This window comes from Microseira wollei NIES-4236, assembly GCF_020521235.1.
GTDB lineage: Bacteria > Cyanobacteriota > Cyanobacteriia > Cyanobacteriales > Aerosakkonemataceae > Microseira > Microseira wollei.
The window spans coordinates 1-57,671 of sequence record NZ_BLAY01000036.1 but is presented as its reverse complement, the minus strand read 5'-3'; the positions used below and the strand labels follow the sequence as shown (position 1 = coordinate 57,671).

Here is a 57,671-nt window from a genome sequence, read left to right as displayed (position 1 = left end):
TTCTTTATTTAAATTGTGCCAGTGCTAATGGCTAATAGCTAATTGGTAATTAAATTAAAATGCGATGCTGACAATTACCGATTACCCATTACCCATTACCTATTACCAGTATCTATCTTTTTTGAGCGCAACCTTCCAGCACCCGATTTCCCAAGATCAGGGTGGCGCTGTAGGGATAGACGATATCAGACATCGTATCGCTACAGGAATCCGCTTTTTTGATTACCAATATACCGCTGGGTTGACCGTTAAGTCTGTAGACTCGCACTAAGTCAGGCGGGCGCCCCGCTGCGGAAATCGGTGCAGTGTAAGGATAGCGGCGGTTGGGAGATTCTGGAGTGGAATAAATAATGCCGTTGCGGCTGATAGTGACGCTCCAAAACGGTTCGTTTCCGCGAAGGATAAATTCTTCGACGCGAGTTTGAGAAACGAGGGTTGGGTTGTCTGTAACTACCGGGTTGGTAGCGCTATACAGCCCCAATAAAACAGCATATAAGGGAAATAATTTCATACAACCAGTTATATCATCTGCGCTTGATTACTATCAATATTGGTAAATTGCTAATTGCGAGCTTGCTAATTGCTAATTGTTAATGGCATTTTTAGTATTATAGCGCGAAGCGCTGGTGTATTTACAAATACTGAAAGGCAGCATCGGCAGCTTGGTGAATATTAAAATCATACTTGGGCAACTCTTTTCTGATAGCTGTCTTCACTTTGTGCCACCAATGCTCAATCGGGTTTAAGTCAGGAGAGTAACTGGGTAAGAACAGCAACTCACATCCAGCTTTTTCAACCAGTTACCGAATTTTTTTAGAGTTCTGAAATGGAGCATTATCCATAATGATTACCTGTCCGACTTTCACTTGGGGTAAGAGGCATTTCTCAAGCCAAGTCTCAATGACTTTGGCTGTGCAATATCCCTGATATACCATCGGATCAAAAAACTTACCGTTAGATAAAGTTCCAATAATACTGAGTCTATATCGGCGTTTTCCCGGTCGCGTGTCGTGATATCTTTTTCCTTTTTTACACCAGGCATAAGTTGCTGTTTCATTATTGTTAATTCCGCTCTCATCCATGTAAATCAACTGCTCGCTCGTCATAAGCTGCTAGTTTTTTTCGGAATTCCTGTCGAGCTTCTTCACAGCGATATTGGTAGGCATACGTTTTTTTTTACGAGTGTAACCCAACTTTTTTAATCCTCGACTAATTGTATGATGGCTGACATCTCCCCAGAGTGAGGCTAGTTCTTTTTGGGTTAGTGATCCGTGGCTATCTACCAATTCTTTGAACCTAGGCCAGTCTCTGATTTTGGCGGGTTGAGGAGGTGGAATAGGTATTTGAGGAGTTGTTGATCCTGTGGTTTCAAACTGCTTGAGCCACCGCTAAAGTGTTGGACGACTAATCTTGAGCATACGACTCACTTGAGAGAGCGAGTTTCCACTCAAGATTAGAGCCAGCGCCCTCACCCGTAAATCGTAACTATATGCGTGAGCCATAACTTATTGAACTTGCTTTTAACTCAGGTGTACTCTATCCTTAACTGTAACTATACCAGCGCGAAGCGCTATAGCACAGTTCTTAGCACTAAATATGGTGACAATATCGCTAACAACCCCTACAGATAGAGGCTTGCCGTAAGTTTTGTAGCAATTAGCAATTAGCAATTAGCAATTAACTAAAATCACTGCCAATTTCCTACCAGGACAAAGGGTGCCCAGAAGTAAGGATTTTGATACTGAGATTGAGATAATAATGCCACCTGTGCGTTGCGAAGCGCTTGCGCTTTATTCACGCCTTTATTGGCAAGTTCTTTGTAAAATTGGGCCATAAAAATGGCAGTCGATTCGTCATTTACCTGCCACAGAGTTGCCAGGGTGCTGCGGGCGCCAGAACGAATGGCTATCCCTGCCAATCCTAACGCAGCGCGGTTATCTCCGGCAGCGGTTTCGCAGGCACTCAGGACAAACAATTCAATCGGGCGCTGTCCTGGTTCGCGCACGCGCAAAAGTCCATCCAATTGCTTGACGTTGATCCGATCATCCCAAGACAAAATAAAGGTATCGTCGGCATTAGAACTGAATTGACCGTGAGTTGCTAGGTGTAGAACCGGGTAGGGAACCGCACGGATCAATTGTTGTAAATTAGGACGGGTAAACTGTTGGTTGAGCAGCACTCTAGCGGGAACTTCACTGCTAATTTGTTGCACTTCAGTTGCGGCAGCTGGTAAAGGTGGGAAACCCTGACGACCTTCTGATAAAGCAGTAGTTAATGCACGTAATTGTTCTCTTGTCAAGGGGAGGGTTTCGAGCAGTTGCAGTCCGGGGGTGAGGGCAATATTATATTTTTGAACTAGGTATTGTTGACCGTCGTAGAGGGCTGCCATTGGCAGATTTCGCAAAGCACCATCTAAGACAAATACCAAAGTTTTAATATTATTTTGAGCCAGATCTGACTCGGCGGGACGAATCAACCAATCATATAGTTTTTGGGCTAATGGTAGCCGTTCTTGCTCAAAAGCGGTGCGGCGTAAAGAAGTGCGAGTGTCTATGAAGATTTGCTCTAATTCAGATTGGGATTTTTTGGTGGCATAGTGACGCAAAGGTTGATTGGGTAGAGATACAATAACTTCTAGGCGATCGCTTAAAATAATCGGATAGAATACCGCCGCAGTCGGGTCAACTTCGTCGATTTGTTTCGGTTGCGCTTGGGCGCAAGCATCTTGGAAAAAGTTATCGAGTTCAGCTAACTGTAACGATTCGATCGTTTGACGCGCTTGTTTAATATTTTCTTGCTTGGCGTTGGGTTGAAGCAGTAAGCTGACTAACTCGCGATAAACTGGTTCCACACTTTCCCGGAAAGAAAACTGCACGTCGGGATTAATTGTTACCAAATCCCTGGGGAGAGAGGAGAGAATTTTGGTAGCTTGGGTGTAGTTGGCGATCGCATTTTCCACCTCTCCTTGCGCCCGATTAATCCGTCCCAACTGCCAGAACAACTGATATGCTATATCCGGTGTGGTCAAAGGCGCAACAAGGGTTAGTGCAAAGTTAGTGACGTTTGCAGCTGGTATCCATTGCTGTTGCAGTGCGTAAAGTTTCCCCCAACTACCCAGAATGTATGCCTGGAATTTAGCATCGCCCAAGGCTTTTGCTTGCTCAAGAGCAGCCGTTAAAATTTCCCCAATTGCCCGATAGTCGGGATTGCCATCTAATTCTGCCAATTTGAGCAGACTTCTGGCAAAATTAAGCTGGGCGTAGACTCCCGTGCGGGTGGGGGGCAAGCGCATTACCGCTTGCTTTTGAGATTGCCATAATGTTAATGCTTCCGCTGTTTTTCCCGTTTCCACTAAAACGCTAAGCTGGTTTAGTCTGGCTGGGAGTTGCCCAAACGGGGAGGGGGAGTTTTCTGCTGCTTTGTACGCAGTTAAGGCTTCTTGGGTAAATTGGGTTCTTAAGGTAGGTTGTTGGGCATTTTTCACTGCTAGCGCGATCGCATTATTCCCCAAACTCAATTGAGTCGCCGCAATTTCTTGGGGTAATTGCAATTGTTGGGCAGCTTCTAGACTTTGTTGCAATACAATCTGAGATTGCGCCAATTCACCCAGCGCGTGCAACACATCTCCTAAACTCCGCAAACCCCAAACATTAATTGCCGTTACAGGTAATGCTTTCAGGATTTTGAATTCTGACTCGCTGATATTGCACTGCTGTCGTTTTAATTCTGGAGTTGAACTCGAAGACAGTCCCAATACTTCGCGTAAAATATTGCAAGCTCTGGGATAAAACCCTAAATCCTGCAAAGCAGAAGCTTTGTTAATTTGACTTTGAGCAATTCCAGTTGCATCGTTGATTTGCTGGTAAAGATTGGTTGCTTTTTGCCAATTTTCTACCGCATCTGCTCCACGTCCGGTTTCGCGGTAGAGTCGTGCTTGGACGTCGATTGCTTCTGCGAGTAGCTTTAACTGGGTATTATTTTTGGGTTGGGTTTGTAGGAGGGAAAGACTTTGTGCGATCGCAGCTTCTGCATCTTGCCATTGTCCGATTTGTTGATACACCAGGGACAGATTCCGCAGTGCCACAGCCTGACTCAGTTTATCGCCAATAGCTGCAAAGTCGGCAACGGCGGTTTGTAATTCCCTGATAGCTTGTGCAAAATTACCAGATTCGTAGCTATTTTTTCCCGGTTGTACTTGAGCGATTGTGGCTGTTGTTTTTGATACTTGCGCCACAACAGACGGTGCTGTCATTGAGAGGATAAATAACAAAGATAGGATAAAAAGCCAGCGACTGCGACGGAAAAAGCGAGAAAGCGAACTAATTTTTAGCGATTGGTTATATTTGCCCTTACCGCTTTGCGATCGCCGTTCCATTTCCTACTCCTTACTCTGGTAGTTCCCCAAACATTTGTCGATAGGGTTCCAGTAATTGTCGTTCTGCTTCAAGTTGTTGCTGAGTTTGTTGGGCAATTTCTTCTGGAGTGAGATATCTTTCCCCTTGTCGATTGAACCAGGAAATAACTTCCCGATACAATCCTCCAATTTGCATTCTTAACCGTCCAATTCCTAATCCAATTTCTGGCAGAAAGAAAGGTTCGCCAATTTGCCGGCGATACTCGCCATTAACTAAGCGATAAACTGCCAAAGGTTGCTGGCGATCGCGCTGCCAATAATCGGGGTTATAAATAACATAATACAGCTTGCCTAATTTGGCATAAATCGCCATTTTTTCATCATATTCTCCCCGTCTGCGCGAAACAACTTCTAAGACAAAAATCGGAACAATATTATCTTCTTCCCAAACAACATAACTTAAACGGGAGCCGCCACCTTTGCGCCGTTCCACTCCCAAACTCAAGAAGCCATCCGGTACGACGGGAACCAAAGGAGTAATGCCCGTTGTGTGATAAATTCCCATATCTACGGCAAAAAACCAATCTTGACGATTTGCCCAAATAAATTCCAACAGAAATAGCAAGTAATTGGGAATGAAATTTTGATTTTCGTTATCCACAGGCGTGTCGTCAGAACAAGGAAGTTCAGTGCCTTTTGGTAGGTTTAGCTTGGGGTCAGATTGTAACATTTGGGAAACTCCTGCAAGCTTGTACCAAAATCAAATTTAACGCAGCGGACAGATTGTTTGGGGATTGGAATTGCGCGAAGAAGCTGGATTACCCGGATTGTAACCCACAAGAGTTACCACGCCTTTATAATTGATGACCCAACCTTGGGCCGGTACTATCTGAGTCATGAGTGAATCGGTCAATTCTCCCCTGCTCCCCTGCTCCCCTGCTCCTCTGCTCTCCTGCTGTGGGGGCAATTCGCTCCAACTGACGCGCACCACATCGTCCCGCAGCGGTTCGGTAGGATTGGCTGGTAACCCCCCCCGTCCGGTAATGACAAATTGGCTAGTTGCCCCCTGCAAGCAGGGATTAGTGGCAATTAGCGATGCTGGGTCAACCACGTTTTGCGGTAATTCCACCAAACCTTGAGCGGGGTTGACACCACCAGCGTTGAAAAAGATCTGATCGGTGATTTGTGCATCAGATTCGGAAATGGCGGTGATATCGCTGCTGGAAAGCAGTTGCGGGTTAAGGGCAGAACCTGGGGGTAATTGCTGTGCCAGCTGCTGCCGCGTCATTCGGCAGGGAAAAGGGGAAAGGGGAAAGGGGAAAGGGAACCCCATAACTAAAGCTAGGGGCTTTTAACTTCGACACTGTATTTCTCGTACGAAGTATAAGGAAACACATCTTCAACTTTAATCCATGTTTAAAAACAGGGGCAAGTATCCCAAATCCCCTTCCCCCTTCCCCCTTCCCCCTTTTTGGTCAGGGCAGCGATGCCACAAATATTGGGGACGCTGATGGTAACATTGCCGCTATTTAAGGTTAAATCCCCTCCTACCAATGCTAGGGTTTGACCCGTACTTACTTGCAAACCAACTGCTGTTGGCACACCTAGCACTACCCGACTTACCGCAGATTGATTCACAATTGCAGCGGGATTTTCGCGAAATCTCAAACCAATCGGAATATTTACTGTTAATAACGGGGTTGCTTGCGGATTAATCGTACTAAATTCAAATGATTCAAATAATATTCCACTCGCACTACTAGCTAAAAATGAACCCCGCAAATCTAACCTGGCATTTGAGCCAAAGATAATGCCGTTGGGATTAATTAAAAATAAGTTGGTATTTCCCAATACTCCTAAAGTTCCCAAAATATTAGAGCGATTTGTGCCTGTAACCCGCGTCAGAATATTGGTAATGCCATCGGGATTGGAAAAGTAGGCTCCCCTTCCTTCCTGTATGTTAAATTCACTGAAACTGTGGAATAGATTAGAGCCGCGAATGGCACCGCCGTCGATGCGATCGCTAGGTAATCCTCCGATCCCATCCGGCATTACAACCGATCTTTCAGCACCCAGGCTGTCATCAGGTACAATTTGAGCTACAGTTGGAGCCTGTAAAATTAGTTTTGCCAGCGGGAAAATTAGCCGCCAAGCCATCTTTGATGCTGGTAAAAATCGGCACATGGCATCCAGGTAAATTTGAGCTAACGCCCTGGAATTGCGATCGCATCACCAAAAGACCGAGCCTAGGCTTAAGCGATCGCCTATTTATATCGTTGACCGTTGCTAAGGAATTACGACCTCTAGGAGCAATTAGCAATTAGCAATTAGCAATTACCAATTACCAAGAAAGGCCGATCATTCCGATGCAACCGGATTTGATATTACTTGATTATCAGTAGACCGATTATTTTTCCCCATTAAATTTAACAATTTCCCCCGGTGCAGAATTAATCAGTTTAATCACTTCCAGAGCGACATCAGCCATTTCTTTAGCACGGGGATCGGGCATGATTTTTAACCCGATTAACTCAGTGAGTAAATTAGCAGCTTGAATCCCAGATTTTAACAAGGCTTCTTGGTATTCTTGCTGCAAGGTTTTAGCGGGAGTTGGGGATTGGTTTTGGTCGGATTGGTTTTGCATGATTATCCTAGCTTAGTGTAGATTGTGACTAAGGCAGCTCGGGAAGCTTCAGGATTGTTTTGCAGTTCTTCAGGAGCAACACAAAAAAGTGTAGCAACAAGGTTTTGGGCTGATGGTGTTTGGTCAGATAAATTCTCGTTCATCTCAGTTTAAGGATGAAGTCTTCACTAGGAAGAGCATGGTTGTTGGGAATGAGGAAGTAACGCGAGGGGGTGGAATCGAACCAAAGAAAATGTTTTTTTCTCAGTATTCATTGCACAGAAATCCTAATGTATAGAGATTCATAAACTACTCAGCGGAACCTGACATCATTTGACAGAAATGCTCAGCCACACTGATAATTTTCACAACGCTAGAGCTGGAGGAGGCAGCGAAGAGGTGCTGAACGAGGAGGGCAAAGCCTTCGCTATTTCGAGGAGCGGGAAACCTCAATCTGCTTGGTGTCGAGCTGATCTAGCACTTGTTCATCCAGTACTATGTTTGGGGATAAGCTGTAGTATTGGCTCCAATTCCCTATGGGAAAGCTTCCAACAGAGAAGTAGAAGAAACCATGCTCGGCATAGAAATCGCCTCCCCGCTCGTACATGAGGATCAGGGGGTCATAGGGGTCTGGAAGAGCAAATTTGGTCACCTCCGGCCTGTCCTTCACTACAGCCCAATGGACGAACCACTCACAAGTTCGCTTAATGGGGCGGAATAGACGGAATTGTGTCAGATGGCGCTTGAGTACTTCGACCTTGGCTTCATCAGCACGTAGTGAGGGATCGATCTGAGCTGCCACGTCAAAGAAGGGCCATTCATCGGTACAACCTAAAGCTTTTGCCCATAGGGAAGCGCGTCTCAGGTATTCCCGAAATAAAGCAATGTGGGAGGCGGTACGAGAATCGTTTAGCTCCCAGTTGATCGCCTTGATTCGCTCTATTCCTCTGTCAACGCTGTTGTCTTGGGTCATTTGATTCTTTTTCTTATCTCTTCAAGCACTTGATCAAGATTCGAGAGATCCTCAGCCAATGATAATCCCTCCGAGGACTTACCAAGATCTTTCTCCCAGTGACCGAAGGAAGAACGACGTGGATTGGGATTGGGGGCGAGGTTATGGGCTCCATATCCTTCATCACCCGGCATGGGATAGTTACCCCAACCATATTTTGGGTGTTCCCTCCAAGAGTTGGGATTCATATACGGCAGTCCATCATCCATTAGGCCCGCTTCTACATACTCGTGTGCTATGAATTGCCTGAAATTGGCAAGCTCATCAACAAACTCCTCAGCTTGCATGGGTTTATTCATAGCATTCATCCAGGACTCAGCAATGTCTTCAAGCGGAGCGAAATTGCCTTTCTCACGCCTGATTGTTTGTGTGACGTAATTGGCTACCTCAAGTTCGTGTTCTTTAAGGAAGATATGCTCTTTGACCTTGGCAATGTAATGCTCGGGAATCCCTGTGTTTTGTGCGATCCTAGCGACATCGTCAGTCATGGCGGCGATCTCTTGGTACTGACGGATTGTCTTTTGCTTTACGCCATCAAGATCAACGTACCTTGCTCCTCCTGGTGCCTGTTCCCGTAAGCCATCGGGCACTTTCACACCCGCGTCAGGTGTGGTGGTCGTCACTTCAGATGGGGTAGGGTTCTTTTCTGGTTTGGGAGGTTTAGTGGGTGCAGTTTCCTCAGATACCGGAGGTTTCGCAGGTGTAGTCTCTTCAACTACTGGAGGTTTCGCAGGTGTAGTCTCTTCAACTACTGGAGGTTTCGCAGGCGCAGTTTCTTTAGGACGCGGTGAAGATGTTGGAGCATTGATATTCGGTTTAGCACCTCTGGGAACACCTGCCAACTCCAAATTGCGCCCCGTCAGCAAGTCATCCACAGGTCTTAGAAGATCTTCTCCCTGCTTACCCGCCCATTCCAGAGCATCTCCACCCCATTTGATAGCCCGTTCTCTTTGTTTACCAGCCCAATCTAAAGCTTTTCCTCCTTGTTGACCTAGCCAATCGAAAGCCTTTCCTCCCTGCTTACCCATCCAGTTGAGGGCATCTCCACCCCATTTGCCAATGTCAGTTTTGCCCAGCGCTGCAAGCGCATCCCCACCCCATTTACCGACTTCTGTTTTGCCCAGCCATTTACCTGCTTTCCCAGCTATATTCCCAAAGGGAATTAAACCTACACCTGACCAAGCAGCATTAGTTAATGCTTCTTGTGCTTTTTCACTATCACCTTGGGAAGCATAATATCCCGACTCCCCAAGATACCAACCTGTATTAATCGCATCAGCTACATTACCAACAACTTCTCCAGCAGCCCATCCTGCTACTGCACCTGCTGGTCCACCAACAATAAACCCAATTCCAGCACCAACAAAGGGGGCAGCAAGACCGACAAAATCTAAAATGCCGTGTCCCCATTTGCTAATAGTGTCGTAGTTATCCTTAACCCATTGAGATACATCACCCCACTTGTCTTGTACCCAATTCCAACCTTGAGATAACTTATCCCCAGCCCAAGCTAAACCTTGTGATGCTTTCTCACTCGCCCAACTACCAATTTCAGTGGCTTTATTCTTAGTCCATTCCCAACCTGATTTAATCCCATCACCAGCCCATTGCAGAGCATTGCTGCCTAACTCTCCTAGTTGTTTAACTCCATTCCAAGCTTGAGAACCTTTTTCCTTAACCCAATCACCAACAGCGGAGCCTTTTTCTTGCAGCCAATTTAAGCCTTGATCGCCTTTTTCCTTAACCCAATTCCCAACAGCGGCACCTTTTTCTTGCAGCCAACTTAAGCCTTGCGAACCTTTTTCTTTAACCCAATTCCCAACAGCGGCACCTTTTTCTTGTAGCCAACTTAAGCCTTGAGACCCTTTCTCTTGACCCCAACTAACCGCACCCGAAGCCTTATCTGATAACCAACTTAAGCCTGCGGAACTTTTCTCTTGAACCCAACTAACCGCACCCGAAGCTTTTTCTGATAACCAACTTAATGCGCCAGAACTTTTTGACTGTACCCAACTCTTAGCACCAGAAACCTTATCACCCAACCAAGAAACAACGCTACTCGCTTTGTCTTGAACTCCAGAAACTAGGGAACCTACAGCACCACCAAGCCATTGTAAAATCGAGCTTCCTTTAGACTGTATAGCAGAAACTGCACTTTGTCCTTTTTCCTGTAATCCACTCACAAAAGAACCAGCTTTTTCGCTGACTGCGTTAACTGCGCTTGTTCCCTTTTCTGTCAGCCAATTTTTAGCAGCTTCACCTTTTTCTCTCAGCCAATTTTTCGCGCTGCTTCCCTTTTCAGTCAGCCAAGAAGTGGCGCTGCTAGCTTTTTCTGTAATAAATGTCCCGGCAGCACTGGCTTTTTCCCCTATCCAAGAACTTGCACTGCTGGCTTTTTCGCCTATCCAAGAACTTGCACTATTAACTTTTTCCCCTAACCAACTAAATGCTCCTCCTGTTTTCTGATCGATCCATCCACCTGCACTATTAACTTTTTCCGATAACCAATTAGTTGCTGCTGCTGCTTTTTCTGTTGCCCAACTGGTAGCATTATTAACTTTTTCTCCAATCCAGTTTTGTGCTGACCCAACTTTACCTTGGAAGTTTGCCCATCCTTCTGATGCTTTACCAGTTAAGGTTGTCCATTTCTCATTGAGGTAATCTCCTGCACTGGTGACAGACTCATTTACAGAAGTCTTAACTTGTTCGCCTTGTTGTTGCAGTTCTTTACCAACATTTTGGGCTTTTTCGCTAATTCCTTGCCATCCTTGCTCAACTTTCTGAGTAACAGGAGCAACCTTACCTTGAATCCCACCCCAAACTGATTCAGCTTCTGCTTTGAGGGCTTGCCATTCTGCTTGTAAAGCTTGACTATTACCCTGTTCTTGCCCTTGTTTTTGCCCTTCTTGTTTTGCCCCTTCTTTTGCCCCATTCAGTTTAGCGATAAAGCCAGACGCTTTCGCCATATAAGTTTGGGAAAACTGCTGGGCTTCTGTTTCTAGGGCAGTCATTTCTGAAGTAGCACTATTTTCTAACCCTGTCCAATTACTTTCAATTTCTCCTTTTGACTCAACAGCTTTATTTTCTATATTGGTAACTTTATCGGCAACTTGTGTTTGTACTTCTTGCTCTTTGCTAGTGGTTTCTTGTTTTAAGTTTGTTTCTTCTCCTTGTAATTCATTAGCTTTAGTTTGGGCATCAGTTTGTAGTTCTGTACCTTTAGCTTCACTGTCTGTTTGTACTTCAGTCCCTTTAGCTTCTACTTCCGACTGAATTTCAGCACCTTTAGCTTGTTTATTAACTTCCAGTTCGGCTGTTTTCGCTTGTTTATTTGCTTCTAATTCATTCCCTTTCGCTTGTTTATTTGCTTCTAATTCACTCGCTTTCGCTTGTTTATTACTTTCTAATTCATTCCCTTTCGCTTGTTTATTACTTTCTAATTCATTCCCTTTCGCTTGTTTATTACTTTCTAATTCATTCCCTTTCGCTTGTTTATTACTTTCTAATTCACTTCCTTTCGCTTGCTTATTACTTTCTAATTCACTACTCTTAGTTTGTTTAGCACTATCTAATTGATTACCTTGCTCTTGTTTTGTCCCATCTACTTGAGATTGCTTGCCATCATAATCACCTTGTAATTCGCTCTTTTTAGCAGAAGCATTGCCTTTAAGAGAATCTAAAATACCTTTGGCCCAATCTAAGGGATTAGCAAGTAAATCTCCTTGAATAACTTGACCATATTTAACTTTTTGTTCATCTACTTGCTCAACTGCTACATTACTTTCAGCACCTTTCTCAGCAACAGGTTGTGACGCAGGGTTAACATTCTGATCAATTTTTTGTTCTGGTTGCTGTTCCTTAACTTCCGCAGTTTCAGCTACTTGAGTTTCATCTGCTTTTGCTTCAGTTGCAGCAGTTTCCTTAACTTCTGCTTGAGGTACAGGTGCAGTTGCAGCAGGTGCTTTTTCCTCTGCTTGTGCTGGTTGTGATTCAGCTTGTTCTGAAGTTTCGGTAACTATCTCAGGAGTTGCTTCCCCAGTTGCACTTTCCACAGGAGCAACTTCTGCTGTTTTTTCTGCTGCCGGGGTAGCTTTGGTAGCAACATCTTGAACTTGAGGAGTTTCTGTAGCGGGAGGTGTTGCGATAGCAGGTTTTTCAATTTGCTCAACTTGAGGTTGAGGTAAGGGTTCAGATTTGGGTACATCTGTCCCTGGTTGGGGAATAGAGGCAACTTTTTGTTGTGCTTGTTGTAATGCTTGTTCTAAAGCAACTTTTGGTTCTTGACTACGATCTATATTTTGGGCAACATCCCTACCAGCATTATTCATCTGATTCTGCTGTTGTTGCCACATATCAGTCAACGAAGTACCCCGATCTGCTTGACTTAAATCGGGTACTTGGGTATTTACAGCAGCAATATTGCCTGTTTCCGGCTTTTGATTAGTATTAGCAGGAGTTTCAGCCGTTTTTTCCTGGGTTACTTGTTGCGTTTCTCCTCCGGGAACAGTAGGTGCTGCTGCTTTTGATTGAGGATTAGCAGCTTCTGTGACTGGTTTTGTTTCTGCGTCTGGTACTTTTGATTGAGGATTAGCAACTTCTGTGACTGGTTTTGTTTCTGCGTCTGGTGCTTTTGATTGGGGATTAGCAACTTCTGTGACTGGTTTTGCTTCTGGGGTTGGTACTTTTGATTGAGGATTAGCAACTTCTGTGACTGGTTTTGCTTCTGCGTCTGGTAATTTTGATTGAGGAGTAGCAACTTCTGTGACTGGTTTTGCTTCTGGGGATTTATCCGCCTTCGCTGCTGGGATATCTTGTGAAATTTCAGTTTTACGAGACTCTAAATCAGTCTGTGTTTGAGAATTTTGCCTCGCAAGTTCTGTATCTGGAACAGAGGTAGCAACTTCTTTGTTTAATTGTTCCTGCTGAAAGACTGGCTGAGTTTTATTTTGATCCAACTCAGGAGTAGCTTTCGCTGCTGACAATGACTGATTCCCGTCTTCGGGTTTCTTTTCCTCCCCATGAGTTAGCGGTTTTGTTGCTGGTGCATTACGCTGTCCTCCAGTCTGCTGGATGGTGTGAGTCAACTCATGCGCCGTCAACTCATTTTTACCAGGAGACTTCCCTGCACCGTAGTAAATATCGCTACCGTGAGTAAACGCTTGCGCTCCCAACTCCTTATTCATCCCGACAGCATTGGAGTCAGTATGCACTCTGATAGAGCTAAGATCGGCACCAAAGCGCGGCTCCATAAAACTACGTACATCATCGGTTAAAGCACTACCTCCACCCTTAGAATCCGCGATCCGGCTTTCCACGCTGGCGCTTGCCTGGTTACTGCCATTAGGTTTCAACTGTACTTGTTCTGAATCTTCTGCTGTCTGACGGTGCACCAATGGGGTGATGGAATTTACCTCTGGTTGCATTCCGACTGCTTCTGTTTCAGAGTCCGTCTGGCGTTGAATTGGTTGCTGTAAGGCTGAGTCTGGCATCCTCATGACTTTCGCAGCCATGTTATCAGCTTCTTGTTCGTATTTATCCCCCGGTGCGCCAACTGTTAGTTTGGTTTGAATTGATTCCTTCTGAAGCTGTTGTTCTTCTTCACGCTTGCATTCACTGCATTTAGCCTGAATTGCCCCATCAAGCATTCCCAGAGAATTCGATTCAGACTGTTCCTTCTCCTCCAGAACTTGGCGTTGAATTGGTTGCGGGGCAGCAAAAGCACCCTGCCTCGATGGCGCTTCTATGGTAATATTTCGCCAGTTAAAGCCTGGACGGGCTATTTTTGGTTTTTGTTCTTCCCCTTGTTTCGATATTTTGCTATGATCTGTTTTTTCCTGCAAGCTGTTGCCATCTGACCCATCCTTGGCTGTTGTTGAATTGCTGGATGCGGCTGGTTCAATTGGGCTTTTTGCCTCTTTACCCTGTTCGGAGTTCTCTGGGCGTTGAACGGTTGGGAAGCTGTTTGAATTCTGACTGCCTGGTTCTGGTGCTGAGACAGAAACTCTGTTCCAATCTATTTTAGGGCGAGCCCTTTTAGGTTGTATTGATGGGGTGGAATTACTTGCTGGTGAATCATATTGCTCATCGGTGAAAGGGCGTTGGAATGACTGGGGCGATTTTGCAGCAGCAGAATAGGCATTTGATGAGTTTTTGGTTTGGGCGTGGCTTCTTTCACTCATTGCCTTATTTCTCCTTGTTCACCGCCTGAGAGAGCTTCTTGCTGCTATTGAGCATGAGGACGCTTACGCGCGGATATTTCATTTTATCTTTCGCCGGACGGCGAGTTTCACTTCGCAATAATACTTCATAAATTTACACCATCGCTAAAAAGGACTGTACCGCAGGGAAAAATAAACGCCTTTTTCTGGCAAAGTTCTATCGCCCGAATCCACATCAATCAGCGGGATGCCGTAGTCTATCCGCGCCGAAAAATTATCTCCCATTTGCCACAGCAACCCTAAACCAATTCCCACAAGCGTATTCGAGTCTTGGATTTCGGGAAGTTCATTGTTATTCCATCCGTAACCAAAATCAACAAAGGGAGTTACCTGCAAAACGCCCCCCACTTTCCTTACCCGCAAAATGGGAAAGCGTGCTTCTGCGGAGACGAAAATGCCGTTATCTGTTAGTAGTGTATCCTGACGATAACCCCGCACGCTTCTGGCGCCACCTATGCCAATTTGCTCTAAGGATACTAAAGGATTGGGTGTTAATTGTGCATCGGTACGGAAGATAAATAAGGTGTCGGGTGCTAGAAGACGCACGTACTGCGTTTGTCCCCGCCATGCAAAAAAACGACCATCTGGCCCTGCGTCGTTGGTGGTAGCATTGAGAACATCTAAACCGACACCGAATTGGGATCGCACTGCAAACACATCTCTAGGATTGCGCCGCACATAATCTTGAAAGAAACGCAAACCATAAATGCGCGTCCGTCCCCGTTCATCTGACCCCAACGCTAGGGCAAATCCTTTGTCTTGTATAAACGTCTGACTTTGTTGGTAGTCTGCGGTCAAACCGAGGGCAAATTCCTCACTCGGTCTTAAAATAATCGGTTGGCGAATTGTCAATCCACCAGAGAAGGATTTCCCTTCAATGTCGATGCGATCGAAGGGCGGTGCAATTACCGATGTATCGGAATAACTCGCGGTTAACCCAACAGTACCGTTGCGGGGATTGAAGGGTATTGTGTATTCGAGGTCGTAGGCGTGACTACCGTTGGTATTGGCGTAGGAAAATTTGATCGCATCCCCTAATCCGGCTAAATTCAAGTCTGTGAGAGTCACCCCCCGACGGAAGCTACCGACGCTGGGAGAACGTTCGTTATCAAAGAAAGCTTCGGCGTTAAAGGTATCTGCTTCTTTAACTTGCACTTCCAGGATACTCGCTTCCGCACGTACCCCAGGCTGAAGTTCCGCCCTGATACTGGCGATGCGGGGGTCGAGTTGTAACAATTGCAACGCTTCTAGCAGGCGCGAGCGATTGAGAGGGCGTTGGGTGGCGATTTCTAGACGCTGTAGCACGTAGCCCCGATTTAACCGCCTAGTTCCTGTAACGCGGATTTCTTCTAAACCCCCCTCTCGACATGCGGATTTTCACCACCGCCCGCTGTTTGGGAAAAGTTTGATCGGCTAAAATCACCGCCCCGGAATTGATATACCCTGCATCTACATACTTTTGGGTCACAGCTGCTTCTGCTGCCAGCAGTTCGGCAAAGGTTATCGGTCTACCTGTAAACTGTTGGATGACCGATGCTAACTCTTGATCGCTAAATGCCGTATTCCCCTCAAATTCAAATCTTTCTACCGTAATAGTCTCTTGACTTTCGCCGATGGGTGGCACTTGCGGTGGAGTAGGTTGAGTTCCCTCCCAGAACAGGAACTGGTAAAGTTGGTGCAGGTAGTTCGGGTTCTCTAGGAAAAATCGGATTGGGAGGAGATTGAGCTACCACTTTAAACGGGGTTGCGAATATCACCCCGCTTGCTAACGCGGTTAGCCAATATCTACAGGACTTACCCACGAGGAACCTATCACCTTTGTTTCTTGCTGCGATCTCTAGTTTCAAAGCTAGGATTTTTCAGAGAAACTTTGGTGTTTGCGTAAGTCCAGATCTAAAAAGAGTTTTTTTCACAACTATTAGGCTTGAACTTGTTTATTGAGAGTAGGGAACATGATTAACGTTATATATTTGTCCAAGATATAGCAGTTGCCGTGCCCCTACTTATTTGCGCTGGAATATCTAACAAAATTCATTACCTCTATGAGCGGGCAATCTTATGACGCTTGCGCTCAAAAATCAACAATCTTCCTACAATTGTTACTTTTCCTACTTTCTGAAAGTTAGCGCCAATTGCCTTGGCGCAGCGTGACCAACAAGACGCACCAGACAAAGGAGTTGGGGAGACGCTAAGAGTGCACCCTTCTTTTGATCGAAGCACCTGGTCTGATCCTCCCGAATTTAAACGCGAGAGAAGAAGAGAATTCTTCAAAGTTGGAATCCCCTGGCTCCTACCATGGGGTGTCCCCGCTTTCCCTTGTCTCCCACTCGACCCGTCCTCTTCAAGTCAGCGCCTATCGCTCATCCACCGTTCGATCAAAGCTTGATTCTTATCGCTTTCTGATTGTTTCAAGTATTCAATCGCAATCCGGGAAGCCGTGGGGGAAACAGCGGATTCTTCTAAGAGCCGTTCAAAAATGAGTCGGAGTTGAAGTTGTTCTAATTGTTTGTTGATCAGGATAGCCAGAGCGATCGCTGCCCCGACTAATCCTACCATTGGTGGAACTACGGGCAACCACCACCCCTGTAAAAAAGCCAAGTAAGCAATCAATAATAACCCCAAACATGCGAACAAGATACTGCAAGCGAGCGCCCGCCAAGACTGCAACTGCCAGGTTAACCCTGCTCCGATTAATGACCAGAGGAAAATCCAGAACCATTCTTTAGGTTTACTCCAAACCTTAATCAAAGGTCTTCCATCTAAAACTGCACTTAAAATCTGACCGATCAAGTTAGCATGAATCACCACTCCCGGCGTCCGCTCTGCCGCGCCAAACAAACTTTTACTGTAGGGCGTATAAAAAAAGTCGTTAAGGCTTTCAGCCGTAGCACCAATTAAAATAATGCGATTTTCAATTAAACCGGGTGCAATTCGATTGTTCAGCAGGTCATTCAGGGAAATTGTCGGAAAATTATCTAACAAACCGCGAAAGTTCAGCAAAATTTGATACCCGCCAGCATCAGCGCCAACATAGCCGCCGTCGTTTGGTTCAAATGGCTGGAAAACAGCTTTACCAAACTGCCAGCGATTCTCGTCTATTTGTTTTCCATTCACCCCTTCCGCTTTCAGATAGATTAAGGCCATTTGCAATGCTAAACTCCGATAAACTCGCTGTTTGCGTTGCACCGATAGCAAGCCACGGCGGACTTGGCCATCGGTATCCAACACGATATCAACAAAGCCAATTCGCTCTAACTGGCTTAATACTAAGGGCGGGGCAATTCGAGGGCCAACAACTTTTTCAATCCCAATTAAATTGGGCGTTGATTTAAACATTTCTACTAATGCTTCATGACCCTTTTCTACAGGTAAATCTCGATATAAATCCAAACCAATTGCTCTAGGATTGCGCGCTTTGATATTTTTAATTGCCTGGACTAAAACTCGATCGGGGATGGGCCACTGTCCAATATTAGTAATATCCGTTTCGCTAACGGTGACAATAACAATACGCGGCTCGGGAGATTCTAAAGGACGTAACCGAAAAAACTGGTCTAGTACATCCCATTCCATCCCCTGGAATAATCCCGTCAAACGTAAAAGGATCGCCAAGCTGGCGACCCATAGCGCCGTTACCGCAGTCCAACCTGACCAAATTCTATGTCTGAGAGATTCTTTTTTAGTGTTTCGTCTAGTAAAAGAGAGGATATAATTGGCTTGTTCAACGGATTCTAGGGCATTTTCAGTTTCCCGCTTGCTCAATGCTTGACTGGCACCCAAATATTGATAATCTAAGTCGCTCAAACTTTTACCCAATGACCAAGTTAGGGCATCTTTGAGTGCAATTCCGCGCAATAGACGCGATTCGTCAGTTCGTTGGGAAGCAACCCAAGCTTCCAAAGATTGAGAATAAGGACGCAAAGCAGCTAATTGTTTTTCCACCCACTCGAGGTTAAAAACTTCTTCATAAATGCGATTTTTAACGTCCAGCAACCCTTGTTCTCTAACAACCAAACCACTGAGTAAAAGTTCAATTTGTTCGCGACTATCATCGGTTTTAACGGCAAATCCTTGTAAAATTTGCTGGTAAATCCCCAGCATTCTGCCCGTATATTTGCCCTGGCGTTCGATGCGATCGCGTATGGTTCGCAGGTGTTCCGGTTCGTCCTGGGATTCCCAGCGTTCTATCACACCGGATCTGACAATCTTTTCCACCCAATCTGCCTCGGTTCCCGGTGGAATTGTCACCTGGCTACCCGCCCTATCTTCGCTAAAATTAGTGACGAGATTGCACAGTTTTTGCGTCAGAAATGGCTGGCCTCCTGTCCAAGCTAAAATTTCTTTTAAAACCTCTTGACTATTTCCCCCTTTTATGTTTAATCCCTCAGCTAGCGACCCAGCTGACTGCAAGTCAAAACCCTTTAATTCTATCGCTTGACCGATATTAAACGGGGTGCGATTCCGATCTTTAATTAAATCAGAAGGCGTAGCCACCCCAAAAATAGCAAACGTAATCCGCTTGTAGTTGGGATTAATTGCTCTTTGGTTATAGCAAAATCGAATTAAGGCAAAAAAGTCATCTACCGGAAAATCCAAACTTAGGGTACTGTCGATTTCATCAATAAAAATCACTAACCTATCTTGGGGAAATTGAACTTCTAGTAACTCCCTAATAAATTCATTTAATATTTTAATATAAGAAAAATCTTCCTGTTCTTTCCACCAATTTTTAAAGTGAATTTTATTTAACAACTTAAACCCCGTCCACAACTCGGCAACAATGCCCTTGTACCATTGCAGGGGAGTGATATTTTCACTGCCAATATTGGTCAGATCGATAGCAGTGCATTTAAATCCTTCTCGTTCGAGGCGATGTTTAGTTCGCACTAAAAGCGAAGACTTTCCCATTTGACGGGAGTTGAGGACGTAGCAAAAATTACCTTGTTTTAAAGCTTCGTAGAGTTCTATATCTGATTGTCGCTCCACATAACTGGGAGCATTGCTGGTTAAACTACCGCCAACTTGATAATGAATCATTTATGAATTTTAAGTAATGGGTAATTGGTAATTGGTAATGGGGAAGAAAATACCTAACCCAAGTTGCTATTTATAACTATTATGGGTTGCTCGCATTGCTAATCGCTAATTGCTAATTGCTCATGGGAATATTTTTCGGTTATAGCATTAGCCATTAGCGATTAGCCATTAGCTATTAGCAGCCCTAAAAAGATAACTAGCAACTTGAGTTACCTATTAAAAAAAGTAGCAAGCGCTAGGGTGCGAAGGTTTTGGGTGGAGGTGGCGGCGCTAAAAGCCGCAGGGGGACTACATACCGGCTAAAAACGATCCGGGTGGGTTCCCAAGGCGATCGCCAATACACCTCCTGAATCACCGCTTTGTTATCCTGATTGGGCGACCATTTAAAAGTAATTAACCCAAAGTTGTTTCGTCCGACAATCTCCTCACCTTCTTGCAACCACTGATTTCGCCAAATCAAAGATACGCTATTTTGCCAACTTTTGCGTTCGGAAGAACTTGATAAACCCTGCGTACTCGTAGCAATTGATTTCAAATCTCCGCTCAATTCCTGCGCTGGATCGCGTTTAATCCAATCAATCCGATAGCGCCAATCAGGGAAAGAATTCCGATCTTTGATAACAATTTCCCAAGCTATTTCCTCAGTGCCGCTCATTCGTTTAAATGACCGTATAGTTGGTTTTCGCTCGGGAAGTTCTACATCGAGCATCCGCACCATTTGCGGCGTGACTTGGATTTCAATCAATTGCGGTGGTTCGTTCCATCCCGCCCATTCTTGTACTGGTTCTGGGAAAATAGATTTTAATTTTGTGTGAGCAACATATGTTTTCCACTCGGCATTTTTAAACGCGCTGGCAGTTAATTGTGCCAATACCCGTGGTAATTCCTGTGTATCGGGATTGACGGGTGCATCGCCAAAATGGCGACGGAACCAGTAGTTGAGTCGAACGGCACAGGAATAGTGAATATCGCCAGAGAGGATGGTAATGCGATCGCGTTGCTTAAACAGTTCCGCCAGCAACTGGGTAAAAGCTTCCTCGTGAAAATTCCACGAGTCCCCCACATCCGATCCAAAAACTTTACCTTGACTCAAATGCAACCGTTGCACCAAGTCAATAATCGACAAACTCACCAAATTTGTCGGCAAAACCACCAGCGTTACTTCGATTGTCCTCCCCCCTTTTGTAGGGGGGAATGAGGGGGATGCAAAAGCAGTTAGCGCTTGGCAAATCTGTTGGTCAAATCCTGTCGGACATAAAAGCATGGGTGGATGCATCAAGGCATCTTCGCCCTTGGGATAGCCTCGCCAAGTGCGCGTATCCATCACCAGCACTTCATGGTTAAAGCTTCTCACCGTATAGTGCCAGCGTAGCGCTGTTGTTCCATCCGGGTAATCCCGATCCAAAATCAGAACATCGCCGTCAAGTTTGAACTTCGGCAAACCCGTTTCCGGATCGAGGGGGGGAATTCCCACGTACTTAGAAATTGCTTCAAAAGCAGATTTATCCGTCCCCGCCGAATTAGACCAATCAACCGCCGCTTGTAATAGTTTCTCACCGGGTTGCCCCGACTCAAACTGGTCGGGGGTATTTCCCCATCCCTGAAACACGGCATACGCCAGCATTCCATTCTGCACCACACGCCTGCCAAGCGCCTTGCTTAACACGCGGTTACACCACTCGCGATTGAGACACCAATCATCGGTGATATCGTGGTCGTCGAATACGGTATAAGTTGACACATTCGCCAGCAGTCGCCGCACTTTCCACAAATCGCTAGCAAAGTTTTGTAAAGCATCGACTTCTTTATCCCACAGTTTTGCGTGCTTGGGGTGTTGGCGAATTTTCTGGCCAGGAGGGAAACGATCGGGCCAAAGAACTTGCGACCAAGCGAACAAATACATGGCGTAGTATTCGCCCAAGCTAAACAGGTGACTCTTAGCTTTTTCGGGGTGATTGACCAGCATGGCGGTAAAGCCGCCATCATCTCTGGCGATATCGCTGCGCGTACCCGGTTTTAGATCGCTGGGTTTTTTGTATCCATCCCCCAAAGGCAGATTTTCTTCCCACCCCAGCAGGGTATCCCCGGCGTCAGTCACCGCCCACAGCAGGGGGTCGGCGACATCGTCTCCGTAGATTTGGTCGCCGGTAAAAAATAGCTGGTGCGGTCTAGAATTTGGCAACCCAGCCTCCAAGGCGATCAGATCGTCGAGCATGGGTAAGGCATCCTGTCCGCCTCCGTGGGGTTTGCGGCAAGAACCGTGTACGATTCGCAGGTGGTTTAAATCCTCCGGCGGTAGGGCAAAGGTGGGCAGACCATGGTCGAAATAGCTAACCGTGACGTTGGAGGGGAAGCTTTCTGAGTTTAAAGCTTTGAGCAATCCGCCATCGTAGTGGGAAAAAGTGAGGCTATAGGCGTAGATTTGTCCGGCTTCGAGTTGATGGCGAGTGACTGGCTTTGCCGTCACGGCTACTACGTGCAGGTATTTACCTAAAGCGACTGTCTGGCGCGAACCTTCGAGGATGGGGTTTGCTATTACCTTGTTCCCGGCGTGGGTGGCATATACGCCCAGTCCGACTTGGCAAGGTTTTTTTAACGCGACCCAAACGGTAACCGCATCCGGTTCGGTGCGCCGCAGGATGGGGCCAGCCAAAATTAAAGGCAGGCAGGCAAGGCGGTGGCTTAGGGGTATCCACGACATGCGTGCGAAGTCTCCACTCGACTATCTAGCAGCCTGAATCTTAAGGATGACTTTAATATACAAACTTACGAGCATGTTCCTGTAACAGACTGGTGACCAATACAGAATTGCCCATCCCTGCGTTCGCGCAGCATGTGCCTAGCACGTATCGCGCTTTGATCGTACCAGGGGTTCAATTGTCCTCCAACTGAGTCCCGCAATTTTTGCAGAACCTTGCATCAGCATCGTGAAAAGACAACGCGCAATTCGGACAAAGCGTCTCTACCTTGTTGACCGTTCTCACCAAGCGCTTAATCAAATCTCCCACTTGCCAGGGGATGAGTGCAATTCCGGTAAAAATCATCAGCACCGTCAGGAGGCGACCCGCTGCTGAAATCGGCGTCACGTCACCGAACCCAACCGTTGTCATCGTTACTACAGCAAAATAAACCGCATCCAAAAATGTACTGAACTGCGCCCGATTAACCGGATGCTCGACTTGATAAATTAATCCTGAATAAACAAAAATAATAGCAAACAAAGTAAATAATATCCTGGCATAAATGACGCTATCTCCCTTGCTAAAACGACTTTTAACCGTCTTTCCTTCTAAAAAGCGAACTAGGCGCAAAATGCTAAACCATCGAAAAATGCGGATGTAACTTATATCTATTACTCCGATCAAGAATGGTATAATAGCTAGCAAGTCAATTAGAGAGAAAATACTCAATAAAAACTTAATCTTTTCTTCAGCACACCAAAAACGTAACAAATACTCGAGGGCGAATATCAGTAGAATTACGTAGTTTGTAAAATTTAGATGAAGCCGTAGACTTTGAGGGATGTCATAGGTTTCAATAATAAAGATCGCGGACGATAATAAAACTAGAGCTGTAATAATTAGATTGATGATTCTGCCAGTAGGCGTTTCAATGTCTTCAAAGTAAAAGGAAATCTTTTCTCGGATCGACATGAGTGAAATTGGTAATAATTTTATCAATCCTCGCGGCTTAAGCTGGGGGATGCTAGGAGCACCCTAGCCAATTTACCTTAGAAATTAGCATTTGGAGTGCTATGCCGGTCGGGGTAGGCTACGCCTGCCCATCAGCTAGGGGGTGGGACCCGAAAGATGGAGCAAACAAGATGAATCCACTCAGACAAGACCACCTGACTGCTGACCATACCTGAAAAATCCAACCTGATTTCCCAGTTAACCGTCGAATTTCATGGAATTGGTGTGATATGCGTATCCTAATCTATTCTTACAATTACGCTCCAGAGCCGATTGGCATCGCTCCTTTAATGACCGAACTGGCAGAAGGTCTAGCCAAGCGCGGTCACAGAGTCCGCGTGGTCACGGGAATGCCCAACTATCCAGAACGCCGCATTTATACGGGATATCGCGGCAAGTTGTGGATTACCGAAAGAAGCGGAAACGGCGTCGTGGTTCAGCGCAATTGGCTGTGGGTTCGCCCAAAACCGAATTTGTTGGATCGAATTCTGTTAGATGGCAGCTTTGTGCTGCTGAGTTTGGTTCATGCGATTAAGGGTAAGCGCCCGGATGTGATTCTTCTAACCTCACCTCCTTTGCCAGTTTCGGTTCCGGCGGCGTTACTGGGATGGTTGCACCGCTGTCGGGTTGTTCTCAACCTCCAGGATATTTTGCCAGAAGCAGCAATTCACACGGGGCTACTGACAAACAAAACGATGATTCGAGTCTTTGAAGCTTTGGAAAAATTCGCCTACCGGACAGCGCACAAGATTAGCGCCATCAGCGATGTGTTTGTGGAAAACTTGGTCAAAAAGGGTGTAAGGGAAGACAAAATTGCCTTAATTCCCAACTGGGTGGATGTAAATTTTATCCGCCCCTTACCCAAAGAAAATAACGCCTTCCGCATCGCGCATCAACTCGAAGGTAAATTCGTGGTGCTTTACTCAGGCAACATCGCGCGCACCCAAGGCTTAAACACGGTTATTGAGGCTGCCGTTCGCCTGCAACATATTCCAGATATAGTGTTTGCGATCGTTGGCGAAGGAAATGCCTTGCACGAATTGCAGCAGTATTGTCAAGATCGCGGTGCCGACAACGTGCGGTTGCTACCGTTCGTTCCTCGGGAAAAACTGCCGGAAATGCTAGCCGCAGCCGACGTGGGATTGATCGTACAAAAGAGCAACGTCATCGCCTTCAACATGCCTTCAAAAACCCAAGTGCTGCTGGCTTCGGGACGCCCGATCGTCGCCAGTGTTCCCGCCAGCGGCACGGCAGCCAGAGCAGTTAAGCAAAGCGGTGGCGGACTGGTGGTTGCCCCAGAAGACCCCGATGCGTTAGCATTTGCCGTCAAGGATCTGTACGCCGATCGGGAAAAAGCCGAAAAGTTCGGTCAGCAAGGCAGGCGGTATGCAGTCGAGCAATACTCCTTCGAGCAAGCTTTGGATCGGTATGAGGCGCTATTTGCAGAAGTCACTACCGCTCCAGCTACCATCCGGAATGCCGTACCAAACTAAGTGAAGTTTAAGCCGTAAAACCACGGTGCAGCTGCATCGCTCCAGTCAAAAACGATAAAATAAACCTGGTAATTTCTCGTATAAGCAAGTTGCGCTTGCCGATCGTTATGTTGTTACCTGTGGAAATTACTAGGTTGATGGGCGAGCGGGTATGAGCTTGGTTAGGGGATAACGTGCCCGATTCCCGGCTTCAGCATATTCTCAGAGTTGAGCAGACAGCTGCTCTTTTGGCTAGCGATCGCCACCTGGACGTTGAGAAAGCCGCTGCGGCTGGGTTAATGCACGACCTAGCTAAAAATTTTACCCCCCAACAACTGTGGGAAATAGCAGAAGTGGAAGGTTTAGAAGTCGATGGGGTTGATGAAGCGAATCCGCACCTAGTGCACCCACAGCTAAGCGCAATTGTCGCTAGAGATCGTTTTGGGGTTCAAGATGAAGAAATATTGCAGGCAATTGAGAATCATACTTTAGGCAGACCGGGCATGAGCCGGGTAAGTTGTATCGTATTTCTAGCTGATAGCATAGAGCCACGGCGGGGACAAACCTCAGAGTTAGAGGCAAGGGCGGCTGGTGAGGCGTGAAAATATTGCTCAAGCTGTTTAGGAAAGTGGCGATTAGTCGCTGAAACATTTGATGACTATCAATCGTTTAATTCACCCTAGAACTGTATTGACCCGGAATTGGGCAATGCAAATGGCAAGCCGCAACAGGCCATCAGCCCAGGATAATAACTTGATAACTGCATAGCAACGATGGCTTTGAGCCTGAAAAAATCAAGTGAAATTGCAGAAAAACCTGAAAAACCGATTAAATAACCGTCAGAAAGGAGAAATTTGGCTCGAGTTAGCAAGTTTGTTAACATTGAAAACTGGAGAAGGATAGATCAATTTAATGTCTGATAATTTAAAAACTGTAAATTCCGCATACCGTGCAATAGTAGAGAATTCGGATGCTGCTTTATCCCAGAGAGATTCTGTTGGGGAGACGCACTCGCGTAGGGATTCGATCTGGTTCCTGGTAAGGGACGCGGTAAGCGCAGCGGAAGACCGCAAGGGCGCCGATATCGTCGTACTGCGAGTATCCGAGGTATCGTACTTGGCAGATTACTTCGTCTTTATTACCGGCTTTTCGCGGGTGCAGGTAAGGGCAATTGCCCAAGCGATACAAGAGAAGGTGGAAAAGGAATTGCAGCGTCGTCCCAGGCGAACCGAGGGAGAAGCAGAAGGGTCTTGGGTGCTGCTGGACTACGGCGATGTGATGCTCCACATCTTGATGCCTCGCGAACGGGAGTTTTATAATCTGGAAGCGTTCTGGAGTCATGCAGAACGCATAGAGTTGACCGCATCTAGCATCTAATCGGGTTGGGGTTCGCGAACCATGATGGAGTCTTCGGTTTCGGTCTGCCCGGTTCCTTTTGAACAGCAACCCATCAACGAATACCAGGAGTTAAAGGAATCTTGGTTTTATAGCTGGGCAACCCTTCAAATCGGTAGTTATGTAACAAAAATAGCTTGGGTTTGGGGTTGGAGTTGGCTGGTGGCGGGACCTGTCGCAGCGGCGAGTTTTGCCCCGATGAAGGCAACTGGTAAGTTTTTCCTGTTTGGGGGGGCGATCGCAAGTTTGTTGATGACGTTGGTGCTGCTGCGGTTATACTTGGGCTGGTGGTACGTGCGCTCGCGGCTGGTAAATCCGACGGTATTCTACGAAGAGTCGGGGTGGTACGACGGTCAAACCTGGGTGAAACCACTCGAAGTGCTGACGCGCGATCGCCTGTTGGTAACTTATCAGGTGCAACCCATCCTGGGACGACTCGTGCGAACCTTCTGCATCCTCGCCGTCATTTTCAGTATCGGCTGCATTGTCTGGGTTTTCCTGTAAGCCGCAGGGGAATTTTAGATTTGAGATTGGGTCATCGGTAATGGGTCAAATAGCAATAATTGACTAAATTACGAATGACTATGACTAATAACGAATAGCTAATATGTTAAAGTCTTACCCATGACAAGGGGAAAACGAAATCAAACCGCAGAACTGGGAGTCAGCTTACTGCGGGAAGGCATTATTGAATCCACGCACCGCGCCCAAGCAGTTGTATGCGACGAGCGGGGGCGTACTTTATCAGTGGCAGGCAGCGGCGAAACCGCTACCTTCGCCCGTTCCGCGCTCAAGCCTTTCCAAGCACTCGCCGTCACCAGCACGGGGACGCTAGAACGCTATGGCTTGACAGACAAAGACTTAGCGATTATATGTAGTTCGCATCAAGGCAAAATCGACCAAGTACGGCAGGTTTTTAACGTCCTTTGGCGCTGCGATATCGATCCATCGGCACTCCAGTGTCCAATCCCAGAAGGCAAGCAAAGTCCGCTGGAATATAATTGCTCCGGCAAACACGCGGGAATGCTAGCCGTATGCCAGCAGTTAAATTGGTTGCTCAATTCTTACTTGCAGCGCAATCACCCAGTTCAGCAGCTGATCTTGGGCAAAATAGCCGAGTTGCTGCGAATGCCAGGGGCAGGAGAAGAGTTTATCAGCGCCCACGATGATTGCGGCGCCCCGACCTATTTCATGCAACTGGGTCAAATGGCGGCGTTGTATGCTCGATTGTCTTCGGGTGAAAGTTTGGATATGGAACGCATTGTCCGCGCCATGACCAATCATCCGGCTATGGTCGCAGGCGATGGAGAATTCGATACCGAATTGATGCGACTGACTGCTGGCGAAATCGTCAGTAAAGCTGGCGCAGAAGGCGTTCAGTGCATTGGCAAGGTGGGCGAAGGCATGGGGCTAGCGATTAAAGTCATCGATGGTTCTAAACGAGCCAAGTATGCTGCGGCGATTCACCTGTTGCGGCAAGTGGGCTGGATCTCTCCAACGGTGGCAGACAGTTTGGCTGAAACCTTTGTGACTCTAGGCAAGTACAAGCGTCTAGAAGTTGTTGGAGAATTATTGCTGCCCTAGTTGCTATTTTTTTGAGTTTGTGGTTATACTAGATAAAGCGACGCGGGATAGAGCAGTCTGGTAGCTCGTCGGGCTCGCAAAGCAAAACTAACTAAACGCTTAAAAGTTAGTTTTGTTATGGGCTGTACGGGAGGAAACTTTCGTGCGATAGCCTCTCAAATTCGGGGAAGCCTTTAGCGTGGTAATCCCGAGCCAAGCCAGTTAATTTCAGATTGCAGATTTGAGATTTTAGATTTGAATGAAAATCTAAAATCTAAAATCCAAAATCTAAAATTGATGGAAGGTGTAGAGACTCGATGGGAGGCACCCTAACAGTTAGGCTGAGGGTGAAGGGAGAGTCCAGACCACAAACTGGTCAAACAGGCAGCAAAAGCTGTAGTGGTAAGCATAACCCGAAGGTCAGTGGTTCAAATCCACTTCCCGCCACCAAGTTAATCAACAAAAAGCAAACCCTGCAACCATTAATGGTTACAGGGTTTTGTTTTATGCTGGTGATCGGCTATTACTAAAAGCTGTCGCAGGTACAAAACGCTATCGTGGAGACAAAGCTGAAAGGAGACATCGCAGAGCAGGCGGCTGTACTTCATGCTCTAAAACGCGGCTGGGGAGTTCTAAAACCTGTCGGCGATCGCTTACCTTACGATTTAGTATTCGATGTAGAGGGAACTCTGATTAAAATTCAAGTCAAGCACGCATGGTTTGATGAGCCGTCTGGCAACTATGTGGTGGATAATCGTCGCACCAAGACAAATCGGCGGATAACGATCCGAGAAGTTTATCAGCAATCGGATTTTGACTTTGCCTTGGTGTATATAGAAAAACTTGACTTATTTTATGTTTTTCCAGTAGATGCGTTTATCGCCTACGGTAGTGAAATCCATTTAGTCGAAGCCCTTAAGCGACAGCGAAAACCGCGTTCTGCACAGTATCGCGACGCTTGGGAGTTAATCTGGCAATCGGCTGGGATCGAGAAAACTGGGGTGCAAAAGCAAAGCGGTAGCGCCTTTGGCGCATTGCCTGTTGAAATAAAAGAAGCTATAGGACGAGGTTGAAATATTTATGTCTGTGATGCGGCGACCAATTTTAATTGGAGGAATTGGACTTTCTTTCTCCCTGTGGGCGTTAGAGAGTTTCCATCACTCGATCGATCAAGTGGATGAATGGGGGATGTTGGGTGCTTTAGCACTCGGCGCTGGTTTCTGGTTATTCCGGAAACAGGGTAAAACTGTCCAGTTGCAGCTAGATGCGCCGCCCGTGGATAGGGAAGCCGCAGAAAAAGCGATCGCAAAGGTAGAAACGGTTATTTCCCAGTTGGAAGCAGAAGCGCCAAACCATGACGCGATTCCCCAACTGCGGCAGAAAGTTGGGCAATTAAAGGCAGAATTAGACCGAAAAGAGCTAACTTTGGCAGTTACGGGGACAAAAGCGACGGGTAAGACTACTTTAATTCATCTTTTAGCGGAAAGTTTGGTTTCCCATCTCAAGCAATCGGTGACGATTAAAGAGACACCCGCGTTGTTTACTGGGAATGGGGATGATACTGCTAAGGAAGTGGCGCTCGCATCGGACTTGGTATTATTTGTTACCAACGGCGATTTGACCGATTCCGAGTATGAATTTTTACAGCAACTGAAAAATTCAAATCAGCGCGTTGTCCTGGTATTCAATAAACAAGACCAGTATTTACCCGAAGACCGCGCAGTTGTGCTGCAACAATTGCAACAGCGGATGGGTGGGGATGTAGTAGCGATCGCAGCATCTCCCAAAGCGGTGAAAGTGCGCCAGCATCAGACAGATGGAAGCGTCAACGAGTGGCTGGAAGAGCAAACGCCAGAGATAACGGCATTAACCGCGCAAGTTAGCCAAATTGTGCCAGAAGAAACCCAAAAATTAGTAGTGGCGACGACTTGGCGCCAAGCTGGGGTATTGAAGGCGGAGGCGAAAGGGGTGTTGAATGAGGTGAGACGCGATCGCGCCATGCCTCAAATTGAACAATATCAGTGGATAGCCGCAGCCGCAGCATTTGCGAATCCCGTACCCGCGCTTGATTTGGTTGCAACGGGTGCAATTAACGCTCAGTTAGTGATGGATTTGAGCAATATTTATCAGCAGAAATTCTCCTTGGAACAAGCGAAAACAGTCGCGGGGACAATGGGGAGTTTGATGCTAAAACTGGGTTTAGTTGAACTTTCTTCTCAAGCGATTACCGGGATTTTGAAGAGTCACGCCGTTACATTTGTTGCGGGTGGTGCAGTGCAGGGTGTGAGTGCGGCTTATTTGACTCGGTTAGCTGGACTTAGCTTGATAGAGTATTTCCAAGAGCAAGAAATTAGCGTGGAAGAATCGCGGGGTTTGAATGTGGAAAAGTTGGGCGAAACACTGAAGAAAGTGTTTCAGGAAAATCAAAGGACGGCTTTCTTGCAGGGTTTTGTTAAGCAAGCTGTGGGGCGGATTTTGCCTGAATCTTCGGGGCAGAAACAGCTTGCAGCTGAGGCGACAACGGCTTAATACGCAAGTCTGCCAGCCCGCCAGGCCGCCTGGGGTTTAAACCCCAGGCTAATAGCGAAAGTCCTCGCTCAGAGGACTGAAGATTTTTTAATATCTTTTCAGTCGGTTTTAACCGACTTTTGCTATTAGCCCGGAAATTGATTTCCGGGCGGGTTATCGGGTTTAGGGATAAATTTAGAATTAATTAAAATTAGTATCAAGTGGTTACTATGACTGTTTCTAAATCGGCTGAAAATATTGTTTTATCTTTTCCAGATCACACGCAATTACCAGAATCTGATGGTAGGATTGTGCAGAACTTTCAAGAACATCCCCAAAGCATTTTACTAACAGATTCAATTACGCCAATTTTGCAACAACTTCATCCGGATGGACAATATTGCATCGGTCAAGATTCTGGTATTTATTGGGGTTTAACTGACCCACCATTGAATGGATGTAAAGCACCAGATTGGTATTACGTACCCAACGTACCGCCAATGCTTAACAATCAAGTGCGGCGTTCTTATGTATTGTGGCAGGAATACGTTGCACCGTTGATAGTGCTGGAATTTGTATCGGGGGATGGTTCCGAGGAAAGAGACACAACCCCACCACCGCCACCCGAACAACAAGGAGAATGGAAAGTAGGTAAATTCTGGGTGTATGAAAGGGCAATTCGCGCGCCTTTTTACGGGATTTATGAAGAGAAAAAGGCGACTGTGGAAGTTTATCAATTACTCAATGGTCGCTATCAGTTATTATCAGCAAATGAGCGGGGTCATTATCCAATTGGGCCAATCGGTGTTGAATTGGGAATTTGGCGCGGGCAATATCAAAATATGGAATTGAATTGGTTGCGCTGGTGGGATAGTGAAGGTAATTTGTTATTGACTGGGAATGAACGGGCTGAACTAGAAAGACAAGAAAAGGAAATAGCGCAGCAACAAGTAGAACAAGAAAGACAGCGTGCTGAAAGATTTGCGGAAAGATTGCGTCAGATGGGGATTAATCCGGATGAGGTGTGAGAGGAAATTACAATGGCTAGTTTTGCTGACTTGTTACCAGAAATCAAAAAAAGACCGACACTTTATTTGAGTCGCTACTCAATCTTTGATTTTCAATCATTTTATTACGGCTATGATTTAGCTAAAAATCAACTAGGCATTCCCAAAACGGATGCAGACGTTGAATTTGAAGAATTTTTGTCCTGGGTGCGAACCCGATATAATATCGAAACAACCCAATCTTGGGCGAGTCTGATTCTGTTTCATTCTGTTGATGAAAGAGATGCCCTAGATCGGTTGTTTAAATTGTGGGAAAAATTCCACAGTCGTAAGCAAGACAAATCTTCAATTAAGGAAGAGTCAGAAAGTCAGTCTCAAACGGTTAAAGTGTAATTGAAATTAAGGTTTTTAGGATGGAACGCGATGAAAACTCGTAGCTTTACAGTCATTGTTTATAGAGAAGATGATATGTACATCGCTGAGTGTCCAGAAGTTGGCACTGTCGATCAGGGAGAAACAATTGAACAGGCGATCGCTGGTCTTAAAGAAGCAACGCGGCTATACTTGGAGGAATTTCCTTTACCTGAAACGTCCCCCAGATATGTGACAAGCATTGAGGTTAGCTAACTATTTTAATCCGGAAGCCGCTGTGCTTCAGTTTTCTCGCCAGTGCCAGGTATCGGAAAGCTGAAATGTAGATTTTGCCTGGGGAAGTCTTGTGTTTGCAAATCTTTAACAAAAGCTGTGACGCTTATATGTTACAGTTTACAAGTCTCTGCGTGAGAGAAGAAAATACCCAACCAGACATTCCACCACAAGTGGCACGGGAGATGCCCCCACGGGGCATTAGGGGAGTAGGTCAAATCACCGGATACCCGTCCATTCACACGCCACCCTACGCGATCGTCGAACTTTTGCATGACTTTTGTATCATCAACCCACAACTTGCCGCCGACTTCGAGCCAAATGCGCTTCTGCACGCTAAAGCCGAAGCGCCCATTGCTATATTTTACCCAAAGTTGGTCAATCGTGCGTAAATCTTCGCAGGGAAACTGGTTGATTCTGTTGGTATCAAGACGCCAACTTTCTTGTTCATGCCCCCCTACTTTTAACATTACCCTTTTCGTTTCTTCATCCGCCTCTTTCCATTTTCCTGCTGCTAATAAATCCCGCAATTTTTGATAATCCATTCCCACCGCTGAACGCAAATTATCCGGTGGCGGCGCAAGTAATTTCAACCAATCCTGCACCGACTGCGGGCGTTTTTCCGGCAAAAATTCCAGCCCTTTAACAATAGCTTCATGCACCCTGTCGCTAATATTAGGATTAATTTGAGTAGGCGGTTTTAAAGGTGCATTAAGCGCTCTATCAGATGCAAAGGTTGGCACAGTACAAGTGAGCAAATAATACAGCGTCGCAGCCAGGGCATAAACATCAGTATATTCTCCCCGCTTTGCCTTTGGCGCATACTGTTCCATCGGTGCAAACCCAGGCGTACAATATTGAGTATGGGTCATCGTCAGGTCTTGTGTAAACTCCCGCGCAATGCCAAAATCAATCAACACCGCTTGGGAATTACTAGCGCGTAAAATAATGTTGCTAGGTTTCACATCTCGATGCAGCAAACCTTCCCGGTGCATTGCCGTCAAAGCATCCCCAACTTGCTGAATATAGCCCAATGCTTCTGCTTCTGATAAAACACCCCGCTTTTTAACATAATCATCTAAATTTGTCCCCTCAATATATTCCATCAAAATGCAACAGAGGAAAAAACTAGAAGGTGGCGCACCAAAATTAAACAAGCGATTGCGAAGATTATTCTTCTGTACTCTTTCTTGCAGCAACTGATAAACTTTAACGATATGAGGATGATTTTTAAATTGCACTAGCCGCAGTGCCTCGTTCATAAAATCTTGCTGCAATTTATCAAAATACTGGCTAGCTTGTGCCTCTTCGTTGAGGGTTTTGATAACGTATTGTCGCCCCTCTAAATCTCGCACCCGATAAGTAATGCCAAAACCGCCCTTACCCAGGACATCCCGAATGGTATACTTACCATCCTGCAACCGTTCTCCTCTTTGCCACTGCATTGCGCGTAAGTCTGAAAACACTTTGTATCAATTTTGGCACAGCGCTCGGAGTAATGGAGCGAGGCTAAAATCTTAGGTTCGTAGTAGGCGCTTCAGCGCTAAAGCGCTTACTACGAACATTTTGCACGATTGTCCACAACCGCCAGAGAATAAATTCTCTGGCTAATAGCGAAAGTCCATTGAAATGGACTGAAAATTCGATCAACAGTCCACTGAGCGTGGACTTCAGCTATTAGCCGTGGACTTGAGTCCACGGCGGGCGAAAAACTCAAGTAAGGCGATATTGTGATACCAAGTAATTTGTGCAAGCACCTCTTGCACAAATTGCTCATCTGGATAAGTTTCGGCAAAGGCTCGCATATACTTGAGATTGCGAGGCGAGAAGCCTTTCATTTCTGGAAAAGCTTTACGCAAGTCCGTCGCGAGGCGATTGATTACCTTTGCGCCCCAACCTTGCTGCTGTTGGCGCGTGAGGATATCTCGCCCAATTTGCCAGTAAAGTAATACTAGCTCGGTGTTGAGTGCGATCGCAGCCCTAACTTGCGTCTGAGAAATCCTTTCCTTCAAGTCGCGCAGAAAGTCGTTATAGCCTTCGAGGATATTGGATGCAATTTCGGATTTGTTATTTTTAGCCACAATTACCTTCAGTCTTTTAGTTGATATGGTCTAATTTGATTGCTCTGGACTTTATGATAATAAAGGCCAAATGCTAAACTAAAAAAACGAGCAAAATAGATCTATAACCTGTCCTTCCCTATCTAACCTTGAGCAATCCTCAATCTACCCAAACTAATCCAGAAACTGGGCGTCAAACAAAGCAAGAATCCCATTTTAACCGCGCCCGTTCTTCTATCCGGCGCATTCTCTCCGGATATACTCCTAGAATGCGGGCATCTTTGCGTCCGGAAATGGATGTTTTAACCGGAAGTCTGCAAAAATTAGACCAAGGTGTAATTTGCATCGCGGCTTTTGGTTTGGTTAGTCGCGGTAAGTCGGCGGTTTTAAACGCTTTAATCGGACAAAAAATCCTGCAAACTGGGCCACTCCACGGCGTGACTAAATGGCCTCGTTCTGTTCGCTGGACGATCCCCCCCCAACCCCCCAATGCCTTGGGGGGGCAAGATGTCCCTCAAACGCCCCTCGCTCAGAGGGGGCAAAGCGATCCCCCCCAACCCCCCAATGCCTTGGGGGGGCAAGATGTGCCTCAAACGCCCCTTGCTCAGAGGGGGCAAAGCGATCCCCCCCAACCCCCCCAAGGCATTGGGGGGCAAGATGTTCCTCAACCCCCCCAAGGCATTGGGGGGCAAGATGTTCCTCAACCCCCCCAAGGCATTGGGGGGCAAGATGTTCCTCAACCCCCCCAAGGCAAGGGGGGGCATAACGACTCTTCACGCCCCCAAGGCAAGGGGGGGCAGGGGGGGATCGCCTCCATCCAAATAGAATTAATCGATACGCCTGGATTAGATGAAATTGAAGGAGAAGCACGGGCGCAGATGGCGCGGGATGTGGCGCGTCAAGCAGATTTAATCTTATTTGTTGTCGCTGGTGATATCACGCAAACCGAATATCAAGCGTTGTGCGAATTGCGACAAGCACAAAAACCGATTATTTTAGTATTCAACAAAATTGACTTATATCCAGACCAACACCGGGCAGCAATTTACCGCAATCTGCAAAAATTGGGGGCGGGTAGCAGTACCAGCAAGCGTCTGCAAGAGTTATTATCTCCAAGTGAAATAGTCATGGTTGCTGCCGAACCTGCACCGATCGAAGTGCGGGTAGAATGGCCTGATGGAACTGTAACCCACGAGTGGGAGTCGCCACCGCCCCAGATTGATGAGTTAAAGGAAAAGATTGTTAGTATTTTAAATCGGGAAGGGCGATCGCTTCTCGCCCTCAATGCCCTCGTCCAAGCTAGAGACGCGGAAGAAAATATCGCCCGCAAAACCCTAGAAATACGCGACAAGGAAGCGGAAGATTTAATCTGGAAGTTTACTAAATATAAGGCTTTAGCCGTCGCTCTCAATCCGATCGCGGTTTTAGATGTTTTGGGCGGAACTGTGGCGGATTTAGCCTTAATTCGCGAGTTGGCGCGGTTGTATAATTTGCCCATGACGAGTTACCAAGCTGGGAAGCTGTTGCAGAAGATTGTATTTAGTAGTGGCGGTTTGCTGTTGGGCGAATTGGGCAGTAGTATTCTGTTTGGAATCGGTAAAAGTGCTGCTGCCGTCGCATCTGGCGAGAATCCGATTAATTTTACTGCATATGGGGGGGCTGCGATCGCGCAAGCTGGTATCGCCGGATATGGTATCTACGCCGTAGGAAAGGCAGCCAAAGTATACTTAGAACGAGGTTGCACTTGGGGCGAATTAGGGCCAAATACAGTCATCCAAGAAATTCTCAACCAAGTAGAACGCAATACAATTTTATATCGCCTGCGGCAAGAATTAGACCCCCAAACGGATAAATTTAGTTAATTGCAGATTTTAGATGGCAGATTTGAGATTTTAAAAGTACATTTAAATCTAAAATCTGCCATCTGAAATCTAAAATTATTTTACCGTTACTTTCAACGCCCGTTCAGCCATTTTAATCAATCTTTCGGACGTTTTTTGTCTATTTACACTCAAACGTGGGATTTGATACGGACTTTTCAACCAACCTAATTTGAAGATTCGACTATTGTATAAATAGCCAGATAAATAGTACTTAGCCGCAGCAGCTTCCACCTGTTTATTCATATTCCCATAGGGGTAAGCTAGATGAATCCCTACTGTTTTATTATCTAAGCCTTCCGTACACTGTCTTAACTGCTTTTGGGATTCAGAAAGTTCAAAATCTAACTCCTGGGGATTTATCTTGGTTAAATCCTTGTGAGTTAGTCCGTGGGATTGAAGATCGAAAAACCCTTTTCTGAGTCCCTCTCTTAAATCTCCACAGTTGAGATGAGTTGTACTTTTTGTCTGATCCTTAGCCAAAGACCCAGGGTTAAGAAATAAAACAACTTTTACTTTCTTATTGTAAGTTTGTTCTAAAAGTTCTAAAACCGGAAGTAAATTTGTATAATAGGTTTTATAAGAATCATCAAAAGAAATCATTATTGGCCTTTGGCCTATCCGTTGAGGGGGCAAAGGCTGGGATTTAGCTATGAAATAATCGTAAAGATCTTGAGTTGACAGAAACCAAAAATCCTGGCGGACTAAGTAATCTAAAAATTGCTGCAAATCTTGCTTGGTGTAATCGCTGTCTAACGGTTGTTGCGGCGACCCATTATTGGGTGGTGGACTATCAATGATGCTGTGAAACCCCAGAATAGGAATTCTGGGGGCTGTGAGGTTTAAAATCAACCAATTTGTTGCTAAGACAACTATAAATGTCAGACAAAAGCCAAGGATAAAACTCTTAGATTTTTTAAACTTGATAAACTTCTTCATGCGGCACACCTCTTAACACAGTTTTCAATGGCTCTTAAGCTTACGCCGCGAACCTGTTTGTGGCATTGGTTTATCAATACTATATTTGTAACGAGGCGGCACTGGAGGAAAATTAGGAGCAGTAGGTTTAGCGTTTTTGACAAGTTCCTGACAACCTGTTTTAAAATGATTAATCGTTGTAAACGCTGCTAATGAAAAGTAAAATATGCGGATTAGCCACTTGCTGCCCGCTAAAATTCCAGTAATAATCTCTGGTTTTATGCCGATTATTTTATTCAGACTCATGAAGTTTGCTTTAACTTTCTCTTCTAACTTTTCTGCTTTCTTAATTTCAGCTTTGTTGGTTGGTAAAACTGGAAATTGGGCTGTATAAACATAAAAGCCTAAAAATCCATCCACCCCAACTCTTCTACTTAAAAATGAGTCTGTTAAGCTTTCTGCTTCAGCGTAGGATGTCTTCTCTTGATCGGCAACATCTTCAATCCAGAGATTGTATCTGACCATAGCACTGGTGCTAAAAATTAGCGGGACTAGAATAATGAGTAAGAGAGCGCTTGTCTTCTGACGAGAAATTTTTGGTAAAAACGCGGTTGCCAATCCAAAGCCCATCCCTAAAATGGCAAATACCAGGACATTGACGAATTCAACCACTTCTAAAGTGGAGAATACATCCCCGATGATGATAATTTTATATAAAAATTGTTCGGCAATCAAACTCGCTCCAACTTTCATACCGGCTGTTGTCAGGATCAGGAAAACAGCAATAAGAAGATATATCACGGTGCGCGATAGTAGTTTTCGCATTGATTTAAAGTAAAGTGAGAGATTATGGAGTGAGAGCCGCTTTTGCAGATTGAGCGATCGCGAAGATTGTGCTTAAATCGGGTGAGTACCTTTGACTATCCATTAACAACCATAAAAGATACTCGATATTACCAGCTGGGCCGGTGACTGGGGACCAGGTTAAGCCGCGATACTGCCATCCCAGTTGTTGAGCAGCTTGCAATACAGACGCGATCGCTCGAACATGGTCGTCAGTATCTCGCACCACGCCCTTTTTGCCAACCCGTTCTCTGCCTACTTCAAACTGCGGTTTGACGAGCAAAACTGCCTCGCGCGGAGGTTGAAGCAGATTCCACAATGCTGGCAGGATTTTTGCCAGAGAAATGAACGAAACATCCACAACTCCCAAATCTGCTGCTTCCGCATCGCCATACAACTGTGCAAAAGTAAGATAGCGCAGATTGGTACGCTCTTTTAACATCACTCTGGAGTCATTCCGCAGACGCCAGTCCACTTGTCCGTAACCCACATCCACGCCATAAACCAGCTTTGCACCCGCTTGCAGCAGGCAGTCGGTGAAACCGCCCGTAGAAATTCCCCCATCCAAGCATATTCGCCCTTGTACCCGAATTTCAAACAATTCTAAGGCTTTAGCCAGTTTTTCCCCGCCTCTGGAAACGTAGGGCGATCGCTGTTTAATCTGTATCTGTGCTGAAGTTTCCACCTCGGTCCCCGGTTTGTCAATCACCTGCTGGTTCACCATTACTTCCCCAGCGCGAATCAACCGCTGTGCCTGCTGGCGCGAGTCGCACAAGTCGAGTTCTACCAACAATGTATCGAGTCGTTGTTTTGTCATGAGTTCAACAAATTGTAGAGATTTATGCAGTTAATGCACATAAGCCAGACTAAAACTGTCAAATATGTAACAATTATCATAGAGACAGAAGTACTTTAGGTGCGACTACCGCCGCCTTTCCTTGTGGGAGAGCCAGCTATGCTAGAAACTAAACTGACAACCTGTGCAAGTCTACTGTACCAATGGATTCTGCCGCGAGTGACTGAGGCCGAAAAGCTCAAAATTGATTTGCAGGATTTTCAAGCATGGACGGGGGAGTATTGCGACACATCCTATAGCGAGCGCGAGATTTTAGACGCACTGACCCAGTTAAAGCAACTTCAGCTAGTCAACGTTAGCAAAACCGAAGTCACCCTGGAAGTCAATCAAACATCCCATCCCAACCTATACGCGCAAGTAGCGCAAAATATGGTATCGTCAGAAAGCGATCGCCCCAATCGATACCTGCTGCTAGTGGAGATTCTTGCCAGTTCTATATTTTTAGCATTGACCTCAGTTGGTGTTGGTTTAGTCTTAGCCAAATTACAACCCCAGACTTTAACAACACCCCATCCTTGGAGTGTTTTAGCAGGCGAAAAAATTCACCCAGGTAGGTAAGCAAAGAAAAAGCAATACCCACTACTGCTAGCGAATTTCCTCTAGCGTTGAAATTAATTGAAAAGCGCGATTCAAAATTTCCTCTTTATTAATCAATTGTTCTAATTCTTCTGGATAGTAACGCCCTTCTTCTACCTCTAGGGAAGCCACGTCAAGCGCGTTTATGTAGGCAGATTCTAAAGTGGCAAATAATTCTTCTGGGTTTAGATAATACCCTCCTGTACGGCGTTTATTTTTTCTTTCGATTTCTCGCACTGAATTGCGGATATAAACTTCCCAGGAACGAGTTGTACGATTTTCAGCTTGCTGTTTAATCAGATGTAGTAACAAAAGCGCAGATAAGCTGCGAATGCTATCAATAATATTGCTTTTTCCCATTTGTTCGAGTTCTTCAATCATGGCTAATGAACCTTTGATATCGCCGTTTAGCAGCAATTTTTTTAGTTCGAGCAATTCTTCCATAATATTATCTGACAATCGGTTATTTTTATTATGACTGAAGTTGGAGCCGATATGCCAAGGGCTAGGTGCGCGAACGCAGTTTTTTCTCTGCTACCCAAAGTCCTAAGCGCTTCGCCGCCTGAGCTAAGATAAAACAATATGCAAAGTAAAGTAAACAGCTATGCTTACCGCTACTGCAATCGAGGAGGTCTTCACCCTAGAAGATTATCTGAAAAATCCCCCCGAACACATGGAATGGGTGGATGGACAACTGGTTGAGAAAAATGGCATGACATTACCCCACGGTGAAATTCAGCTAAATCTTGGATCTTACTGGAAAAGTTACGCAATTTCTAGCGGACAAGGGGGGAAAGTTTATACAGATACACCTTGTCGCACTATTAAGCAGGGACGACGCCCAGATGTAGCTTATCTTACACCTGAATTAGCAGTACAGTATGGTAAAGCTGCTGCGTTACCGATGTGTTTCCCCTTGGTGGCGGAAATCGCTTCACCAACCGATCGTGTGGAAGAGTTTTTTGCTAAGGGTAAAGAGTATTTAGATTCCGGTTGTCAAGAAGTTTGGTTAGTATTACCTGAAAGTAAATGGATATTTGTAATTACTCAAACTCAAAGGTTATGGTTTGTCTCTGGAGATCTAGCGACTACGCAGGTAATGTTATCGGGGTTTAGCGTAGCGGTAGATGAATTGTTGCCTTGAAACCCCGATTCCAAGACAATCCTTATTATTGTCGCGATCGCAAAGCTTACTGCAAACTACGTTGACATTTTTTTAGCATATTTTTTTGGGCTGGACTGAATTTAATTTGAGGACGCGCTGTCAAAAGAAGTTTCTTGAGCGTTGAAGTTATCCACTAATCCTTTAGCAAGCAGAACGCCAGCAGCAACGCTAGCAGAACGTCCGTGTCCTAAAGCGCAGTGAATATAAACATTTCCATTCCACGAGCAAATTGTATGAATTAGTTTTTGAAATACCCGCTCTGGGGGTACAGATGTATCCAGGGTGGGAATACAAATATAAGTTTTGCCTGAGATGGCATTTGGTGGTTCTGAAAACTCAGCCGTTAGAGCGATAATTAAGCTGATATTATTAGGCAATTCATTGACAAATGCTCTTCTTCCCAGCCAGATACCAGGAGCTATTTCAGCCACAATCTTCTTGGCTAATCAATCGTTGAATATGCCAAATTATCCAGGTTAATAACAAATAGGGCAGCAATAAAACTAAACACCATTTATTTAGAGTCCCATTTGATTTTTTTCCAAATACTTTAGCTCCAAGACCGCCATAGGCTGTTCCTACGATAATAAAACTGACAACCGTCCAAAAAAACAACCATCTAAAAATTATTAAATTACAACCAAAGATGATGGACAAAATACCAAAGGTTAAAAATATCAAAGCATACTTCATTATTACTCTAATATTGAAATTAGTGACATGGCTTGGTTAAGGATTTCTTCTCGATTAAGCAGTGCTAACTCTTCTGGTTCATACCGCCCTTCTTCTACCTCTAGAGAAGCTTGATCAACGGCATTTAAGTAAGCTTCTTCTAGAGTTTGAAATAATTCTTCACGAGTGAGGTAATAACCCCCTGCTTTCCGACGCTTATTTTCTCTCTGAATTTCCCGAACCGAGTTGCGGATAGAAACTTCCCACGACTTGGTTGTGCGATTTTCCGCTTGTTGTTTAATCAGATGTAATAGCAGAACAACTGCATAGTTGCGAATTGTCTTGATTATGTCTTTTCGACCCATTTCTTCTAGTTCTTCAACAATGGATAGCGACCCTTTAATATCGCCTTTAAGCAGCAGTTCTTTAAGTTCAAGTATTTCTTCCATAGCGGTATCTTGCTTATAGGGGCTATTTTTATTATGACCCAAACCGAAAAGCGATTCTGGGAGCGATAGCGCAAGCTTCACGCGCTTTCGGTTGGGAGGGATATCGCACTCGCTTCCTTCCTCCTCTGCGTCGGGGCGCGGGGTGGTTCAATACAACAAGCGATCGCATTGTCAGAAAATGCGATTCGCGCCCAAGGGTAGCGCAAGCTTTACGCGCTTGGGAAAGCATGAGCGATCGCTCAGTTCGTAGTAGGCGCTTGAGCGCCGCCGCTCGGTTCGTAGTAGGCGCTTGAGCGCCGCCGCTCGGTTCGTAGTAGGCGCTTGAGCGCCGCCCACTCCTATTTGGATAAAATTAGTAATTAGAGCCAGTTTCTAGCTCAGATTGCCCAAAACTTTACCTGCTAAACCTAGCTAACAGTTCATCTCTAGATAATTGCAGCAACAATCCGGTAAACTCTTCGGGCGGCAATTCTAGCAATGGTTCGATAATTGACATTAATTCTTCATCTAAAACCCCAAACCGAACTCTCAGCAGATTTTCCACAACAAGGCGTTCCCCTTGCTGAATTCCCCGTTGAATTCCTTGCTGGACTCCTTGTTGAACTCCTTGTTGAATTCCTTGTTGAATTCCTTGCTGAATTCCTTGTTGCAATCCTTCCTGTAAAGCCGCATCTAACCGTTCTAAATAAAGTGGCGATAATTCCATAATTAACTCCCTCTCTTCTGGATCTAAATTTTGATTTGCTTCTAAGGTAACGCGCAGGCTATATAATAACTCTAGCGCATTCGTCCGGAATGGGTTGTCTTCTGGAAGCGCTGCTAGTTCTTTAATCGCTTGTTTTTGCACGCTCCCTTTACCTAAAATTCTCAGCCAAAGTGTTTCTCTTGTGCGCGGTAATTGGTGGATTGCTACGATTGCTGTCTTGAAACCATCTCCGAGAAAATATATTCCTGGTAGCCAGTTCTCGGCATCTGGGATACCTCTAAAAGTCTCTATTAAAAGGGGTGATGCGGTGGGAGTAAGAATCCATAGCTTAGGTAAGTCTGCTTCATTGATGCGCCTGTTTTCCCGTCTCGCTTGACGTTCTATATCGGCATGAATGTCAAATAATTTGCTGATGCAACTGCGAATTTCGCTGGAAGTTACTGGATTGCGGAATGGTTCAAATATGGCGGTTGTGGTAGCAAATTGAGCTAGGATTCCTAACGCTTGTGGGTTGCTGGTTGCTGTTGGTGCGGGGGTAAACCATACGTCGATTTCTCTCACTTCAGAGGCGATGTTGCGGCTGGTTTCTACTTGCCCCAGTGGGGTTAACAATTCTTTCAGGTAGTCTTTGGCAAATTGGTCGTGGGGGAAGCGAGTCATTATCTATATTAATAGTCTGTGTTTTGATGATATTATCTCGTGCATTGTTTACCTTAGACAAGGAAATTGATCGGTGCGATCGCTACCCTTTTATCACTCCTTGTATGCCTCGCGTGGCTGGGCGTCGTCATGCACCTGCACTGGGCTTTTTGGCTAAGGCTAGCGATCGCAACAACTAGAAACCGAAGCCGACGCATATATTTCCGCTTAAAAGTATAGTTCGCAGAAAATAGGAGAAAAGTCACCGCTATCGCTTGTGGAATTGGTGGATGGGAGGGGATGCGATCGTACCCATTCGTGCCAACAAGCGTTCGCGCCAGCGTGCGGTCGGCATATCGCCTAATCCAGACAAACAAGGGAGGCGCGATCGCTTGTGGGATTTATTTGTGCGCTGGATACTACGAGAATTAAAACCGTGGTGAGGTGCTTCAATTGGCAAATATTTACCCAAATAAATCATCCATTAAATCTATGACAATTTCAGTCAAAGCGACAGCAGCAAACTTTTCAGAATGGGCATTTAGCCAGTTATTGTAAAACACTACCTCGTTGGGATTGAGGCGAATTGCTTCCTCGTAAGCGGAAATTGCTTCTTCTAGCTGACCTTGCTGCTGTAATGCAGTTCCCAAGTTATTGTGAAAAACTGCTGCGTTAGCATTCAGGTGAATCGCTTCCCGATAAGCGGCAATCGCTTCCTCTAAACTGCCTCGATGGTACAAATCATTCCCCAAGTTAAACAGAGCATATTCTAAATTTATAGGAAGTTCGGATTCGTCATGATTGAGGCGAATTATTTCTTGGTAAACAGCGAGCGCATCTACTAACTCACCTTGCTTCTGCAACGCATTTCCCAAGTTGTAGTAAAACACCGCATCATTAGGATTGAGGCGAATTGCCTCTTTGTAGGCGGCGATCGCTTCTTCTAGTTTGTCTCGATCGTAGAGGGCATTTCCCAAGTTGTAGTGAAACACCGCTTCGTTAGGGTTGAGGCGAATTGCTTCTTTATAGGCAGCGATCGCTTCCTCCACACTGTCTCGCTTGTACAGAGCATGTCCCAGGTTATTATGCAAAACGGCTAAATGGGGATTGAGGCGAATCGCTTCGCGGTAATTACTAATCGCTTCCTCTACCTTATTTTGAGCCAAAAGAGCATCTCCCAAGCTATTGTAAGATTCAAACATGTTGGGTTTGAGTCGAATGGAACGCCTGTACTTGGTAATCGCTTCATCTAGCTTTTTTTGCAGTTGGAGAGCCTCTCCCAAACCAAAGTAAGCGACAGCATCTTTAGGAGCGAGGTGAATCGTCGTATTGAATTCCGAGATAGCTTCCTCTAACTTTTCTTGCTGCTGTAGGAGGGCAAAACCCAAGTTATTATGTGCGTATGCTAACTTAGGATTGATGCGAATAACTTCTCTAAACTGGGCGATCGCTTCCTTTAGTTCGCCTTGATTTTGTAGAGCTACTCCCAAGACATTGCGAACTTCTACATTGTCAGGATTAAGGCGAATCGCCTCTCTGTACCCTTTGATCGCCTCTGCATATTCTTCAACTGCCTCTCCTTGCTTGCCTTGCTGCTGTAAAGCTTGCCCTAAACCGTGATAAGCTGATGTCGATTTGGGATTGCGGCGAATCGCTTCCTGATATGAGGAGATCGCTTCTTCTATTTTTCCTTGAGCCAATAGAACATCTCCCAAACCATTGTGAAAGATCGCACGATTTGGATTAATACTGATGGCTTTCCTAAACTCAGCAGCTGCTTCTTCCAACTTGCCTTGACCGTGCAGAGCATACCCCAGGTTATTGTAAAGGACTGTTAGACCGGGCTTTAGGTGCAAAGCCTGCTGCCACTCTTGTATCGCTTCTCCTAACTTCCCTTGGGTGTACAAAACATTTCCCAAACCAGCACGAGCTTCTGCATTGTAAGGATTGATTTCAATAGCTCTATTACACTGTAAAGTTGCCTCTTCTAGTTGGCGTTGATCGAAGAGAATATTTCCTAAGTGAGCGCAAGCTTTTGCATCATTATCATTTCGCTGAATTACTTCCCTCAGCTTGACTTCTGCCGCTTTCAGCTCAATTTTTGCTTCTTCTAACTTGCCTTCATCTTCTAACACATTCCCCAAAGCTTGATGAGCATAAGCATCGTCTGGATTTCGCTCAATCGCTTTCCTCAACTGGGCGATTGCTGCCTCCAAGTTACCTTGCTCGTACAGTGCCTCTCCCCAACCTCTATATAGTTCTGCATAATTCGGCTTGAGGAGACTTGTTTCTTGATACGCAGCGATCGCTTCCTGTAATTTGCCCTGACAAGACAAAGCATCTCCTAACCCTTTACGAGCTTCTGCCATATTGGGATTAATACGAATTGCTTTCCGATAAGCAGCGATCGCTTCTTCTAGTTTGCACTGTTCCAGCAAAACATCTCCCAAGCTCCTATGAGCCTCCGCCATATCGGGTTTGAGATCGACCGCTTTTCTATATAGTGTAATCGCCGCATTTAGTTTGTTTTGCTGTTGCAATTTTATTCCCTCTTTAAAGTAAAGAGGAGCCACATCTTCATCTCTCAAACCCAAAAGTTTCTGCGATATTTGTAAATTTTCCAGGCTGTTATTTGTTAATAAATGCATATAAAATTGCCTCTTGTAACAATTGGTCAAAAAGCTTCAACTTGCTCTGATACTCTTGGTAAAGCTGCACGGCTTCAGCTTCAATTATTTGGGCAGATTCTGGTGTTAATTTTACCGAAGTTATGAAACTATTTAAGGTCATCCGCTTTTCGGAAGCAATTTTGCCATTTCCTAGCAATAACATTTCGTACACTTGTTTACGATACAGTTGCTTCGGCTCATCTTCTGGAGAAGATAGAGTGGTTGAACCATTAGAAAATTCATGCCTGACCAAAGTATCGTCCTTTAATCTCTGGATTTCCTGTCTGCATTCCTGAATTTGATATTCAAGATCGAATTTTTGTGATGGATTTGAGGCAATCTTAGCTTTCTCTTTTTCTAAATAGTTGAGTCTTTCGTACCATATGTCAATTGCCCCACCTATGTTTGGAGATGGCTCTTGGCTCATACTCTATTCCTCACAATACGCTTGACTCCCCGCAAAATACGGAAAATGGGAAATTTATTCCTACTGACAGAATTGTTCTTCAATCTCTGGATTTCCTTTCGGCATTCTTCAATCCGATCTTGAAGTTCAAATTTTTGTGATGCACTCGCCGTCTTAGCTTTTTCGATTTCTAAATAGGCGAGTCTTTCTTGCCATAGCTTCAGAGCATCACCCAAGCTTGGAGATTGTTCTTGGTTCATGCTTTTCTCCTTACCATAGATTTAATTCCGCGCCATACGTTAACTAGGAAAGATTCAGTATCCATCTCCAGTTCGTAGGATGCAAGTAGTGGAATAATCGGCAAAGCAACTTTTAGTTTTGCCTGTGCTGTTTTTTCTGGATCGTTGATAATTTTATGCAGTTCTTCCAGCAAACGGTTCAACTTTTCTGGATCTGGATAGCGTTCGGGTGGGATATTTTCTATAGGTTTGACAGCCTCAACCACATCAACAATAGCCTTCTCGGCTTCTACATCTGAAACGACAAAGTTTTCTCGTGCATTCCAATCCAGAATTTGCCAATACTCTTTCTCGTACTTCCGAATGTCTGGCGCTATGTCTCGCTTGATTTTTTGCTTTAGTTCAAACTTTGCTTCTTCACTTGCCAAAACGATCAGCGCTCTTTGGAACTCACCTAGCTTTTCATATAAAATCTCCAAAATTTCTTCTAAGGCATCTAATCGTTGACTATCTATATGGTACGGACGCATTGACATTTTTACTCCTAGAAAATATCGAATCTTAAAAACAGAAAATGGAAGGTGCGTTAGGTGAAGCCGTAACGCACCTCACAAAATCCAAATGTTTAACGGAGAGAAAGAGAGTCTAATTTTGATTGAAAGGATTTGAGGTCAGCGATCGCGCGATCGATGACTTCCATCGGCTGGCTTAAAGTCTCTTGCTCCTGAGCTAAAATCTCTCGGATCTTTTTACCAGTTTCTTCAATCCCTTCTCGTACCTTTGCAGCTACTCGATCCCGAATGCTTCTAGCAGCTTCGTTAACTACTTCATCCACAGCAATTTCAATTTCTTGCCGGATTTCTCTCTCCTTCTTATCGCCACGCATCCAACGGCGAACCATCGCCACAACAAATGAACCAACAGGATTTAAGACTGCACCAGCTAAAGCAATTAGAATGGCATCAAAGGTGAGAACAGCTAGTAAATCTTTCACCACATCATTCTCAATCTTCTTGACAGCTTGCTCGATTGCTTTCTTGAGAGATACTATTGTATCATCTCCACCAATCGAGCCAGTTTTAACAATTGTCTTCTGTTCGGATACTTTCTGGATTAGTTGCGGACTGGCGTTAGATAGTTCAACTCGAAAAGTTGATGAGATCAGAGTAGACAGAGTTTCGGCTTCTTGTTTGATAATAGACTCAATCTTAGAAAAATCGACTCTTTGTTTAATCAAGTCACGAATCTCTGTCTGCCATGCTTCTTTAATAAGTTCCTGAATGGCAGTTTTTCCTAAATTGGCATTTTTAGCACCTGGAAACCATTCCGGAACAGCCATCTTTAGTTGATTGAAAAGACCAACTTTGGGTTTCCAGTCATTCAATGCGCGTTTGATTTGAGGACTGAGGGAAGAACTGATGATATTGGCGAGGTTATTCAGTCTGGAGTCAAACTGAGCCTGCATCGCATCTGACATAGAGCTGATTCTGATACCCAATCGGTTCAATTCATCGACTAAATTATCTAGCGATCGCTTTGTTTTTTCCTCAGCTAACTTCTCGCAAACCCGATTGATTTCTTTGGTAAGAATGATTCTGGGACGGTTTAGACGAAGCGCAGCCCCTTCATCGCAGAGAATTTGGCGCAATGCATTTACAACTTCAATCATATCCAGAAATTCCTCCCATCCCGGGAATCGTTCTCCAGTGTCTTCATCACGTCCAGAGGTATTAGCACGAACCACTGCGGGTGCTTTAGCAAAAAACTCCGCAATACCTGAAAAAGACTTGTCTTCGCTACCGTATAAAATCCAGTCTTTCTTGCGCTCCAAATCCTTTTCAACGTTAGCAAGAGGACGACCACCACCTGTTAAAGATTTCCATTTGTTGAGTACAACCAGAATTTTTTTATCCAATCCCTTCTCTGCTGTAAATCCGCTAGCCCCACGAGTTTTTGCTGTGACTTGCTCAATAGCTGCAACGTGTTCAAACAAAAAATCGCGGTCATTTTTAGTGATGTCTGAATTGGCATCTAGTAAAAAGATGATACAATCTGCCATGTCTACAAATGGTGCAAGGCTATCATCTTTGTGAACAACACCACCAATACCAGGTACGTCAACAAGTCTAGTGCAACTCTTTTCAATTAATATCTCATAAAGATTGATTGTAGCCACATTTGGACCAATAGAGATGCTGTCCTTTTGAGAGTCGAATCCAGGTTGACTAGAAATGATGCGTGTTAGTTCTTTAGGGTTCATATGTGCCAAATCGCAAATCATAGAAGTTTTGCCAGCACTGACAGCCCCAAAGAAGACGATCGTAAAATATTTCATACGATTTTGGAAGTCTGCAAACACCTGGTTCATGTGAGTCACGGAACCATAGAGAGCATCAGACGCAGTCTCAAAACCTTTGTAAGTGTTCAAGGAACTGCCATAATATTTGACTTGATTACAATACTCCTCTTTCAATTGCTTGATGGGTTCAAATCGCTGTGCCATGTCCTCAATATAGGTGGGAGCAAAATCGTCAAGTAGGGTTGGGGTTTCAATCGAAGCGGTGAATGTTTTGTATTCAGTTTGCATTGGTTGAGTCATAGTTTTATCTTCCGAGTAAAATTATGTGGACGATTGGGCAGCGGTAAGTAACCGCTTAAATGTTTCCGTTTCAACGAAAATTTCGCAGAATTCATTAAGAGCATTACAAGCTTCAATGTACTTGCCAGCCTTAGCTGCGATGCTACTTTTCTGCGCTTCTTGTGCTGCTTCAACTAATTGGTCAATTAGTCGATCTTTCCAGGTGCCGATCGCATCGCCAATGGCTTCAATTAATGACCCATTGATCTGCTCCAGCTTGTCTCGCACTCTGATACTTGATGAAGAGTAGTTGCAGAAATACACATCGTCGTGAGCGTCCCAGATACTGTAAATCAAAGCATCACAAGTTTTGTAAACTTCATCCTTATCAGGTAGATAAATGGAAGAGCAGCTCCCAAAAGCTCCTCGAATCAACATAGCTAGGGCCTCTCGCAAATTGCTAGCAAAGTTGTCAAATGTACTCCGCATTTTGCTTTGATATTCTGCTTTAAGAGAACTCATTTTGCTCTTTTTGTTCTGGTAGTAAGTGCCTTTCCAAAAACTTTCATTACTGTCTGGCTGGCACCTGCCCATATCCTCAAAGCAGCTACTTTTGAGATCGCCAAGCCTGCTATACAAGCTATCTGACTCTCTAGAGAGAATGCCTCGTATATCATCAGCCAAGCGGGATGATAGTGAGTAGACGGATTCTTCTATATCAGATACCTTCTTTCGCATTGCAACATACATTGCAACTAACTTGCTGTACTTAATTCCGCAATCGATTAACTCTTGTTCGGCACGAAGTATGCAACTATTGGATGAGTTTTCAAGAGCATTGGCGATCGCTTGTCGTAAGGCATCCTCTCGCCACGTATCTATGCCGTATCGAGCATGAATTACGGAAAAAGGAATGATGGGAATGTCGTAGTCAAAAAGCCTATTGATTCCTGCAAAGTCCATATCCGGATCGCCGTCTTTGAGAAACTTAATATATCTCTCCATCTGTTTCTTTCTATGGGCTTCAGGAAAGCTATCCCAGATGTCTATCTTGTTCAACACAATGATGATGCGTTGTGCATCCCATGTTTTCATGACTTCATCGCTTTGGAGAAAGTCATAGAGATGTTTGGAAATGGGTTGATTGACACCGATAACAACGAGAAGCAGATTCGCCCTTCCCACGATACTCTTGACAATTTGGTCGTCTTCTTCTGAAAGCACAGAACCGAGTCCCGGCAAGTCAATTATTATCGTTTTTTCATCCAAACTCGCTTCAGCAGGTTGAGAAGTTTGGCGTATAGGTGCTTCTTCAAATCTGCCGGATTCTCCCAAATGTAAGATGAGATTGGCGAGGGCTGATTTTCCCTGATTGACCATTCCGATCGTGGCAATGACAGAGCGCTCTCGGTACTCTTCAAAGAATTCCCACGATTCATTCAGATGTTTGATATCTCGCTCTACCTCCTCCCCAATGTCAACTTTCTCCAATGAGATAACCTGCTCATCTGTAGGAAGATCAACTGAGTAGGGAAGAGCGTTTAGAGCTGAGATAATCTGTTCCTTTTCTTGAGTTAGTGCATCTAGCATAGACACTTCTTATTAGTTGCACTTTGACTAAAATCAATACGACCTATCAGGCGATCGCATTGCCGTAGGCATTCGCACCCAGCCTCAAATTGAGCTTTGTCTCTCTATCGGGTTTAAGCTCAGATTTTTATGCAGAAGCTTGATAATTTTTACAAAACTTTACAAGCTTCTCCCACTTAAGTAGTAGGCTCTTGTTGAACGATAGTGAAACCCAACGCACTTAAGGCTTCTTGGGTTTTGTTACTTCAACCCAACCTACTTATCTGATGTTGCGCGATCGCATAACCATCACATACGGCTCATCGCTGATGTTCCGCATCCAATCGTTCCGACAATACGCAACGTCTCGCGAATCTCTGTCTATATCTTTGATTCGCCTTGATAACTGCCTGCTTGCAAGACTTTGAGCTTAGCACCCGTTGATACTAAATAACTTAAACCCTCTTAGTGAGATCGTCAAGAGTTTTATCTAAATTTTTATTTTTATGTGAGATGCATGATTAGCGCTATACATCCAGGTAAGTCTTGCTCATCAGAAAAATGGGTAGAAACCCCGTCCTTATAGGACGGCTTTATATGAGTTTTTGTTAAGACGTGCCACTTCACACGGGAAATGCTAGACTGTGAAGGTAACACGCTTAGGTGAGCATGACACTAAAAGCCTTCAGCTATCGATTCTACCCAACGCCGGAACAAGAGAGTTTGTTACGGCGCACCTTGGGCTGTACCCGCTTGGTCTATAACCGTGCCTTGGCCGCTAGAACCGAGGCATGGTACAAAGACCAGAAACGAGTAGGATACGCTGAAACTTCTTCAATGCTAACCGAATGGAAGAAAACGTCCGAACTTGATTTTCTCAATGAAGTTAGCTGCGTGCCATTGCAGCAATGCTTGCGACATTTGCAAACTGCTTACACCAACTTTTTTGATGGGCGGGCGAAATACCCCAACTTCAAGAAAAAACGCAATGGTGGTAGTGCACAGTTCACCAAATCTGCTTTTAGGTTTAAAAACGGACAGGTCTACTTAGCAAAGTGTGCTGACCCCTTACCTATTCGCTGGAGTAGAACACTGCCTGTCGGTGCAGCACCATCAACCATTACAGTGAAGCTTGCACCATCTGGTAGGTGGTCAGTCTCCCTGTTGGTAGATGTTGAAATTGAAGCAATACCTGCGTCGGACAGTCAAGTCGGCATCGACTTGGGAATTGCGAGTAAACTCACTCTCAGCACTGGCGAAAAGATTGCCAATCCCGGATTCAAGGCAAAGTATCAAAAGCTCAGGAGAGCGCAGAAAGCGTTAAGCAGAAAGCAAAAAGGATCTAACAATCGCCACAAAGCACGGCTTAAAGTAGCGAAAGTGCATCAAGAAATCACTGATGCAAGAAAAGACAACCTTCACAAACTAACCACTCAACTGGTGCGCGAAAACCAAACCATCGCCATTGAGGACTTAGCTGTGAAGAACATGGTTAAAAATCGGAAACTAGCTCTCGCCATAAGTGATGCTAGCTGGGGTGAATTGGTCAGGCAACTTGAATACAAGTGTGACTGGTACGGTCACACCTTAATCTTGATTGACCGATGGTTTCCGAGTTCAAAACGATGTGGCAATTGCGGTCACATTGTTGAAAAATTGCCACTCAATATCCGGGAGTGGGAGTGTCCTAAATGCGGGACTCACCATGACCGAGACATCAATGCGGCAAAGAACATTTTGGCGGCAGGGCTTGCCGTTGCAGTCTGTGGAGCGACCGTAAGACCCGAACAGAGTAAATCTGTTAAGGCTGGTGCGAAACCCCGTCAGGGACAGAAGCAGAAACCCAAACAGTGATGTTTGGGAATCCCCGCACTTTTAGGGCGGGGAGGATGTCAAAGAGCTATTCGTTGCGCCTCTCACCCTATACCTGTTTACCCTGACTTTAAAGCAGGACTGAGTTAAAGAAGAACTAACTTCTTTATTTAAAGCTAAGATAGTAAACTACCTCACTTATTCAATTCAAATTTTTTGCATGTCTTTTGCCTCAAAGCTTGGCACAGTATAGCTTTCAGTAGTAGGTTGGGTAACACCCGCGTTCAACGCAGCACACTTCAGCGTTATTGGGTTTCGTTACCGAAGGCTTAATCTACCTATCTTTCCGGTTTGATGCACTTATGCTTTTATGGTAACAAATTTTCTTAGTGCAGTCGCGATCGCTGATCGCAAAGTATCTTGACAATTCACGAATAAAGTGCATGATCGCGTTGACAGCTTCTGAGCAAGGACAAGTAAAAATCAAGCAAGCTAGGGAAACAAGAGGATGGACGGTGAGATATGAAGACACCACTGGGAAAAAGCCCCATCGCCTTTTCAATAATCATAGACCTCTAAAAATAAAAATCGAAGAAAAATACGGATATAATTCTGACTCAGGAATATATTTGCTTGCTTGTCTAAAAATTGCTTTACAAGTTCCTGTATCTAACTCCGCATGATTAGGCACTGTTAGAGTTTCTTTTCCCGTAACTCCCTGACGACGCAGTTTGACGTGACTCCCCTTTTGGCTATGTACTTAAAAGCCAAAATTAGCCAAGATATCAATAATTTCAGCCCCCGATAGTCTCTTGATTCTAGGCATATTCTGGCTGTAATTCAAAAGTTAATATTATTGTCGGCTTTGCAACTAATCCAAATTCTGCCGGAGCTTCATCTTCCAAATGGAGAGTAACTGCCTCAACGATATTATTTGCCACCTCATCTAAAGTCTCTCCCTGCGTCACTATGGAGATTTCTAAGCACTCAGCTACATAACCTTTTTGTTCGCCCGGACGGATAAACGCATTAATGTTCTGTCGTAGTTTCATATTTTTGCCTTGACTAAAAAAAGTGGGTAGGAAATCACCAGAGATTTACAGCAATTCTAAATGGATGGAAAAAAGGAGCTTGCTTTAAAATGCCAGCTAGAGTGAGCAGGAACCGTCAATTTTAATACTTCATCTGGCAAAGCTTTTTCCAGTCGGATGTGGCTACCACGCTGCCTTTCAACAATCCATCCATCTCGTTCTAAAGCTGCGATAATTTGAGTGTAGGGGAGATTGGGAACTTTAGTCATACTGCCAATTCCCTAATTATCGCGCCTTCTTCAACCATTAAGTCATCTTCTGTTGGCTCCAGGTAAAGTTCTATCGCCTCTTGGATATTTGCTAATGCTTCTTCGATAGTTTCTCCTTCGCTGATGCAGCCAGGAAGTGAGGGAACATAGACGGTGTATCCGCCTTCATCACTGGGTTCTAATACTACTTTGATCTTCATAATTGCACTTTATAACTGACTTTTCTATTTTGAATGATTTCGAGCGATCGCGGTTCAATACAACAAGCGATCGCACCCCCTCCCCTCATCAGGAAAAAAGCGCGATCGCTCCAATTTCAGAATTCAGATTCAATCTGAAATCCAAAATCTAAAATCTGAAATTTACGTGTTTTGTTCGCTAAATTCCCGCGTCATGTGGTCAAATGGTTGATCCACAAACGAGGTATTGGCAATTCCCGCCTCTGACACCAACTCTTTCACGATATCCTTCATAATTTGGATACCGCGAACTGTCGGTCCAATCGGTACACCCAAGGAATTGTAGGTTTCCCGCAATCCTTGCAGCACCCGTTCGTCCAGGACGTTGGTATCGCCTGCTACCAGAGCATAGCTAGCATAGCGCAGGTAATAATCCATATCCCGCAGACAAGCGGCGTAACGGCGAGTGGTATAAGCGTTTCCACCGGGACGAATTAATTCTGGCAGTTCATCAAACAACTTCAAGCCTGCTTGCTTGACAATTGTCGCGGCATTGCTATTAATTACAGCAGCGGCGGCAACCCTTGCCGTACCCGTGGCAAAATAATCTTTTAACTTATCCAGGCCGTCACGGTCTAAATACCGACCTGTAACGTCGTAATTTCTAATCAGCGTTGTGACTGCATCGCGCATGAAATTGATCTCCGATGTTCTATTGGGGGTTTTGCTATGGCTGAATTACTTTGCTTGCCTGGGAAGGTTTGTTACTATCAGACAGGCTCAAGCTTCCGACAATTGAAGAATCGATACGATCCAGGAACAGCCAGGAAGCACAATTATATTGGCGTTTGATTGCTAGCCGATTGTAGTTTACAACAAAACAGACCCCCAACTTTGAAGCGCCATCGCTTTTGGGCGTGCTTGTTACAAAACTAAAAGATAGCTTTTTCTCTGACGCGACTGCTACTATAACGACTATTTCCAGTCCGAAGCTTGCTTTGTCCAACCTCACCGAACCAGTGGGTAGGCACCTTCGGCAGTACGTTTAACTCTTCTGGATATCTGGGCTGCGGGTCATTCACCAACTGGATCGGCGGTACCATCATCGGGTCGTATTCGGCAATAATATCGACGACACCGGGGCGCTGCTTCAGTTCCACCCGCTGTCCTGGTCTGTACTGGTATGCCTCTTGCCTTTCAAAATCCGCCTGCGTGTTAAATGCCATTTTTATGCCCGCGATAAACTGTAGTTATTGTTACCATATTAATCTTTAATATAGGCCATCCTGCCACATTCTGTTAATTTAGCTACAATTTTTAACTTTTGTGACCCAATTTCACCAGGGAAAACCGAAGTTTTGTAACAAAGGATACATAATTTTGAAAGATCTATCTTTAGCATGATGCAGGTATACTAGATAATCGGCGCGTGAAACACGGGCAATAGACCAAGGACAGATGGCATTTTGTAGTTGGGGAATAGCCCGGTCGAGGGCTTTCTACCTGCCCCACAAATGCCAGAAATTGCCATCTACTGTGTAGATTTAGCTGAAAACAGCTAAACTCTTTCGATTGAATCTGACGCAAGAAGCTAGCCAGCAAAATTTCAGGTTTTATTCATTTAGATTTGCCCCTTCATCAGCGACCATATATCAGTATCGAGATAGTAGCCAGCTCAACAACGACGGAGTAATTCATGTTCCAGACCCCGCAAGAGTTATTAAATTACGTCAAAGAAAATAAAATCCAAATCATTGACCTCAAGTTCATCGATATGCCGGGAATCTGGCAGCACCTCTCGCTATACCACGACCAAATCGATGAAAGTAGTTTCGATGCGGGCGTACCTTTCGACGGGTCCAGCATTCGGGGTTGGAAAGCGATCAACGAATCGGACATGACGATGGTGTTAGATCCAAAAACTGCTTGGATCGACCCGTTCATGGCAGAACCAACCCTGAGCGTGATTTGTAGCATCAAAGAACCTCGCACGGGGGAACCTTATAGCCGCTGTCCCCGCAATATTGCCCAAAAAGCGGTAGATTACCTAATTTCCACCGGAATTGGCGATACAGCTTTCATCGGACCAGAAGCAGAATTTTTCATTTTTGATGATGTCCGTTTCGACCAAAGTGAAAACAAAGGTTTCTACTACGTAGACTCAGTCGAAGGTCGTTGGAATGCCGGTAAAGAAGAAGGGCCAAACCTGGGCTACAAACCCCGCTACAAAGAAGGTTACTTCCCAGTATCGCCAACCGATACCCAGCAAGATATCCGGACGGAAATGCTGCTGACGATGGCAAAATGCGGCGTTCCGATTGAAAAACACCACCACGAAGTTGCTACCGGCGGTCAAAACGAACTCGGTTTCCGCTTCGCCAAGTTGGTGGAAGCCGCAGATTATCTGATGACTTACAAGTACGTCATCAAGAACGTTGCTAAGAAATACGGCAAAACCGTTACCTTCATGCCCAAACCGCTATTTAACGATAACGGGTCTGGGATGCACACCCACCAGTCGATCTGGAAAGACGGACAACCCCTGTTTGCGGGCGACAAATACGCCGGTTTGAGCCAAATGGCACTGCATTATATCGGCGGTATCCTCAAGCACGCCCCCGCACTGTTAGGGTTGACCAACCCCAGCACTAACTCTTACAAGCGTCTGGTACCTGGATTTGAAGCACCCGTGAACTTGGCATACTCCCAAGGTAACCGTTCCGCTTCCATCCGCATTCCCCTGTCTGGAACCAATCCCAAAGCCAAGCGGTTAGAATTCCGCTGTCCCGATGCCACTTGTAACCCCTATCTAGCCTTTGCGGCAATGCTGTGTGCTGGAATTGATGGCATCAAGAACCAAATTGAACCGGGCGAACCCCTGGATGTGGATATCTACGAACTCAGTCCTGAAGAGTTGAGCAAGGTTCCTTCTACTCCCGGTTCCCTGGAAGGCGCCCTGGAAGCCTTGGAGAACGACCATGGTTTCTTGACCGAAACCGGCGTGTTTACCGAAGACTTCATCCAAACCTGGATCGCTTACAAACTCGATAAGGAAGTCAACCCGATGCGGCTGCGTCCCCATCCCTACGAGTTTGCTCTCTACTACGATGTCTAAAAGGCAATTGTTTTTTAAGTAGGACTTACGCGCAACGATCCTAGAAACCCGGTTTCTTGCTGGGATCTTTCGCTGCCAAACCGACGATTTTTCCTAGAAACCGGGTTTCTTTTCCTAGAAACCCGATTTCTTTGCGTAAGTCCTGTTAAGTAAAAAAAACCACCCTCTCTCGGTGGTTTTTTTCTACCGGGGAAGCTGCGTTAGGATTAAAACTGTCGTTTACAAAACGCAATAAATATTTTTCATCATGACGGTTGCATATCCTCGTAAACTACAAAACAGTCTGGGTGCGCGCGAGATCATGGCGCAAGTGGTACGCGATCGCGAAATCCATTTAATCACCATTAACCGCTACCGCTACAACGAACAACGCAGTTGCAAAGACCTCACCGACTTGATCGAGAAGCTCAACGGTAAGCCAAAAGAACTGCTAAAAGACTTATCCCATCACATCTCGGACGAAGCCCGTCATGCCATGTGGTTGACCGATTTGTTGGTAGACTTGGGTGCAGATATCGGCACGCCACCCGGTACTTCCTATATCGATGAATTTGAACGGCTGATCGACTGGGAATCCTATGTCACAGAAAGCCATCGTGAAGATGGACTGATTTCTTCCCTAGCCGCTATCAACGTTACCGAAAAACGGGGTTGCGAATACTTCGCCGCCCACATCCACGCCCTCAAAGAGGCTCCCCAAACCGAAGAAAATATTAAAATTCGGGAAACCATCGAAAAGATTTTCCCCGAAGAAGCTGGACACGTCCGTTGGGGGAATCGCTGGCTGGCAGAAATTGGCAAAAAGAGTCCAGAACATCGCCAAAAGGTCGATCAAGCTAAGCGGAAATACGCCGCCATCGAACAAGCTGCCTATGAAGCTGGGATGGATATCACCTTCGGTGCCGAATTGCGCCGCTTGGATCATTTGTTGGAAATCGCCAATACCATGCCAGTATGGCAACGTCCTCAATACTTAATGGAACGTCTGCCCGAAACACTTCTGGCACCTCAGTTGCAGTCCACTCGTCTGAACGCGGCGCAGCGGGCTTGGAATCGCGATCCGCAGGCGTTTGTGGAAAAATTCGTGCCGATGTTCCTTAACGGGATAAATAGCGCGATCGCTCAACAAAAGAAAGCAGCAGAAACTAAGAATTAGGAACCTGCCAACTGGGGAATGGTAAATTGCAGATTTTAGATTTCAGATTTGGTCGAATCTGCTATTTGCCATTCCCGGTTTCGATGAAAAATCCTGGTTTGGCACAGTCCCAGGGGCACGGCAATCATCAAATCTTCCCTTGGAAAGAAGATTTCCGCTGCTGTGCTACTACTGTGAAACCGGGAATAAGTTGCGCTCAAAAATCCTGGTTTGGCACAGTCCCAGGGGCAAGGCAATCATCAAATCTTCCCTTGGAAAGAAGATTTCCGCTGCTGTGCTACTACTGTGAAACCGGGAATAAGTTGCGCTCAAAAATCCTGGTTTGGCACAGTCCCAGGGGCAAGGCAATCATCAAATC

At 45.3% G+C, this 57,671-nt stretch carries 52 protein-coding genes and 4 pseudogenes; 19 read left to right on the top strand and 37 right to left on the bottom strand.

Annotated elements, in window-relative coordinates:
• Positions 1–112 precede the first annotated feature (112 nt).
• The 15 genes and pseudogenes from MiSe_RS13925 to MiSe_RS13855 all read right to left on the bottom strand — a co-directional run bounded on the left by MiSe_RS13925 (position 113) and on the right by MiSe_RS13855 (position 22,897).
• On the bottom strand, positions 113–511 hold the full coding sequence (locus tag MiSe_RS13925; protein ID WP_226580282.1) for a COG3650 family protein: 399 nt from the start codon (positions 509–511) through the stop codon (positions 113–115).
• 121 nt (positions 512–632) lie between these two features.
• Positions 633–1,082: pseudogene (locus MiSe_RS13920) on the bottom strand (IS630 family transposase).
• Between the two features lie 306 nt (positions 1,083–1,388).
• On the bottom strand, positions 1,389–1,502 hold the full coding sequence (locus MiSe_RS52655) for an IS630 transposase-related protein (protein ID WP_226580279.1): 114 nt from the start codon (positions 1,500–1,502) through the stop codon (positions 1,389–1,391).
• Positions 1,503–1,687: 185 nt separating this feature from the next.
• On the bottom strand, positions 1,688–4,375 hold the full coding sequence (locus tag MiSe_RS13910; RefSeq protein ID WP_226580276.1) for a CHAT domain-containing protein: 2,688 nt from the start codon (positions 4,373–4,375) through the stop codon (positions 1,688–1,690).
• A 10-nt stretch (positions 4,376–4,385) separates the two neighbouring features.
• Complete coding sequence (locus MiSe_RS13905) at positions 4,386–5,084, bottom strand: Uma2 family endonuclease (RefSeq protein WP_226580273.1); 699 nt, start codon at positions 5,082–5,084, stop codon at positions 4,386–4,388.
• A 36-nt stretch (positions 5,085–5,120) separates the two neighbouring features.
• Positions 5,121–5,642, bottom strand: coding sequence for a hypothetical protein (locus tag MiSe_RS13900; protein ID WP_226580270.1), 522 nt, complete (start codon positions 5,640–5,642; stop codon positions 5,121–5,123).
• Between the two features lie 218 nt (positions 5,643–5,860).
• Positions 5,861–6,511 (bottom strand): annotated as a pseudogene (locus MiSe_RS13895) (filamentous hemagglutinin N-terminal domain-containing protein); the annotation flags it as partial.
• 250 nt (positions 6,512–6,761) lie between these two features.
• Positions 6,762–6,998, bottom strand: coding sequence for a hypothetical protein (locus MiSe_RS13890; protein WP_226580267.1), 237 nt, complete (start codon positions 6,996–6,998; stop codon positions 6,762–6,764).
• Between the two features lie 406 nt (positions 6,999–7,404).
• On the bottom strand, positions 7,405–7,950 hold the full coding sequence (locus MiSe_RS13885) for a hypothetical protein (RefSeq protein WP_226580264.1): 546 nt from the start codon (positions 7,948–7,950) through the stop codon (positions 7,405–7,407).
• Positions 7,947–14,168, bottom strand: coding sequence for an eCIS core domain-containing protein (locus MiSe_RS13880; protein ID WP_226580261.1), 6,222 nt, complete (start codon positions 14,166–14,168; stop codon positions 7,947–7,949). Before MiSe_RS13880 ends, MiSe_RS13885 begins: the two co-directional genes overlap by 4 nt.
• A 144-nt stretch (positions 14,169–14,312) precedes the next feature.
• Positions 14,313–15,512, bottom strand: a complete 1,200-nt coding sequence (locus MiSe_RS13875) for a ShlB/FhaC/HecB family hemolysin secretion/activation protein (RefSeq protein WP_226580258.1) — start codon at positions 15,510–15,512, stop codon at positions 14,313–14,315.
• 19 nt (positions 15,513–15,531) lie between these two features.
• Positions 15,532–15,831, bottom strand: a complete 300-nt coding sequence (locus tag MiSe_RS13870) for a POTRA domain-containing protein (RefSeq protein WP_226580255.1) — start codon at positions 15,829–15,831, stop codon at positions 15,532–15,534.
• 722 nt (positions 15,832–16,553) lie between these two features.
• The gene (locus MiSe_RS13865; RefSeq protein WP_226580252.1) at positions 16,554–19,244 is read right to left on the bottom strand and encodes a CHASE2 domain-containing protein; all 2,691 of its coding nucleotides are present in this window, start codon (positions 19,242–19,244) and stop codon (positions 16,554–16,556) included.
• A gap of 235 nt (positions 19,245–19,479) precedes the next feature.
• Positions 19,480–21,945, bottom strand: a complete 2,466-nt coding sequence (locus MiSe_RS13860) for a metallophosphoesterase family protein (RefSeq protein WP_226580249.1) — start codon at positions 21,943–21,945, stop codon at positions 19,480–19,482.
• Between the two features lie 172 nt (positions 21,946–22,117).
• Entirely contained in the window at positions 22,118–22,897 is a 780-nt protein-coding gene (locus MiSe_RS13855) for an ion transporter (protein WP_226580246.1), read from the bottom strand.
• A 269-nt stretch (positions 22,898–23,166) separates the two neighbouring features.
• Between MiSe_RS13855 and MiSe_RS13850 the strand changes: the two genes are divergently transcribed.
• The 10 genes and pseudogenes from MiSe_RS13850 to MiSe_RS13805 all read left to right on the top strand — a co-directional run bounded on the left by MiSe_RS13850 (position 23,167) and on the right by MiSe_RS13805 (position 31,508).
• Positions 23,167–24,429, top strand: coding sequence for a glycosyltransferase family 4 protein (locus MiSe_RS13850; protein ID WP_226580244.1), 1,263 nt, complete (start codon positions 23,167–23,169; stop codon positions 24,427–24,429).
• Between the two features lie 173 nt (positions 24,430–24,602).
• Positions 24,603–25,176, top strand: a pseudogene (yqeK, locus tag MiSe_RS13845) (bis(5'-nucleosyl)-tetraphosphatase (symmetrical) YqeK).
• A 144-nt stretch (positions 25,177–25,320) separates the two neighbouring features.
• Positions 25,321–25,785: a ribosome silencing factor gene (rsfS, locus tag MiSe_RS13840; RefSeq protein WP_226580241.1), complete on the top strand. Its 465-nt coding sequence runs from the start codon at positions 25,321–25,323 to the stop codon at positions 25,783–25,785.
• A gap of 21 nt (positions 25,786–25,806) precedes the next feature.
• Positions 25,807–26,307: a CGLD27 family protein gene (locus MiSe_RS13835; protein ID WP_226580238.1), complete on the top strand. Its 501-nt coding sequence runs from the start codon at positions 25,807–25,809 to the stop codon at positions 26,305–26,307.
• Positions 26,308–26,427: 120 nt separating this feature from the next.
• The gene (locus tag MiSe_RS13830) at positions 26,428–27,387 is read left to right on the top strand and encodes an asparaginase (RefSeq protein WP_226580235.1); all 960 of its coding nucleotides are present in this window, start codon (positions 26,428–26,430) and stop codon (positions 27,385–27,387) included.
• Between the two features lie 536 nt (positions 27,388–27,923).
• Positions 27,924–28,439: a group I intron-associated PD-(D/E)XK endonuclease gene (locus MiSe_RS13825; RefSeq protein WP_226580233.1), complete on the top strand. Its 516-nt coding sequence runs from the start codon at positions 27,924–27,926 to the stop codon at positions 28,437–28,439.
• A gap of 7 nt (positions 28,440–28,446) precedes the next feature.
• Positions 28,447–29,895: a slr1306 family protein gene (locus MiSe_RS13820; RefSeq protein WP_226580230.1), complete on the top strand. Its 1,449-nt coding sequence runs from the start codon at positions 28,447–28,449 to the stop codon at positions 29,893–29,895.
• Positions 29,896–30,104: 209 nt separating this feature from the next.
• Entirely contained in the window at positions 30,105–30,902 is a 798-nt protein-coding gene (locus MiSe_RS13815; RefSeq protein WP_226580227.1) for a Uma2 family endonuclease, read from the top strand.
• A 12-nt stretch (positions 30,903–30,914) separates the two neighbouring features.
• On the top strand, positions 30,915–31,274 hold the full coding sequence (locus tag MiSe_RS13810) for a hypothetical protein (RefSeq protein ID WP_226580224.1): 360 nt from the start codon (positions 30,915–30,917) through the stop codon (positions 31,272–31,274).
• A gap of 30 nt (positions 31,275–31,304) precedes the next feature.
• Positions 31,305–31,508, top strand: a complete 204-nt coding sequence (locus MiSe_RS13805) for a type II toxin-antitoxin system HicB family antitoxin (protein WP_226580221.1) — start codon at positions 31,305–31,307, stop codon at positions 31,506–31,508.
• Between the two features lie 131 nt (positions 31,509–31,639).
• On the opposite strand, the gene MiSe_RS13800 is transcribed toward MiSe_RS13805, so the two are convergent.
• Together MiSe_RS13800 and MiSe_RS13795 are read right to left on the bottom strand one after the other, a co-directional pair.
• Positions 31,640–32,971 (bottom strand): serine/threonine-protein kinase, encoded by a 1,332-nt coding sequence (locus MiSe_RS13800; RefSeq protein WP_226580218.1) that lies wholly within the window; start codon positions 32,969–32,971, stop codon positions 31,640–31,642.
• Between the two features lie 267 nt (positions 32,972–33,238).
• Positions 33,239–33,571 (bottom strand): annotated as a pseudogene (locus tag MiSe_RS13795) (DUF1016 N-terminal domain-containing protein); the annotation flags it as partial.
• Positions 33,572–33,735: 164 nt separating this feature from the next.
• On the opposite strand from MiSe_RS13795, the gene MiSe_RS13790 reads away from it, so the two are divergent.
• A complete protein-coding gene (locus MiSe_RS13790) occupies positions 33,736–35,448 on the top strand; it encodes a DUF697 domain-containing protein (RefSeq protein ID WP_226580214.1) in 1,713 nt (570 codons plus the stop codon).
• A gap of 75 nt (positions 35,449–35,523) precedes the next feature.
• Here the strand turns inward: MiSe_RS13790 and MiSe_RS13785 are convergent, their stop codons facing one another.
• The 3 genes from MiSe_RS13785 to MiSe_RS13775 are packed head-to-tail and all read right to left on the bottom strand — an operon-like array spanning position 35,524 to position 38,044.
• The gene (locus MiSe_RS13785) at positions 35,524–36,405 is read right to left on the bottom strand and encodes a polysaccharide deacetylase family protein (protein WP_226580212.1); all 882 of its coding nucleotides are present in this window, start codon (positions 36,403–36,405) and stop codon (positions 35,524–35,526) included.
• A 24-nt stretch (positions 36,406–36,429) separates the two neighbouring features.
• Complete coding sequence (locus tag MiSe_RS13780; RefSeq protein ID WP_226580210.1) at positions 36,430–37,209, bottom strand: hypothetical protein; 780 nt, start codon at positions 37,207–37,209, stop codon at positions 36,430–36,432.
• 22 nt (positions 37,210–37,231) lie between these two features.
• Positions 37,232–38,044 (bottom strand): TlyA family RNA methyltransferase, encoded by an 813-nt coding sequence (locus MiSe_RS13775; RefSeq protein ID WP_226580208.1) that lies wholly within the window; start codon positions 38,042–38,044, stop codon positions 37,232–37,234.
• A 138-nt stretch (positions 38,045–38,182) separates the two neighbouring features.
• On the opposite strand from MiSe_RS13775, the gene MiSe_RS13770 reads away from it, so the two are divergent.
• Entirely contained in the window at positions 38,183–38,641 is a 459-nt protein-coding gene (locus MiSe_RS13770; protein ID WP_226580206.1) for a hypothetical protein, read from the top strand.
• A gap of 27 nt (positions 38,642–38,668) precedes the next feature.
• On the opposite strand, the gene MiSe_RS13765 is transcribed toward MiSe_RS13770, so the two are convergent.
• The gene (locus MiSe_RS13765; protein WP_226580299.1) at positions 38,669–39,103 is read right to left on the bottom strand and encodes a DUF29 family protein; all 435 of its coding nucleotides are present in this window, start codon (positions 39,101–39,103) and stop codon (positions 38,669–38,671) included.
• A gap of 160 nt (positions 39,104–39,263) precedes the next feature.
• Here MiSe_RS13765 and MiSe_RS13760 point away from each other — a divergent pair, with 160 nt between their 5' ends.
• On the top strand, positions 39,264–39,803 hold the full coding sequence (locus MiSe_RS13760; protein ID WP_226580204.1) for a Uma2 family endonuclease: 540 nt from the start codon (positions 39,264–39,266) through the stop codon (positions 39,801–39,803).
• A 101-nt stretch (positions 39,804–39,904) separates the two neighbouring features.
• Here MiSe_RS13760 and MiSe_RS13755 read toward each other — a convergent pair whose 3' ends face one another.
• The 4 genes from MiSe_RS13755 to MiSe_RS13740 form a co-directional block, all read right to left on the bottom strand.
• Positions 39,905–40,255 (bottom strand): protein-tyrosine phosphatase family protein, encoded by a 351-nt coding sequence (locus MiSe_RS13755; protein ID WP_226580201.1) that lies wholly within the window; start codon positions 40,253–40,255, stop codon positions 39,905–39,907.
• On the bottom strand, positions 40,248–40,517 hold the full coding sequence (locus tag MiSe_RS13750) for a hypothetical protein (RefSeq protein ID WP_226580198.1): 270 nt from the start codon (positions 40,515–40,517) through the stop codon (positions 40,248–40,250). The genes MiSe_RS13755 and MiSe_RS13750 overlap by 8 nt, the downstream gene beginning before the upstream one ends.
• 2 nt (positions 40,518–40,519) lie before the next feature.
• Positions 40,520–40,945 carry a DUF29 family protein gene (locus tag MiSe_RS13745; RefSeq protein WP_226580195.1) on the bottom strand — a complete coding sequence of 142 codons (426 nt, stop codon included), beginning with the start codon at positions 40,943–40,945 and terminating at the stop codon, positions 40,520–40,522.
• A gap of 394 nt (positions 40,946–41,339) precedes the next feature.
• Positions 41,340–42,311: a hypothetical protein gene (locus MiSe_RS13740; RefSeq protein WP_226580192.1), complete on the bottom strand. Its 972-nt coding sequence runs from the start codon at positions 42,309–42,311 to the stop codon at positions 41,340–41,342.
• Between the two features lie 26 nt (positions 42,312–42,337).
• Between MiSe_RS13740 and MiSe_RS13735 the strand changes: the two genes are divergently transcribed.
• Positions 42,338–42,490, top strand: a complete 153-nt coding sequence (locus MiSe_RS13735; RefSeq protein WP_226580189.1) for a hypothetical protein — start codon at positions 42,338–42,340, stop codon at positions 42,488–42,490.
• Between the two features lie 68 nt (positions 42,491–42,558).
• Here the strand turns inward: MiSe_RS13735 and MiSe_RS13730 are convergent, their stop codons facing one another.
• From MiSe_RS13730 to MiSe_RS13700, 7 genes are all read right to left on the bottom strand, one after another.
• Positions 42,559–42,771: a hypothetical protein gene (locus MiSe_RS13730; RefSeq protein WP_226580186.1), complete on the bottom strand. Its 213-nt coding sequence runs from the start codon at positions 42,769–42,771 to the stop codon at positions 42,559–42,561.
• Positions 42,755–44,938, bottom strand: a complete 2,184-nt coding sequence (locus tag MiSe_RS13725; RefSeq protein ID WP_226580183.1) for a tetratricopeptide repeat protein — start codon at positions 44,936–44,938, stop codon at positions 42,755–42,757. Before MiSe_RS13725 ends, MiSe_RS13730 begins: the two co-directional genes overlap by 17 nt.
• Positions 44,919–45,386, bottom strand: a complete 468-nt coding sequence (locus MiSe_RS13720; protein WP_226580180.1) for a hypothetical protein — start codon at positions 45,384–45,386, stop codon at positions 44,919–44,921. The genes MiSe_RS13725 and MiSe_RS13720 overlap by 20 nt, the downstream gene beginning before the upstream one ends.
• Entirely contained in the window at positions 45,383–45,625 is a 243-nt protein-coding gene (locus tag MiSe_RS13715; RefSeq protein ID WP_226580177.1) for a hypothetical protein, read from the bottom strand. The genes MiSe_RS13720 and MiSe_RS13715 overlap by 4 nt, the downstream gene beginning before the upstream one ends.
• Positions 45,622–46,140 carry a hypothetical protein gene (locus tag MiSe_RS13710; protein WP_226580174.1) on the bottom strand — a complete coding sequence of 173 codons (519 nt, stop codon included), beginning with the start codon at positions 46,138–46,140 and terminating at the stop codon, positions 45,622–45,624. Before MiSe_RS13710 ends, MiSe_RS13715 begins: the two co-directional genes overlap by 4 nt.
• 89 nt (positions 46,141–46,229) lie before the next feature.
• Positions 46,230–48,203 carry a P-loop NTPase family protein gene (locus MiSe_RS13705; protein ID WP_226580172.1) on the bottom strand — a complete coding sequence of 658 codons (1,974 nt, stop codon included), beginning with the start codon at positions 48,201–48,203 and terminating at the stop codon, positions 46,230–46,232.
• A 21-nt stretch (positions 48,204–48,224) separates the two neighbouring features.
• The gene (locus MiSe_RS13700; protein WP_226580170.1) at positions 48,225–49,772 is read right to left on the bottom strand and encodes a GTPase; all 1,548 of its coding nucleotides are present in this window, start codon (positions 49,770–49,772) and stop codon (positions 48,225–48,227) included.
• Positions 49,773–50,420: 648 nt separating this feature from the next.
• Between MiSe_RS13700 and MiSe_RS13695 the strand changes: the two genes are divergently transcribed.
• Positions 50,421–51,605 carry an RNA-guided endonuclease InsQ/TnpB family protein gene (locus MiSe_RS13695; protein ID WP_226580168.1) on the top strand — a complete coding sequence of 395 codons (1,185 nt, stop codon included), beginning with the start codon at positions 50,421–50,423 and terminating at the stop codon, positions 51,603–51,605.
• Between the two features lie 410 nt (positions 51,606–52,015).
• Positions 52,016–52,246, top strand: coding sequence for a hypothetical protein (locus MiSe_RS13690; protein WP_226580166.1), 231 nt, complete (start codon positions 52,016–52,018; stop codon positions 52,244–52,246).
• Positions 52,247–52,381: 135 nt separating this feature from the next.
• On the opposite strand, the gene MiSe_RS13680 is transcribed toward MiSe_RS13690, so the two are convergent.
• The 5 genes from MiSe_RS13680 to MiSe_RS13660 all read right to left on the bottom strand — a co-directional run bounded on the left by MiSe_RS13680 (position 52,382) and on the right by MiSe_RS13660 (position 54,268).
• Entirely contained in the window at positions 52,382–52,615 is a 234-nt protein-coding gene (locus MiSe_RS13680; RefSeq protein WP_226580164.1) for a type II toxin-antitoxin system HicB family antitoxin, read from the bottom strand.
• A 56-nt stretch (positions 52,616–52,671) separates the two neighbouring features.
• Positions 52,672–52,863, bottom strand: a complete 192-nt coding sequence (locus tag MiSe_RS13675) for a type II toxin-antitoxin system HicA family toxin (protein ID WP_226580162.1) — start codon at positions 52,861–52,863, stop codon at positions 52,672–52,674.
• On the bottom strand, positions 52,860–53,063 hold the full coding sequence (locus MiSe_RS13670; protein WP_226580160.1) for a type II toxin-antitoxin system HicB family antitoxin: 204 nt from the start codon (positions 53,061–53,063) through the stop codon (positions 52,860–52,862). Before MiSe_RS13670 ends, MiSe_RS13675 begins: the two co-directional genes overlap by 4 nt.
• 162 nt (positions 53,064–53,225) lie before the next feature.
• On the bottom strand, positions 53,226–53,735 hold the full coding sequence (apcB, locus tag MiSe_RS13665) for an allophycocyanin subunit beta (RefSeq protein WP_226580157.1): 510 nt from the start codon (positions 53,733–53,735) through the stop codon (positions 53,226–53,228).
• Positions 53,736–53,974: 239 nt separating this feature from the next.
• Entirely contained in the window at positions 53,975–54,268 is a 294-nt protein-coding gene (locus MiSe_RS13660) for a hypothetical protein (protein ID WP_226580154.1), read from the bottom strand.
• Between the two features lie 470 nt (positions 54,269–54,738).
• On the opposite strand from MiSe_RS13660, the gene glnA reads away from it, so the two are divergent.
• The 3 genes from glnA to MiSe_RS13645 form a co-directional block, all read left to right on the top strand.
• Entirely contained in the window at positions 54,739–56,157 is a 1,419-nt protein-coding gene (glnA, locus tag MiSe_RS13655) for a type I glutamate--ammonia ligase (RefSeq protein WP_226580151.1), read from the top strand.
• 247 nt (positions 56,158–56,404) lie between these two features.
• Positions 56,405–57,313, top strand: a complete 909-nt coding sequence (locus MiSe_RS13650; RefSeq protein ID WP_226580148.1) for a ferritin-like domain-containing protein — start codon at positions 56,405–56,407, stop codon at positions 57,311–57,313.
• Between the two features lie 83 nt (positions 57,314–57,396).
• Positions 57,397–57,671: hypothetical protein (locus MiSe_RS13645; RefSeq protein WP_226580145.1), on the top strand; the 275-nt coding region annotated here is incomplete at its 3' end.

Coding starts and splice junctions, on each gene's coding strand:
- MiSe_RS13855 (WP_226580246.1), bottom strand. CDS start 22,897: ATGTCGATCCGAGAAAAGATTTCCTTTTACTTTGAAGACATTGAAACG.
- MiSe_RS13680 (WP_226580164.1), bottom strand. CDS start 52,615: ATGAAACTACGACAGAACATTAATGCGTTTATCCGTCCGGGCGAACAA.
- MiSe_RS13815 (WP_226580227.1), top strand. CDS start 30,105: ATGACTGTTTCTAAATCGGCTGAAAATATTGTTTTATCTTTTCCAGAT.
- MiSe_RS52655 (WP_226580279.1), bottom strand. CDS start 1,502: ATGGCTCACGCATATAGTTACGATTTACGGGTGAGGGCGCTGGCTCTA.
- MiSe_RS13800 (WP_226580218.1), bottom strand. CDS start 32,971: ATGCAGTGGCAAAGAGGAGAACGGTTGCAGGATGGTAAGTATACCATT.
- MiSe_RS13860 (WP_226580249.1), bottom strand. CDS start 21,945: ATGTCGTGGATACCCCTAAGCCACCGCCTTGCCTGCCTGCCTTTAATT.
- MiSe_RS13810 (WP_226580224.1), top strand. CDS start 30,915: ATGGCTAGTTTTGCTGACTTGTTACCAGAAATCAAAAAAAGACCGACA.
- MiSe_RS13900 (WP_226580270.1), bottom strand. CDS start 5,642: ATGACGCGGCAGCAGCTGGCACAGCAATTACCCCCAGGTTCTGCCCTT.
- MiSe_RS13675 (WP_226580162.1), bottom strand. CDS start 52,863: ATGACTAAAGTTCCCAATCTCCCCTACACTCAAATTATCGCAGCTTTA.
- MiSe_RS13890 (WP_226580267.1), bottom strand. CDS start 6,998: ATGCAAAACCAATCCGACCAAAACCAATCCCCAACTCCCGCTAAAACC.
- MiSe_RS13905 (WP_226580273.1), bottom strand. CDS start 5,084: ATGTTACAATCTGACCCCAAGCTAAACCTACCAAAAGGCACTGAACTT.
- MiSe_RS13700 (WP_226580170.1), bottom strand. CDS start 49,772: ATGCTAGATGCACTAACTCAAGAAAAGGAACAGATTATCTCAGCTCTA.
- MiSe_RS13735 (WP_226580189.1), top strand. CDS start 42,338: ATGATATTATCTCGTGCATTGTTTACCTTAGACAAGGAAATTGATCGG.
- rsfS (WP_226580241.1), top strand. CDS start 25,321: ATGTCTGATAATTTAAAAACTGTAAATTCCGCATACCGTGCAATAGTA.
- MiSe_RS13925 (WP_226580282.1), bottom strand. CDS start 511: ATGAAATTATTTCCCTTATATGCTGTTTTATTGGGGCTGTATAGCGCT.
- apcB (WP_226580157.1), bottom strand. CDS start 53,735: ATGCGCGATGCAGTCACAACGCTGATTAGAAATTACGACGTTACAGGT.
- MiSe_RS13910 (WP_226580276.1), bottom strand. CDS start 4,375: ATGGAACGGCGATCGCAAAGCGGTAAGGGCAAATATAACCAATCGCTA.
- MiSe_RS13835 (WP_226580238.1), top strand. CDS start 25,807: ATGATGGAGTCTTCGGTTTCGGTCTGCCCGGTTCCTTTTGAACAGCAA.
- MiSe_RS13770 (WP_226580206.1), top strand. CDS start 38,183: ATGCTAGAAACTAAACTGACAACCTGTGCAAGTCTACTGTACCAATGG.
- MiSe_RS13660 (WP_226580154.1), bottom strand. CDS start 54,268: ATGGCATTTAACACGCAGGCGGATTTTGAAAGGCAAGAGGCATACCAG.
- MiSe_RS13705 (WP_226580172.1), bottom strand. CDS start 48,203: ATGACTCAACCAATGCAAACTGAATACAAAACATTCACCGCTTCGATT.
- MiSe_RS13830 (WP_226580235.1), top strand. CDS start 26,428: ATGACAAGGGGAAAACGAAATCAAACCGCAGAACTGGGAGTCAGCTTA.
- MiSe_RS13885 (WP_226580264.1), bottom strand. CDS start 7,950: ATGACCCAAGACAACAGCGTTGACAGAGGAATAGAGCGAATCAAGGCG.
- MiSe_RS13750 (WP_226580198.1), bottom strand. CDS start 40,517: ATGAAGTATGCTTTGATATTTTTAACCTTTGGTATTTTGTCCATCATC.
- MiSe_RS13715 (WP_226580177.1), bottom strand. CDS start 45,625: ATGAACCAAGAACAATCTCCAAGCTTGGGTGATGCTCTGAAGCTATGG.
- MiSe_RS13760 (WP_226580204.1), top strand. CDS start 39,264: ATGCTTACCGCTACTGCAATCGAGGAGGTCTTCACCCTAGAAGATTAT.
- MiSe_RS13695 (WP_226580168.1), top strand. CDS start 50,421: ATGACACTAAAAGCCTTCAGCTATCGATTCTACCCAACGCCGGAACAA.
- MiSe_RS13720 (WP_226580180.1), bottom strand. CDS start 45,386: ATGAGCCAAGAGCCATCTCCAAACATAGGTGGGGCAATTGACATATGG.
- MiSe_RS13730 (WP_226580186.1), bottom strand. CDS start 42,771: ATGATTTATTTGGGTAAATATTTGCCAATTGAAGCACCTCACCACGGT.
- MiSe_RS13740 (WP_226580192.1), bottom strand. CDS start 42,311: ATGACTCGCTTCCCCCACGACCAATTTGCCAAAGACTACCTGAAAGAA.
- MiSe_RS13780 (WP_226580210.1), bottom strand. CDS start 37,209: ATGCGAAAACTACTATCGCGCACCGTGATATATCTTCTTATTGCTGTT.
- MiSe_RS13880 (WP_226580261.1), bottom strand. CDS start 14,168: ATGAGTGAAAGAAGCCACGCCCAAACCAAAAACTCATCAAATGCCTAT.
- MiSe_RS13865 (WP_226580252.1), bottom strand. CDS start 19,244: ATGATTCATTATCAAGTTGGCGGTAGTTTAACCAGCAATGCTCCCAGT.
- MiSe_RS13670 (WP_226580160.1), bottom strand. CDS start 53,063: ATGAAGATCAAAGTAGTATTAGAACCCAGTGATGAAGGCGGATACACC.
- MiSe_RS13650 (WP_226580148.1), top strand. CDS start 56,405: ATGACGGTTGCATATCCTCGTAAACTACAAAACAGTCTGGGTGCGCGC.
- MiSe_RS13850 (WP_226580244.1), top strand. CDS start 23,167: ATGCGTATCCTAATCTATTCTTACAATTACGCTCCAGAGCCGATTGGC.
- MiSe_RS13805 (WP_226580221.1), top strand. CDS start 31,305: ATGAAAACTCGTAGCTTTACAGTCATTGTTTATAGAGAAGATGATATG.
- MiSe_RS13765 (WP_226580299.1), bottom strand. CDS start 39,103: ATGGAAGAATTGCTCGAACTAAAAAAATTGCTGCTAAACGGCGATATC.
- MiSe_RS13710 (WP_226580174.1), bottom strand. CDS start 46,140: ATGTCAATGCGTCCGTACCATATAGATAGTCAACGATTAGATGCCTTA.
- MiSe_RS13785 (WP_226580212.1), bottom strand. CDS start 36,405: ATGAAGAAGTTTATCAAGTTTAAAAAATCTAAGAGTTTTATCCTTGGC.
- MiSe_RS13820 (WP_226580230.1), top strand. CDS start 28,447: ATGTCTGTGATGCGGCGACCAATTTTAATTGGAGGAATTGGACTTTCT.
- glnA (WP_226580151.1), top strand. CDS start 54,739: ATGTTCCAGACCCCGCAAGAGTTATTAAATTACGTCAAAGAAAATAAA.
- MiSe_RS13775 (WP_226580208.1), bottom strand. CDS start 38,044: ATGACAAAACAACGACTCGATACATTGTTGGTAGAACTCGACTTGTGC.
- MiSe_RS13725 (WP_226580183.1), bottom strand. CDS start 44,938: ATGCATTTATTAACAAATAACAGCCTGGAAAATTTACAAATATCGCAG.
- MiSe_RS13745 (WP_226580195.1), bottom strand. CDS start 40,945: ATGGAAGAAATACTTGAACTTAAAGAACTGCTGCTTAAAGGCGATATT.